Consider the following 57,671-nt stretch of genomic DNA (forward strand, 5'->3'; position numbering starts at 1 on the left):
CCACCATTTAAATATTAGCCGGCCTAGCTCAATCTGGCAGAGCAACTGACTTGTAATCAGTAGGTTGGGGGTTCGAGTCCCTCGGCCGGCACCACCAATCATTTGGAGGGGTAGCGAAGTGGCTAAACGCGGCGGACTGTAAATCCGCTCCCTCAGGGTTCGGGAGTTCGAATCTCTCCCCCTCCACCATTTATTAAAATGATTGGGCCATAGCCAAGCGGTAAGGCAACGGTTTTTGGTACCGTCATGCGCTGGTTCGAATCCAGCTGGCCCAGCCATTTTATTTTTTTTTGGACATCTTTTGATGGAAAATAATTTACTACATGAGCCATTAGCTCAGTTGGTAGAGCATCTGACTTTTAATCAGAGGGTCGGAGGTTCGAATCCTCCATGGCTCACCATGTACATAAAAGTTGGGGCCTTAGCTCAGCTGGGAGAGCGCCTGCTTTGCACGCAGGAGGTCAGCGGTTCGATCCCGCTAGGCTCCACCATAATCCAGTTACCAAAGTTGTTCTCTGCTTAATCGGGGAGCAGCTTTTTTTAGTCTACATAAACATATAGGGGATTCAGCATGTGGTATTGGTCATTCGTAGCGTATCATTTCGTTGATTCCCCATTGACGGGAGTTTTTTGCCCATTGGGGGGATGATTCCCCATTGATGAGAGGTTTTTACCTATTGAGGGGCGTTGATTCCCCATTGACGAGAGGTTTTTACCCATTGAGGGGCATTGATTCCCCATTGACGAGTGTTTTTTGCCCATTGAGGGATGCTGACTCCCCATTGATGGGTGATTTTTACCCATTGAGGGGCGTTGATTCCCCATTGATGAGAGGTTTTTGCCCATTGAGGCATACTGATTCCCCAATGATAGGAGGTTAAAAATCGCAAGGCGTTCTATACATAATAGCCCTAGCTTAATTGAGCTAGGGCTATTGCTACGAGATGTATTGGTCTTTAAGAAAGTGGCCGAAGACGTGGCCGGTAAGCATGATTTGATTTTGCATTCGATTTATTGTAATCGCTTTCAATTTTGTATATTTATTCATGATTTTGTCGAGTTGAACCAATCTATACTTACGGATACAATGTTTGCAGATAAAGGGGGTAACATAACAGTGAATCATAAAATAGGAATCATTGGTGCACCGATTACAATTGCTCAACCCAATATGGGGGTCGATCTCGGTCCCGTTGCCATGCGCCACGCTGGATTAATTGATCGCTTTAAATCATTGAATCTTACATTCGAAGATTATGGGGATATTGACGTCCCGCTAGAAGGTAATTTTGAGATAGACCCTAAAACAAATTTAAAAAATCTGGATGAAATAACAAAAGGAAATGAATCGGTTGCGAATAAAGTTGTGGAGATTAAGAAAAAAGGTGAGTTCCCTTTAATTTTAGGCGGGGATCACAGTATTGCGATTGGATCCATTGCTGGATTACATCAGTTTTATAATAACATGGGGGTTATTTGGTACGATGCTCATCCTGACTTAAATAGTGGAGAAACATCGCCATCCGGAAACATTCACGGTATGTCTTTAGGTGTCAGTATTGGAATAGGTGAGGAACGCTTAATATCGATTAATGGACGTTATCCTAAAATCAAACCTGAAAACGCTGTCATTATTGGCGCTCGCTCAATTGATGATGGTGAAAAGAAAATTATAAAAGAGCGAGGCATTCGATGTTTTACAATGCATGACATTGAAAAGTATGGCATGGAGCATGTGATGAATGAGGCGATTACGTATTTAAAAGAGCGAACAGACGGTGTCCATCTCAGTTTCGATGTAGATGGAATAGATCCGGCTCATACGCCAGGTACTGGTACACCTATAGAAGGTGGTCCATCATATAGAGAAACGCATTATGCCTTAAGCCAGTTGTATGATGCTAACATCTTAACCTCGGTTGAAGTCGTCGAAGTGAATCCATTATTGGATCAAGGAAACCAAACAGCAGAAGTTGCCGTTGATATGATGGCTTCTGTTTTTGGAGAAAAATACTTATAAACTTTAAAAAGGACTAAAGCTGCGACATGACGTACTTTAGTCCTTTTTAGTTGAGCTGATAGAAAAGTATCCTACCTACATAAAAAAACCTTTACAAAATTTTGAATTTAAATTTTATTTTTACATTTTACGCGTTATAATAAATAAGTATCATCTTTGCGTCATGCTAATTTTTTATTTTTAATGAAACCTTTTGATGGATCATTCGTATATAAGCGTGACCGCACAATTTGCGGGGGAACTTTTATGGACTTAAGAATAAACCAACTGATTAAACAGGTGAAAAAAGGTAATCATGAAGCGTTTGGTTTGATTATAGATCAATATCAACATGCAATTTATCAGCATTGCTATCGGATGTTAGGTAATCATCATGATGCACAAGAAGTCACACAAGAAGCATTTGTCAAAGTGTATACCAATATCAAAACCTTTAAGCAAAACAATAAATTTTCGCCGTGGTTATATCGCATCGCGACGAATTTAGCGATTGACCATATGCGTAAAAAGCGACCAGTCAGTATTTTGGATCAACCGATTCATTCAAATGACCATACGACGTTATTAGACAAGCAAAAAAGTAAAGAACAAACACCTGAAGAAAGCTATGAACGGTTAGAGTTAAGTGAAACGGTGCAGGAAGCGCTACTCACCCTTCCCCCAAAATACCGAGCGGTTATCGTTTTAAAATATGTAAGAGATCTCCCCTTACAGGAGATTGCTGAGGTGCTAGAATTGCCTATGGGAACGGTTAAGACGCATTTACACCGTGGAAGAGAGGCTTTGAGGAAAAAGCTTGTTGAGGCAGTAAGGAGTTGATAAGATGGCGTGTAATCAATCATCTGAGAATGAGTTACATCGTTATCTCAATCGTGAATTGAATCAAGAAGAAGAAAATCAGCTAAAAAGACATCTGATGGAATGTCAAAATTGTCAAGAGCATTACCGTGAGTTAAAAAGATTGGATGGGCAATTAAATTTTCTACCCGAGATTGATGCTCCGGATGATCTTAAACATAATATCATGCATCAACTCCCACAAGATCCAAAGGTTAAAAAATTCTCTAAGATTGTCAGGGAGCATCCATTTATTGCCGCGGCTGTTGTCTTTTTCATCGCAATGTTTTCCTCAACATTGACGCAGTACCATACGAATCAACAGATTTTCGTATCCTCAGAAGAAGGTGTGATTAAAGAAGGGAACCGCGTGATTATCCCTGAAGGTGAAGTCATTGAAGGCGATTTTACCGTTAAAAATGCTGAGCTTGTATTAGAAGGAAAAATTCAAGGTAATTTAACCTTAGTTAATAGTCAGGTTGTGAGTATGCACGAGCATCAGGATAACTTTCTTAATTCCGTTTCCCATCACGTTGGAGGAACGGTGACTGAAATCGATCAATATTTTGTATGGGTTTATCATAAAATTGAACATGAGTTTAAAAATATTGTTACGTTTGTTTCACCTTAACGTTTAGTAGAAATTCGCTACTAGACGTTTTTTTGTGGGAAAAGTACCGGGTATGTATGCTATAATTTAATTAGTATGTTTTCCGGCGAGAGTAGTAGGTCGAAATTAACTTAAGGGTGAGTAGCTTGGTGTGGGAAGATCTTAACTTTTTAAATGTGCTAAGAATTATTGTAGATATTGCAGTTGTATGGTTTGTCATATATAAATTATTTACGTTAATACGCGGAACAAAAGCCGTTCAATTGTTGAAGGGTATTATTGTCATCCTGGGAATTTGGTTTGTCAGTTCCATTTTGGATTTAAATACCGTTCAATGGTTGGTTTACCAAGCAATTGAGTGGGGTTTTCTAGCCGTCATCGTGTTGTTCCAGCCAGAGATTCGCCGTGCGCTTGAGCAATTAGGAAGAGGAAGCATCTTTGCACGTCACACCCAGTCTCAAGAAAAAGCGATTAGTGAAACGATTGATGCCGTCATTCGTTCATGTAAGTATATGAGTAAACGACGAATTGGGGCTTTAATTACGATTGAACGGGAAACAGGCATGAGTGAATATGTTGAAACTGGGATCGATGTTAATGGTAAATTAACGAGTGAATTATTAACGAATATCTTTATGCCTAATGCCCCGTTACATGATGGTGCAGTCATCGTCCGTGATGATGAAATTATTGCGGCAGCCTGTTACTTACCACTTAGTGAAAGTCCATTTATCTCAAAAGAGCTTGGAACCCGGCATCGAGCGGCAATGGGTGTTAGTGAAGTCACTGATGCGTTAACTATTGTGGTATCTGAAGAAACAGGTATGATTTCAGCAACAAAAAATGGAGAGCTTCATCGAAAGTTAGCGGAAGAAGATCTTCGCAAAATGTTGCTTAAAGAATTAGATCCAACTTATGATACGTCTACTTCAAGCAAGTCGTGGAACTGGAGGGGAAAACGTGATGGATAAGTGGATTAAAAGCCCGTGGTTTACACGAATTGTTTCATTATTTTTGGCCTTGTTATTATATACAACAGTTGCCATAGATGAGGCTAACACAGCACGCTCGGATCGAACGTTTCTTCCGACTGCTTCAACGAATACAGAATCAATGGATAATGTCTCATTACAAGTCGAGCTTGAAGAAAAGCAGTATGTCGTAAGAGGTGTACCAGACACGGTTGAAGTAACAGTAGAAGGTCCTGTTAGTGATGTGACACAAGCCGTTAGACAGCGTAATTTTGATGTATTTATCGACTTAAATGGTTTAGGGCCTGGAACGCACGAGGTCGATGTTCAGCATCGAGGCATGTCTAGTCAGCTAAGTGTTTATATTCAACCAAGAACGATTGAAGTGACGATTGAAGATCGTGCCAGTGTGACACAACCTATAGAAATAGAATTTGTTGGCAATAATGATGTTGAAGCAGAAGATGTGTTCGCATCACCACCAACGGTTACGCCTAACGAGGTTAATGTAACCGGAGCCAAATCCGAAGTGGAGCGAATTGGCATCGTTAAAGCTATTGTAGATTTTAATCAATTAGCTGAAGATGGCATTGCAAGAAATGTGCCGATTAAGGTCTATGACCCTCAAGGGAATGAGCTAAACGTATTTGTCAACCCTTCAACGGTTACAGTTGAAGCGGATGTTTCAATGTCGGACAAGCGTTTCCCATTAATAGCTGAAACAACCGGAGAATTAAATGAAAATTTAGTCCTTAAAGAAATTAACCTTAGCCCGGTCACAGCGACGATGTATGGGGCAAATGAAACCCTAAATGATATTAACAACATGGAGCCACTTACCATAGATTTATCTAATATAACGGAAACAACGACGGTTGAGAAAGAATTAAATACACCACCGGGAGTGAGAAGAATAGAACCAGAATCCGTTTCGGCTGAAATTGTCGTAGAAGAGGCTGAAGAAAACGTATTGACAGACATGGAAATAAACGTGGATAATTTAGACGACGGTCAAGACATTACCTTTTTAGAGCCAGAGGAACCATTAATCGATGTCACAGTCACTGGCTTAGCCGAAGATATTGAAAACATCAGTGAAGACGATATAAGAGTATCAATTGACGTTGCAGATTATGTTGAAGGTGAATTTTATGCGGATATTCAATTAGAGGGACCGGATGACATCCGTTTGCGTACAGATACAGAAAGGGTTCGTGTGAGAATAGAGTAACAAATCAAACACGATTGATTTGGAAGAATAAAGGAGCGAAACGAAATGGGAAAATATTTCGGTACAGATGGTGTCCGAGGCATCGCAAATACAGAATTAACACCAGAACTGGCATATAAACTTGGTCGTTTCGGTGGCTACGTTTTAACAAAAGACGCAACAGAAAAGCCTAAAATATTAGTTGGGAGAGACACGAGAATATCTGGAGAAATGTTAGAAGGCGCTTTAGTGGCTGGAATCCTTTCTGTAGGCGTTGAAGTCATGCGTTTAGGCGTCATTTCTACTCCCGGGGTCGCTTTTTTAACAAAAGCATCAGGTGCACAAGCAGGTGTCATGATTTCGGCATCCCATAATCCCGTTGAAGATAATGGAATCAAATTCTTTGGCTCAGACGGCTTTAAACTATTAGATGCTCAAGAGGAAGAAATTGAAACGTTATTAGATGCCGAGCAAGATGATTTGCCTCGTCCAACTGGGGGCGAAATCGGGCAAGTCATGGATTATTACGAAGGCGGCCAAAAATATTTACAGCACCTTAAGCAAACCGTTGATCAAGATTTTGAAGATGTCAAAATCGTACTTGACTGTGCTCATGGCGCAACGTCACCACTTGCTTCACATCTATTTGCAGATTTAGAAGCAGATATTTTAGCAATTGGGTCTTCTCCTGATGGCTTGAATATTAACGATGGTTACGGCTCAACGAACCCCGAAAAACTCCGCGAAACGGTGGTTGAACAGGGAGCGGATATCGGTTTAGCCTTTGACGGCGATGGTGACCGTTTAATTGCAGTTGATGAAAAAGGTAATATTGTAGACGGCGATAAAATCATGTATATTTGCGGTCGTTTTTTCAAAAAACAAGGCCGCTTAAAGCAGGACACTGTGGTGACAACCGTGATGAGCAATATCGGATTGTATCGCGCTTTTGATGAATTAGATATTTCAACGGTCAAAACAAAAGTTGGCGACCGTTACGTCATGGAAGAAATGCGCAAGAATGATTACAACCTTGGCGGTGAACAATCAGGTCATATTATTTTCTTAGACCATAACACGACAGGAGACGGTATGTTATCAGCATTACAGCTCGTTAATGTCATGCAGGAAACAGGCCAATCACTGTCTGAATTAGCAGAGGCTATTACGAAGTTCCCACAAGTGTTAAAAAATGTTCGTGTCACCGATAAACACGCTGTAACAGAAAATGACACGATAAAACAAGAAATTGACCGTGTCGAGCAAGAACTTGGTAATCAAGGCCGCGTACTAGTTCGTCCATCAGGAACTGAACCAGTTGTTCGTGTTATGGTTGAAGCACCTACAAAAGATGAATGTGAAAAATACGTCAACCAAGTCGTTGAAACGATTGAAGCAACACTTGGAATGTAAATGCATAGTATATTAACGTTAGAGCATAGGAGTTTAATTGGTCCTATGCTCTTTCATATTTGTAATCATATTGTAATTGACCAAGCTGATGAAGATAACGTAAAATGGTATTTGTCTAGTTGATTCAAGAAGGGAAAGGAGCGTAGCGGGGATAGTATCTAAAAGCGCCAGGGCTATTTCTATGAACGGACTAAATAGAAATAGTTGACGAGGAGAAGGTTTCATCGAATAATCGGCGGGTGCCTTCCAGTTGAATGTCATCTCAACTGACACGTTTTACGTGAAAACATAGAGGCGACTCTATGCACAACCACATAAAACAAGATGACACATATAGAATACGGGAAAGGGGCAAACGAATGCCCCTATAGGATTTGTTTGCCTCTTTCACTTAGAGGAGGTACACAACATGTGTGGAATTGTAGGTTATATTGGGAATAATGATGCAAAAGAAATACTATTAAATGGTTTAGAGAAGTTAGAATATCGCGGATATGACTCAGCCGGGATTGCCGTACGTTCGGATCAAAATACAGAATTATTTAAGGTCAAAGGACGTATTGCAGCTCTACGTGACGCAGTCGATGAAAACATTCAAGCAACAACAGGTATCGGCCATACACGCTGGGCAACACATGGAGAACCGAGCGCAACGAACGCTCACCCACACCAAAGTTCATCTGGTCGATTCACTTTAGTTCATAATGGGGTCATCGAAAACTACCTTGAACTAAAAGCGGAATATCTACAAGATGTTAACTTTGTAAGTGAAACCGATACTGAAGTTATCGTTCAGTTAGTTGAAAAATTTACTCAAGAAACAGGTAATACGCTTGAAGCCTTCCGTCAAACGGTTAAACTATTACACGGCTCATACGCGCTTGCTGTTTTAGACAATCAGAATCCTGATGAAGTTTTTGTTGCGAAAAATAAAAGTCCTTTACTAGTTGGATTAGGTGAAGACTTTAATGTCGTTGCGAGTGACTCGATGGCGATGCTACAAGTGACAGATCAATTCTTGGAACTAATGGATGGCGAAGTGGTCATCGTTAAACAAAATAGCGTCGAACTTCAAAAACTTGATGGTACACCCGTTGAACGTGATCCATTCACAGCTGAAATCGATGCAAGCGATATTGAAAAAGGGACGTACCCTCATTTCATGTTAAAAGAAATTGATGAGCAACCATTTGTGATGCGTAAAATCATCCAAGAATACCAGGATGAACATGATGACATTAAGCTAGACGAAGACATTCGCAAGGCCATGAAAGAATGTGACCGTGTTTATATTATCGCAGCAGGCACAAGTTATCACGCGGGCCTAATCGGTAAAGAATTTTTAGAGAAAATTGCGGAAGTCCCAACTGAGGTACATGTGGCAAGTGAATTCTCATATAACTTCCCACTCCTATCTGAAAAACCATTATTTGTTTTTATCTCACAAAGTGGGGAAACAGCCGACTTACGTTCAGTTTTAGTCGAAACAAATAAATTAGGTCACCCAGCACTGACAATTACGAACGTGCCGGGATCCACCCTTTCTCGTGAATCAAACTATACTATGCACCTGCATGCAGGACCAGAAATTGCTGTGGCATCAACGAAAGCCTATACAGCTCAGATGGCTGTCTTAGCAATCTTAGCTGTCGATACAGCACGCGCTAAAGGCTTAACATTAGACTTCGATCCAATGAAAGAACTTGGAATCGTCTCAAGTGCGATGGAAGCCCTTTGCGACCAAAAGGAATTATTCGATCAGATTGCACGTGACTATTTATCAACAACACGTAACTGCTTCTTTATCGGACGCGGTTTAGACTACTACGTCGGATTAGAAGGTGCTTTAAAATTAAAAGAAATCTCATATATTCAAGCAGAAGGCTTTGCTGGAGGCGAGCTTAAGCACGGTACCATCGCATTAATCGAAGACGGTACACCTGTTATTGCCCTTGCAACACAAGAACACGTGAACAGTTCAATCCGAAGCAACGTTCAAGAGGTCATCACCCGTGGCGCAAATGATTGTATTATTAGTTTAGAAGGACTTGACCGTGAAGGCGATGCATTCGTCATTCCAAAAGTTCACTCGTTACTCACACCGTTAGTATCAGTACTGCCGTTGCAGTTAATCTCTTATTACGCGGCACTTCATCGTGATTGTGATGTTGATAAGCCGAGAAATTTGGCTAAGAGTGTGACGGTGGAGTAAGTCTATTGGTAGTGATTATCTGATGTGCAATTAAAATAAAGTTGTACAATATATAATAAAGTTCTACTACAAGAAATAAAGTTTTACTATATGTGAATGAGGTTAAAGCTAAGTATCTTTCAAAAAACTTGGGGATTTATTACCCGTTTCAGTTATAGTTGCAATACTTTAAATTAGTTGACAGCAGAATTAAAGTCAGATGACTTCAAAAAGGCACTAGGATTAAATTCCAAGTGCCTTTAGTTTTCTAAATCCCATTACTTTATACTAGTGGATATAAACATTGAGGCATCTTGATTCATAAAAATACGATTTCCATGATAGAATGTCTTAATTTCAATTGATTTAAATCCAACTTCGGATAATCTTTTTTTCAGTTCTTCATGCGAAAAACCGTTATGAACTTTCGGATGATTTACTTTATCGTTTTTGTCAAAATCAACAATAATGATTTTGCCACCATCATTTAAAATGTTGAACAATTCCTGTAAAATTTTTTTAGTATCCGGAATATGAAGAAGGACGAGTGACAGTAAAACGATATCTGCATTAAGTTCAGGAGTTTCTTGAGTGAAATCTGAATAAAGCACTTTTGAGTTAGTAATTCCTTTGTGGGAAATTTTAGCTTCGGCAACATCCAACATTTGTTTTGATGAATCAACCAATAAAACAGAATCTACTAAATCTGATAGTTCTAAACTAATTAGACCAGTACCACTCCCATAGTCTATTAGGGATTTTGATTTACTATTTCGTAATTCTGGTCTTACTTCATTAACTATAACTTTAGCTAATTCAATTCTATCTTCCGTATCATATCTTTTTGCCATCTGCTCAAAAACGTTATCTTCCATACTATACACTCCTATTTTTTAAAAATTAAAGCTGCTTAGTGGTCACTATAGCAAAAATAAAAACCTTAGGACAGTTCTCCCCTCAAACCCTATCGTATAAACCTTATTCTTCTCTGCTTATGACATTTATAGTTCCACCAACCTGCCCCGTAGCTAGCCAGTATCATAAGTATCGCCCTACTCCTTGTTTGTGGTGCCCCTCTTTTATTGGGCTAAAGGGATTTTACTTCCAGCCGACGAATTTATTAGTTAGACCGAAAAATTTTATAATAACTGTCGATTCAGTCAAGATTAGTTCGTCGTATAAATAGAAGCGGAATTACCGATCGGTTTTACATCGGTTTACGAAGCTTCACAATAAAATAGGAGGTAAACACATATGAGATTTATGATGATTGTCAAGGCTACAACAGATTCAGAAGCGGGGGTTATTCCAAGTCAGGAACTTATTGATGCTATGCAAAAGTATAACGAGGAATTGGTAAAGGCCGGTGTGTTACTCGCAGCTGATGGCTTGCAGCCTACCTCAAGCGGAATCCGGATTTCCTACCCAGAGCCCGGAGAAAAACCAAAGGTGATGGACGGTCCTTTTACTGAGTCAAAAGAATTGATCGCGGGATATACGCTAATCGAGGTTAAATCGAGGGAAGAAGCTATTGAATGGGCTCTGCGCATGCCGGATCCCCACGGATATGGACAGGGTGAGATTGAGCTCAGACAAGTGTACGAGGCGGAGGACTTTATGGACAATCCTGAAACACTAGCAAAAGAAGTAACACTTCGCAAACAAGTTGCAGAGCAAAAAAAGGCGTGGTGACGTTGTCCGAAACACATCGAACCATTGATGCGATATGGCGAATGGAGTCGGCAAAGCTAATTGCGAGTTTAACCCGAATGATACAAGACGTGGGTATTGCAGAGGATCTTGCCCAGGATGCTTTGGTAATTGCCCTTGAAAGATGGCCGGAGATCGGTATTCCAGACAATCCGGGTGCCTGGCTGATGACAACGGCGAAGCGGCGTGCGATTGATCTTATGCGCAGGACGAAGCGGCGTGATCAGAAGTATTTAGAGATCGCCCGTGGTATGGATTTATACAAAGAGGAAGATGTCGATCATGCTTTGGAAGGGGAGATAGGTGACGATCTCCTTCGTCTGATTTTTATGACCTGCCATCCAGTGTTATCGCAGGATGCCAGAGTTGCCCTAACGCTTCGCCTGTTATGCGGACTTACGACAGATGAAATCGCTCGTTCTTTCCTCGTCGCAGAATCAACGATTGCCCAACGTGTGGTCCGGGCCAAGAGAACCCTCAGGGCCGAGAAAGTTCCTTTTGAGGTACCTGCAGGAGAACAACGTGATAAACGTCTATCTGCAGTACTCGAGGTGATTTACTTGATGTTCAATGAAGGGTATTCAGCAACCTCTGGAGATGACTGGATTCGACCATTGCTATGTCAGGAGGCATTGAGACTCGGCCGCGTACTTTCTGAAATCGTACCACAAGAACCAGAAGTTTACGGATTGGTTGCCTTAATGGAGATTCAATCTTCGCGTCTTAAAACTCGGGTTAGCGCTACAGGTGAACCCATACTTCTGATGGATCAAAATCGGGCAAAGTGGGATAGACTGCTGATCCGTCGTGGAATAGCAGCACTTAAACGCAGTCAGGAGCTTGGAAGCACACTCGGTCCATATGCGTTGCAAGCTGCGATTTCTGCTTGTCATGCGGAAGCTCCTACTGCGGCAGAGACCGATTGGATCCGTATCGCTGCCCTTTACGAAGCACTGTCCAGGGTAACTCCATCGCCAATCGTCGAATTAAACCGGGCTGTTGCGATATCAATGGCATTTGGACCCTCCTATGGACTAGAGATTGTCGACGAGCTGAGTGCCGAACCTTCCCTAAAGGGATACCATCTATTGCCTAGCGTTCGCGGCGATCTTTTGGTCAAGCTAGGGCGATTCGATGAAGCCCATACAGAATTTGAACGTGCGGCTTCGATGACCCGGAATTACCGTGAGAAGGAGCTTTTGCAGAACCGGGCACATGAATGTGAGTCTTGAAACATCAGGAATTACTGTTTTCTACAATTCTAAAACCCAAATTGTAAGGATGTCTGAAAATGGGAATATTGAAGCTTTACATCATCCCAGAAAAAACAATAATGAGTTATTGTAAGCATTTTGCTGAATACAAAGGAGGTAACAATATATGAGAAAAGTGGTTTTAAGAATGAACGTCTCTCTTGATGGGTTTGTCGCGCCAACAAGTGGAGCGCATGACTGGGTCTTTCACAGCTTTGATGATGAGTTGGAAATGTATACGGTCGACCAGCTATGGCAAGTGGGTACGCACATCATGGGACGAGTGACCTATCACGACATGGCAGAGCATTGGCCATCTTCGACCAGTAAATTAGCTCCTCCTATGAACGAAATCCCCAAAGTCATCTTCTCTAAAACACTGAAGGAAACCAAATGGAATAAATCACAGGTGGCGGACGGTGATATTGCGGAAGAGATTTACCGTCTGAAACAGCAACCTGGCAAGGATATCATGGCACACGGAGGCGCGGGATTCGCACAGTCCCTTACAAGACTCGGTCTTATCGATGAATATCGATTGATTGTTAACCCTATAGCGTTTGGAAGTGGATTACCATTATTCAAAGACTTGTCTGATGCGATCAACCTTAAGCATCTTAGCGCAAAGGTATTTAAAAAAGGAGCCGTCCTTCATACATATCAACCAGTAAGGAGCGTCGAACATCCACAAAAAAGTGGTCAGGGTTGATAAGTAACTATGTCTTCTGAAGCTTTGGGACAAAGTCGGTCTAATCGACTGGTGTCGATGTTGTCGGAAGGAAACCTTAAGTCTATCATTTAGAAAGGGTGAGTCTCACCAATACGAAGACAACAAAAAAGTCGGAAAATTTATAAAAAAGTTTGATATAATTATGTTGATAATCTGGACTTTTAAACTCAACAATCGGGCCAGATTGTTGAATGAAGCTTTGTAAGAAGATCCCGCCTATTAACCGTGTAGGCGGGATTGTTCATTTCTGGGGTGTGTATAAATTTAAAGTGTCTTATTGAGAATCTTTAACGGATTTTACCATCTGGCGTATGGCTCCGAGATGGTAGGCAGAATGGGCAAGAGATCCCAGAGCCTCATTGATTGTTTGGGTATTCCAATCAACGGAATCAATGTTTTTCATAAGCGTGAAGTATTCATTTTTTAATCCATCTTGAATTCGGTTCCACTGGGTTTCATTAACTGAGGTAATCCTCCAGCTCTCTCCCCAATCCATATCTGGTTGTTTCCCTTTTTTTAAGACTTTATTGGTTCCCCATAAATAAAAGCGAGTATGGTCGGCGTGTGCTGCAACTGTCGTCCCGTGAAACGACATTGAGGCTTCTTCTGAGGACAACTGCTCGAGTGTCTCAAGTATGGCAGTGTTTGGATCTGTGAACATACTTCCAACACCTCTTGGTCCTTCGAATGCCTCATTTAGCCGCTCGTTAACTGCAACTGCTAATAAATGATTCATTTTATTCCTCCCTTGTATTTTTTAAATGTAATCACAAGAGAGATTTTGTGATTACATATAAGATGGCACAAACCTTTGGTCATCTTTCTGTAAACCTCGAAATCATTAACTAATTTCAAATCTCATAATGGGACGCTTGCGATTGCGAAGATGGACTTCTATAAAATCAAATTCTTGGAACAGATCCATTGTACCTGTAAAAACATCAGCATCAGAAACTCTACTGGATAAACGACTTTCGAGTACATTGCTCCCAGATGTATATAACCCTCTATAATTATTTTGGTGGTTATATTGTAAAGCAGTTGATTCTAACTGTCAATAACTTTTATAATGGTTATAATGAAAAATCAAAGTTATATTGCCCGGACTGTCAAAATACTTACGGTAAGACAAGGAGAAATCACATGTCTGATATAAATAAAGATGTACACAAGCATGATTTACTCGGCGGACGTTTGTGTTTGGATTTTGCCAATACAGTAAGTTGGCACGATAGCAGTGAGAAATCACAGGAGTTGCTGACGAGTTACGAGAAGCTGGTAAGCTGGAGTTTGCATGCCAATATTCTTAAGAAACAACAATCGCTTTCACTACTAAAAAAAGCAGAAAGTCAACCCTCTAAGGCAAAAGAGGTTCTCCAACAAGCTATTGAGCTGCGGGAATCGATTTACCAAATATTTAGTTTAGTATCAAACAATGAAACACCATCCTCTAAGGATCTTTCTATTTTGAATGAAGCCTTAGGCAATGCTTACGGGATGATGCGAATAGTTCCTGGTGAAAATAAATTTTCATTGGAATTTTTTTGTGAAGAAGCATTAGACGAAATGCTTCCACCGATTGTTCAATCTGCTATAGAAATTCTTATTTCTGAAAAAGAGCTAAGTAGAGTGAAAAAGTGTGAAGGGGCTCCGTGTGGTTGGCTGTTTTTGGATACAAGCCGCAATCGTAGCAGACGTTGGTGTTCGATGGAGGATTGCGGTAACCGCGCGAAGGCAAGACGTCATTACAAAAAGAAAGGAAGGCAAAAATAACATATAACTTAGGAATAAGGCTATTTATTGTTTAAAGTTCTATACTGAAACTCTTCCGTAATCGGGCACGCTTTCGGAATAAAAGCTTGCCTCCCGTTTTATACATAAGGGTATAACACTTAATAAGGTAATAGTTATTATGTATAACGAGGATTATGAGATAATTTAGTTATTAATAAATAAGTGAAAAATAACGAATAGGGAAAAGAGGGATTAAAAATGGATGTAAGATTTCAATTGGGAATTTACAATTACCTGAAAAAGTAACATTAGAACATATTCAAAAATGGATAGAAGAAATCGAAACTTACACGATTCGATTAAGAGAAATTGTTGACTCATTAAGTGATGAGGAATTAAGCAAAACATACCGTGATGGTAGCTGGACAGTTCGCGGGCTTGTTCATCACATTGCAGATTCTCAGTTGAACATGTATCAACGCTTGAAGCTAGCTTTAACAGATAAGAATCCAACAGTACCAGCTTTTGATCAAGATAAATGGGCTATTCAACCGGATACAAAACTCCCTGTAGAAAGTTCTATTAAATTGTTAGAAGGTATAAATGAGCGCATCGCATCTTTAGGACATAGCTTAACTGAAGAGCAAATAAATCGAGCTTTTACTCACCAGGAAAACGGCGAAATAACAGTTGCAACAAAAGTTGCAAAATTAGCTTGGCACGAAGAGCACCACTTAGCCCATATAAAAATCGCATTATCAAAATAATACAATATGTATGGAATGGGCTTATCGAAGTTCGGAAAGCTCATTTTTTATGAATTCCAAAAAAGACAGAAAATTTTATAATTTTATATTGAGTTATTAGACTGAACAAACTATAATGAAAATATCTAATATTCAAATATTGAATAATTGAATAATAGGAGTGATGCAATGGAAAGAGATTTTTTTATGTCTGCATATCCACAGACTAAGTTGAACACAGAGGAATCTTTAGGAGTAAGTATATTTACAAATATTCAACTCATTGATTACTTTTTAAATAACCCTACAGTTCAAACATCAGAATGGATCAAAGATTTCTCTAACAGATTACCTGAAAGTGTTAAAGATGATTTACGAATATTAAGGACTTTATTTGCTCACGGAGTTATTTTGCGTGATTTTTACATCAAAAGTATGAACCATCTTAATCAAGATTGGGATGACTTTATTAGTTGGTGGAAAGAGTTAAGTAAAGAGGAATTGCTGGAGCTTGTTATTTATGGTATTAGGGAGGTAATGGATTATTATTATAAATACTTACCAACTAATCCTTCAGTAGAAAAGATAATGAAAGAAGTCAGCTTGGAGGAAGACCAATTAAAGAATGCAAAAAATCGTGAAAATGCTATAAAAGCAGTTTTAGAAAGCTGGTCCGTTGAGAGAATTGGTGAAATACTGCCAATATATAAAGATTTAACTGAAATTAAAGAACGAATTGTTAGATTACTAGTTGGGTTTTGGGAATCAGGCTTTAGAGAATATTGGGAAAGTAATAAGAACAGATTATCTGAATGGAAATTAAAAAATATTATACAAATGTCTAAATCCTTTGGGACTAATGAAGAGGCTATTTTTAAAATTACGGGCTTATATCCAGATACAAGCGAAATTGAAAAAATAAATCGAGTACACGTTTTAACATTTATACCTGTGCCTAATATGGGAAGACTTCTTTCCTTTGCTGAATTAGATAAGCATGGTTATATCATGTTTGATCCTTTTCTAGATAGTAGTGAAGAGAATGTAAATGATATAAAAACTATGGATTTTAATTTAGCATTTGAGGGATTGGGTGATTCTACTAGGCTTCAAATAATCAATTTATTAGCCAAGAACAAGGAGATGTTTGCGCAACAAATTGTGACGAAATTAAACATGAAGCAAAGTACGGTTTCTCGCCACTTAAATCAGTTACACCAATCAAATCTAGTGATCATACGACAAGAAGGAAGTACTAAATATTTTTCAATCAATAAAGCTGAGATTAATAAGGTTATAAACATTTTAGAGACATTTTTAAGATAATTCAAGGAGAGGGGTTTGTTTATGGCAGATTTTCGGATAGAAAGGCTTAACACTGTTATTATTCCCGTAAAAGACTTGGAAAGATCTATTCATTTTTACCATAATGTACTTCGGTTACATAAAGGGTTTGTCGATAAAAGCATGGCTTATTTTTCTTTTGGATCTGATGATCATCAACCGACGATATTGCTACACATTATGGATGAACCTGAGCCCGTTGAGAAAGGAATGGTTATTGAGTTATTAGTGGATGACCTAACGTCAGCAGTTTCTTCAATTAAGAATGCTGGTGGTGAAATTGTGCAAGTACCTATTGATCGTGAATGGGGAGTAAAAGAAGCGGTTATAGCAGATCCGGATGGATATAAAATTTGGATCGTTCAAACCTTGGGGTAAATAAACAGAAGGTTAACAAATTATATCTTTGGTTAAGTGTTAAATTTCTCATTATAGAGTTTAGGAGGTGTTGACCATCAATATTTCAATCATTAAAGCAGCTCCAGAACATACAGAAGAGATTAGTAGAATTTGTTCAATAGGTTGGCGACAAACTGTCAAAGGTAAATATAGTGAAGACTATCAAAATAAAAATGTAGAATATTGGTATAACCATAAACGAGTACAGGAGGATATTGTCAAAGGTATATATACCCATGTTGCGATGGTAGACCAAAAAGTTGCTGGAACAATAGGTGGAGTCGTGAGTGAACCAAACATAAGTGAGATTTATGTTTTTTATGTTGATGAAATGTACAGATATAAAGGGATAGGCAGAAAACTTCTGGATGCATTTACTAAGGAACATATAAAGAATGGCGCAACCGAACAATATGTATCTGTAGAAGAAGAGAATGAACTTGGCCTACCCTTTTACAAATCTCGAGGCTTTCAACAAAACATTCAAGACAAACGCTATTGGAGGCAGCTTACTAACTGAAAAATGGAGACACCAAGTTAAGTGATTTTTGCCTTTGATTGTGATGAACGAAAGCTACCCAATACGAATAACATTTCCATCATATTTATTTAGCGAAATTGCCATCCCCCTGTTACTGACTTTTTACTTCCCTGTATGAAATTCTTAAATGCTACACATGGTAACACTAGGACGTGTGGGGAGGAGGCAGTACTATAGAACAGACATGGCTTTCTATAATTCCATTCATTATCGTCATTGGATTCTCGATTTGGTTAAAGAAAATACTTCCTGGACTCGTTTTAGGAGTGCTTGTTGGAGCATTTCTAGTGGAATTCAGTGTACTTGAGGGGTCAAAAGAAACGGTCAATTATATCGTAACGACACTATCAGACCCAGGAAATATAAATATCATCGCATTTCTTTACCTGTTTGGCGGACTGATAGGTATGATGCAAATATCCGGAGGGGTCAAAGGTTTTTCAGAGTGGGTGGGCGACAAAATAAGCTCTGAACGCGGGCTCCTGACAGTGATTTGGCTGACGCTTCCATTTACATTTATGATGCCCATGTTCCGAATCATGATGATTGGCCCGGTTGTGAAAACATTGTTGAAAAAAGTGAACGTGTCCAGCAGGAAAGTCGGCTTTACGATGGATGTTTCGACAGGCTCAGTGATTGTTCTGTTACCGGCAGCAACCGCATTTGTCGGCTTCATGGTGTCGATCATTGAAGGTGGGATTCAAAAACATAACCTGGAGGCAGATGCTTATCAAGTATTTTTATCCAGTATCCCATTTAACTTTTTTGCGATTGTTATGTTGATTATAGGATTGATTTGGACTTTCTGGTCTAAACCTAAGAAGAAGGAGATCAAGAAAAACAAACAAGAGGGTGAGGAAGCGTTTCACCGCACAGGAATTAAAAAAGAACTGTCCATGGTGAAAGCACAGCCGTGGAATTTAATCGTTCCTTTGTTTTTGCTGCTTGGGCTGACTTTGTTCCTGTTGTGGCAGGATGGCATGGTAAAAGGAGCCTCAGGGGTATTTGACGCCCTAGCAAAAGCAGATGCTACGTTTGTCATTCTCCTTGCTGTATTTATTACACTGATTCTCACATTTATTTTCTATATGTTTAGGAAGCAAAAGCTTGATGAGACGTTGTATCATTTCTATGATGGTGGTAATCAGCTGATGCAGCCGATTATTCTCCTTGTACTTGTATGGTCATTGTCCCTTGTGGCAGAAGATCTTGGGTTTTCCAAGTTTATTGGGGCAACTCTTGGATCGTTCCTACCAGCTTTCACCATTCCGGCCATTGTCTTTTTAGTCGGTTCAGCTGTCAGTTATTTCCTCGGTTCTTCTTTTGGAACTTGGGGGATTTTCATGCCACTTGGGATAGCGCTCGCGACTTCTACCGATGCGTCGCTTCCGATGACAGTTGGAGCAGTATTTGCTAGCGGTTCATTCGGTGCCATGACCTCTCCACTTGGTGATACAACGATTACAACCGCATCCATACTCGATGTCCCTTTGATCAGGTATGCTCGTTATAAATTGAAAATCGTCTCAATTGGTGCCGGCATCGCCACAGTTATTTATCTGGTAGCCGGATTCCTTCTTGGATGATGATTTTGGTACTTCCCAAATTAGAGTGAAGAATGTTTTTTGATTGATTAAGGGATCATATAAAAAAGCATGGTACTCATCGTCTAGATGACGTACCACGCTTTTTATCTTACCAGGTTTTATCCCGACTTTTTTCATATAATTTCTATTCTTCTATAGAAATCGTAATATTTAGTTGGCTACCTTTGTCACCTACATCATGGCCAGCAGCTAGAATAACCCATGGATAACCATACCAATAATCATAAATCGCTTCATCATAATTACCTGATTTTACCCAACCGTCCTCAGAATCTGTAGGTTCAAAACCTACTTCTTTACTTAACTGTTCATATAATTTTTCATACTCGTTCATTAATTGCTGTTTATTTAAATCATTAACTTCTAAGAAGGCAATCTGTACTGTTTGTAGGTATCCTTCCGTTGAGAAAGTGTACTCTATTTGAGCTGAACGGTCATAGAAATCTGTAAGTGGATAGATAATCTTATTTTCTTCTTCATGGTAAGGCTTCCTTGTCTCTAAATCCTTTACCTCACTCTTCGTCATACCAAAACTAATGTTATTCCATAGCTCAAATCGATCTGCTTCTTCTTTAATAGGTATGTCACTATGATTCATCGTATAATACTTCTTCCAATCTAGCGCTTCATCAATTGCAATAGCGAAATTCAAGTCTGCAGAGCTTTCAAGTGAAAAAGTATTAATACCAATTAACTCACCATACATATTAAATAGACCACCGCCAGAGCTACCTGCTTCAATCTGGGCTGACGTTTGAATGACTTTGAAATCATCCTCTTTATAAGTATTACTAATAATACCAGTTGATACTGTATTCTCTAAACCGTAAGGACTACCTATAGCAACAACATCATCACCCTTACCGACATCTTCATAAGAACCAAAGGAAGCAGGACTAATTCCCATCGAAGTATCTAATTTTATTAATGCTAAATCCTTATCTTCATCCATTTCGACAATACCAGTAATGCCTACCTTTGCACCATTCGTGAAACCGACGTATCCATTTGTGTAACCATGAACAACGTGAGCATTTGTTAATATTAATCCATCTCCAACGACAATACCACTACCATAAGTAATATCAGTTTCAACTGTCACGACTTGCTCATCTACTTTCTTAACTAATTCAGATGTGGTAAGTTCTTTTTTAGGGGCAGGTATGACTTCAGCGTTTCCACTCGTGATGGTAACAGTTCTAGTAGAGTTATCCCAACCAACTGTTGCTCCGAGAGATTCACTTATAAACCTTAAGGGGACTAATGTTCGCCCATTAGCAACTTTTGCAGGAACACTTAATTCTACAACATCTCCATTTACTAATGCTTTTGTATTACCTATTGTTAATTGAACTGAAACTTCACCTTTTTCACCTGTAACCGTACGCGTTTCTTGATCCCAAGCAACTGTTGCTCCAAGACTTTCAAAAATTCCGCGCATCGGCACGAGTGTTCTACCATCTTCTATAATCGCAGGCTGATCATAATTTTGCTCTTCTCCATCAATCACAACGGATGCAGAAGATGCACTTGCATTTATAGGTGAAAATAAACTAAATATAAAGACAATAGATAAAACTAATAAAATACCTTTCTTCAAAAAATCACTCCCATTAAAATTTTAAAAAATTGGCACACCTTTACAATGATTATTTCGACCTTAGATACATAATATTTAGGAAAAAATACCCTTTTTATATCAAAAAATTAAATTTTTCGACAAAATAATACAAATTCCTTTTTGTTTTGAAGTAATAATATGAGGTTGAACAGATGAAAAATTAGTAGTGTAATTGTTCGACTTTTAAATACTGGAGTACATGATAGAGAATAACGAACAAGAAAAAATGAAATAAGGTCCGCTTTTAAAAGAATGGTGTGGCGAAGAAGAATTAATTTTAGTGTGGATTAGAATAATGTCATACTGTTCATAAAAAAGTTGCACGGTCTTACGCGTTTGGATATGCTTGCCTAAAGGGATGTTTTTATGTCAAAAAGAACAATTAAAGTTGATTAGTGAATTAAATAAGGTAGAGGAACGGGAAGGTGAAAGTGTGACAAACTGCACGATCCTTATTATAGAAGATGATGACGACATTCACCGAATGTTGGTAAATTTACTACATAAAAACGGTTATCACACCGAATCTGCTTTTTCCGGGACCGAAGCATTAAGACTTTTTGAAACCCATTCCTTCGATTTCGTGCTACTCGATTTAATGCTGCCGGGTTTACCGGGTGAGGATGTTTTACAAAAAATACGGGCTGTCTCAACAGTTCCAATCATCGTGCTTACGGCAAAAAAGGACAAGGAAACGACCGTTCGTTTATTAAAATTAGGTGCCGATGATTATATCGTAAAACCTTTTTATCCTAACGAACTGCTGGCGAGAATCGAAGTACGATTTCGTCAAACTGAACCGGCACACTATAAGGATAAATTGAGCTACAAAGACATACAACTTGATCTTGATAAACATATCGTCACGGTGAACGGCACACAATTATCTCTCACACGACGCGAATTTTTAATCCTTGAGCTGCTCGTGCGTCACCCGTATAAAGTTTTTTCAAAAGCCAATATTTATGAATCGGTATGGGGTGACGAGTTCTTCGGTGATGATAATACCGTCAATGTCCATATCAGCAAACTCCGAAATAAATTGGCACAGGCAAGCCCTGGCTCAGAATATATTCAAACCGTTTGGGGTGTTGGTTTCAAACTGGCAGAGGACATTTAATACTTTTTTAAAGATTTCTTAAAAAGAATTTAAAATATTCCTTGTATCTTAAAGACATCATATCAAAAGGAAGGTGTCTTTTATTGCAAAACCATGTATTGCGCACATTTGATTTAACAAAAAAATACGGTGAACAGACTGCACTCGACCATGTCAATATGACGATTGAGAAAGGAGATATTTACGGCTTAATCGGACGAAATGGTGCTGGGAAAACAACGCTTATTCGTACGATTACAGGTCTGGTATCAAAGAGTGAAGGGGCGATTGAACTCTTCTCACATAAAGAGGCGAAGGAGATTCACCGGCAACGCAGGCGAATCGGGAGTATCATTGAAGCCCCCTCTTTGTATCCATCGTATACGGCATATCAAAATATGAAAGTCCGTCAATTAACGTTAGGAACTCCCGAAGAGGAGCGGATCGATAAAATTTTGAAAACTGTGGGTCTGGCGGCTACTGGGAAAAAGAAAGTCAGAAACTTTTCGCTCGGTATGAAGCAGCGTCTCGGGTTAGGCCTGGCTCTACTGTCCAATCCTGACTTTCTCATTTTGGATGAACCGACGAACGGTCTTGATCCGGAGGGGATTAGAGAAATCCGTCGCCTACTGCTGGATCTTAATGAAAGCTACAACATTACTATTCTCATATCGAGTCACATTCTCGGCGAATTGTCCAAGATTGCAACTCGTTACGGTGTCATTCATGATGGTGTCCTTGTTGATGAATTCACAAACCGAGAGCTCGAGATGCGTTGTCGTCAATATTTGCGGTTACAAGTGAATGATATTGAAAGAGCGACCTTCGTGCTGGAAAATAAGCTGCAGACAACAGATTACCAGGTAAAAGATGGAGAGGTTCTTCATATCTACGACCTTCTTGATCAATCCGGCAACATCTGTCTGGTTTTGGCCCAGGAAGGTGTAAAGGTGTTAACGATTGAATCTAAAGGGGACGATCTGGAAAGTTACTTTTTAAACCTGATGGGAGGGCTTCAACATGCTTAATGTGTTGCGTGCTGATTTTTATAAGCTCAGACATCTAAAATCTTTTTATGTCATCATCGTTTTGACGGCTTTTTTCGATTTTGTTATTCTTTCCGATCTTAGTTTCTACCCTGACAGTTATCAATCGACGTATGACAACTTCCTGCAAATTGCCTTCTATCCTTTTAGTGTATGGCAGTTTATGCCGTTGGTTATACCGCTTGCACTTGGAATATTGATTTGTCTTTTGGTCACAAATGACTTTTCATATGGCACAATGAAAGATCCGGTAACACTTGGCCACAGTCGTTTTAATGTGTTTTTTTCAAAATGTTTAGTTTCGGGTATTGCTGCAATCGTCATCTTACTCGCCTGCATACTTGTTTCGCTATTCACAAGTATATTGATGTTTTATGGATTAAATAGTGATCCCAGCTTCCGAGACATCGCTCAATTTGGTATTCGGACATTATTGGAAATCGGATTGTCAGTCGCATTTGCCGTATTGTTTACAGCAATTGCGTTTATCATTCGACATACAGCTATTGTCATGGCTATTCATTTCAGTGTAGCTCTGTTTGTGACGATGATTATTAGTTCAGTATTTTTGCCGAGTAGTCCAATTTTCTACGCTTGGCTCGGAAATGCCATGGCAAAGGTCAGTGGTGCATTCAGTATCGAAATGGTAGGAATAATTCTTGCAGTTATTGTCATTTACTTGCTTGTCTCAATTTTATTTGGATACGGTGTTTTCGCAAAACGCGATATGAAGTAAAGGGGAGGCGGATAAAATGCTAGTGGTAGGCATTATTATACTTGTGATTGCACTTGGCGTGTTATCCGCCTACTTATTGATGTATAAAAGGCAAATCAAATCCTTGGACAGGCAGCTTGACTTTATTCGACAAAACGACACGAACCGGCATTTGAAACTTTCCCTTCAAGCGGATGAACTCCAAAGGTTGGCGAAACAAATCAACGCCGTGTTGGTGAATGCTCGGGATGAAAAAGTGTCGCTATATAAAGCAGAACAAGCTTTCAAAGAAGCGATCACCAATGTCTCGCATGATTTGCGCACACCGCTTACCTCGGTTGTTGGATATATTGACATGCTTGAAAGTGGAAAAATAACGGATATAGAACGGGACGAATATTATCAGATTGTAAAGGAACGGGTTCGTCATCTCGTGCAAATGCTCGATGATTTATTTGAATTTGCACGTATTGAGTCAGGAGAATTCGAGCCGGCATCCGAAAAAGTTGATGTCGGGCAAACCTTTTTGGAAACAATTTATCTTTTTCATTACGATTTTTCTAATAAAAAAGCTGAGCCTCAGCTAAAACTTCCGGATGTTCCGCTTTATATTATCGGTGATACTGAGGTTCTCAAGCGTATATACGAAAATGTGATTCGGAACGCCTTAACTCATGGGGAAGGTGACCTAAAGGTTAAAATAGAAAAAACGGATGGAAAAGCGGTGATTCATTTACAGAACCATGCTCCTGACTTGCAAGAACAGGAAATTCAAAAGCTGTTCGAACGGTTCTATACCACGGAAACCTCCCGTCATCGAAAGACAACAGGGTTGGGCCTATCAATCGCCAGACGATTGGTTGACATGATGGATGGGGAAATAACAGCGGAGAAAAAGGGTGAAAACCTCGTCGTGTCGATTCAATTTGATCTCTTATCAAAATGACCATCGGGATATTGAAATTCATATGAACAAAAAGGTATTCCCGAAGCTGTTAAATATTTTTTCTCCTTGCAAATGGGATTATATTAATCCCCTTAGTTATTGAATGCACTTTTTAAGGATAGGTCCCTATGATATATCTAAATAGCCAAGTAAATCAATTCTTCAGTAAGTTCGCTATAACCGTCTTTGGCTGATACAATCAGTTATTTCAACATATGTTTTATACTGTTCTATCAGTATCTCTTGATTCTTTATAATTTGGTTCTTCTTTGTCATTTGCGTCATCCTTTTTAGTTTCTGAATAAAATCAACAATACATCCCAACTCCAATATTTTGGTTGCGAATTCAACTCCGGGGGGTCGAACCAGGCCTATTTTTGTCAGCGTAGATTCCTAGAACAAGGATTCCTTCTTCGTTGGCACAATTAATTTCCCATATAGCACCATACGCCCTCATGGTATTAGGACTGATTAAAGAAATAACACCGTGGCATCCCTTAATCTTCCTTCTGCAATTGATTTTCCATGAATACGACCATGGTTCTTAAGCTGACATATCTATAAATTCAAATGGGGTACTACTATTTCTACCTTGTCCTACTAGATGTGATTGAGCCCACTTAACTTCGATTGCAAAATTAATGAAAATTCTCTTCTTATTTATTTAGAGTCACCTCACCTGTAAAATTCTTCTTCATAAGACAGTGTTCGTCACCTTAAGGAGAATTCCTTTTGAAATTTACAAAATCCCTAAATGTAAAGTTCCCTAAACAAGAGACGGGAATGGGGCTAGCCTGGAAAAGGTGAACATCTTATTGAGAGGTATGAGGTTTAACCAAATAAGCCAGTTAAAAAAAGTGTACTCATAATTATCTAAATTATAGAATTTTAAGAAATATTTTAAATATATATGGAGCCATCGACAGATGTATGCAGGATGCAATAGGAATCGGTTAGGCTTTATGGGATGAGGTAAGCGGATTGATTGAAGATGGAAATTATTTTTCAGCGGCAGCAACCCTTGCATTCGCAGCTGGTATAAGTGTTAATCCAGTGACTATTGGCCTCTTTGTATTATTATGTGGAGGCACTCCAGTAGAATAAATATTATCAATGTTTTGGTCACAGAAGTCTCGTATTTGCTATAATTAAATATGAGACTTCTGTGATTTATTATTCATTTTATAAATAGGATGAGTAATAAATCACAACTATGAAGGAGTTGGTTATTTGATTGCTTTTCTAGAAAATTTAAAAGCACTAGCTTTTTTATTAATATTTATATCTAGCATTGTTTATTATTGGCAACTAAAATTACTTAAAAGGAAGAGAAAACTTTCTAAAAGCGAAATGGCAATGTATGTGATTAATTTGATCGCACCTTTTACTTATGCATTTATATATATCATTCTACTTTTAGGAACATGAAATTAGACGGTTAGGTAATCATACTCGATGGATTAACTTTTACAAGCTTATGAGGTATTATGTATGAATCTCTTATAGATTTCCTTGAAAGGGGCTGTAGGAGATTTTTTCTTGTTTATATGCTAATATTGGTATTTTTCCTGTTCCCTGGATAGGTATGATTTACCTAATTTTCTCATAGTAAAGTTTTTGGGAGGTGTTGAACATTAATATTTCAATAATTAAAGCAGCTCCAGAATATACAAAAGAAATTAGTAGAATTTGTTCAATAGATAGTGACAGACTGTCCAAGGTATTTATAGTGAGGAATATCAAAATAAAAATGTAGAATATTGATATAACCACAAACCAGTTCAGGAATATATTGTCAAAGGTATATATTCTAACGTAGCCATGGTAGATCATAAAGTCACAGGAACGATTGGAGGGGACCATGGCTGAACAAGGTATTAGTGAGATTTATGTTTTTTATGTTGATGATGTGTACAGATATAAAGGGATAGGCAGAAAACTCTTGCGCAACTGAACAATATGTATCTGTACAAGAAGGGAATGAACTGGGCATACCTTTTTATGAATCTCGTGGCTTTCAACAAAAAGGTCAAACCCAACGCTATTGGAGACAGATTATTAACTAAAGGTCCTGTCGGATATCTAGAACTAGGTATAGTCGTTTCTGGAATTACGAAGAAAATTAACAATAACAACAACATTTTGAATAACAAGTAATCTGGGTATTTTTAGTGAAATATTAACAGGAGTAGACTTTAACGGTGCTCCTTTTCTATTTGGTAAGTATTCAATGATTTTCTTAATATTATATGATTACAATGACTGTCCAACTACATCTTGTATCCTTTGTTTCTCTGATTGAAATTCCTTTTCCCATTCATAGTCCAAGGAACTAAAAACACTTCATCTCTCGGTAAGTTTAAATAAAGTTTACAATTCGATATTTTTCATGTTAAAAATGTCGAGTATTTTTAAAGGTGCTTTGCTATTATGAAGACATGACAAGGAGGGATATGTTGTTAAAAGAATTAAACCTAGTGATTGATTATATTGAAGATCATTTAATCGATGAACTATCTCTTGAAGAAATATCTGAATTTGCTGGGGTTTCCGACTATCACTTTAGAAAGATATTTTTTTATCTCTCAGGTATGACGCTAAGTGAATATATAAAACACAGAAGATTATCAGAGGCCAATAAGGATTTATTGCATGGAGGAAAGGTAACAGATGTTGCTTTTAAATATGGATATCAGTCAGTGGACGGTTTTACTAGGGCATTTAAAAAATGGAGTGGTTTTTTACCCTCAGATGTCATTAAAAAAGGGATAAGCAAATCGTTTCCCAAATTGTCATTCGTCATAACTGTTAAAGGAGGAAATACTATGGAATTTAGAATTGAAGAAAAAACCAGCGTTTAATTTAGTCGGTGTAAGTAAACGTGTACCAATGCAATTTGAAGGCGTTAATAATGAGATTGTTAAGCTTGCAGAAAGCATAACGGACGAACAAAAAGAAGAAATGAAGTCTCTTCAAAATATAGAGCCTTATGAAATTGTTAATGCTTCTTATGATGCTGACGCTAATTTCTTAAAAGAAGAAGGAGATTTGACTCACTTGATAGGTGTATTAACGACTAAAAATCAAGTAAGTGATCGATTAGAAAAAGTGCCGGTCGAAGCTTATACTTGGGCAATATTTCCAAATGAAGGGCCATTTCCATCTACGTTACAAGAAACAATGGCAAAAACATATTCAGAATGGCTTCCTTCTTCCGATTATGAAGTAATCAATGCCCCTGCTTTTTCTTTTACTAAAATGGATAAACATAAAAAAGATTACGCCTATAGTGAAGTTTGGTTGCCTGTTCGGAAGAAATAAAAAAATTTCTAAGATAATGAAGAGCAACGCTGATTAGCCTGCGTTGCTCATTTGTCCTCGTTACATTAAACATTTAATATATATCTATTTAACCATCTTCGTTACCATATATACTAAATCGTTCTTATATGATTCAATATCAAAATTTTCATCAGTCATGAGCATGCTTTCAGCGGTAGCGCCCTGTATCATTATAGAAACATTTTTTAAATCAAACTCAGAAAACTCGTTTGTTTCCTGTCCATATCGTAAAATCTTCTGTAGATGCATATAGATTGGATCTTCCTCGTCATTTGACAATTTATAATAAGGAATATTGTCTTCTGTACGTGCATTAAAAATAATTTCAATAAGCGCGATGTTATTAATCCTATGTGTTACCTGATAAGCTAAAGATGCATCAATGAACGTTATTAATTGATCATTTGCCGTTTCTTTTTCTGAAACTCTGTCCTGAATATATTCAAATTGCTTTTTTAATAAATATATCAATGTATGGTTCAATACATCTTCTTTATCTTTAAAATGATAAGATATTAGACCTGTGCTTACCTTTGCCTTCTTCGCAATTTTTGCCAGGCTTATATTTACATAGCCAATTTCATCAAGTGTCTCAATCGTAGCTCTAATGATTTGTTCTCTTCTTGCTTCCTCAATAAAGGATGGTTGATCTCCCACAGCAATTACCTCATTTCCTTCCTATTCTTTTCTATTTCTTAGTTTATCAATTACCCATAAAATTCCCACAATAAAAAGCATCAGCTAATGATTTGATGGTCAATACCAATAATTATTGACTAACAAAACTTAACTATTTAGTTTATTCATTAAGAGGAGGAAGGTGACCTTGAGAAATAGGGGTTCCGTAGTGGTATGAAAACTCTCTCATAAATCCTGCAAAAAAAGATAACCTTTGAAACAAGAAATTGATAAATGCGATAAAATAAGGATGAAATTCTATATCATAAGACTGAATATGACACATGAAAACCTGCTTTGATTAGAAAAATACAATGATGAATTATAGGAGGAAATGTTTAGTTAAACTCGAAATGTATAGCTAGGTGAATCTTAGGGAACTAGGTTGTGATTTTAATGAAAATTAATTTTAATTCAATATTTTGGTTATTACCTGGAATTTTAATAGGTTTTACAATCGCATCTGTAATAAGAGGTTTTTGGATTGATGATTTTGATCGGGGACAATGGTTATCGTGGATAATAGGTGGAATAATCGGGTATTTAATAATGATCCTTTTACTTTTTCTAATGAACAAGAGAAAAGGAAATTAAACATGAATAAGTTATGTGAGATTTAACTTATATGTCTCATTTATTATAAAATGGCTGGATTAAAAAAGAAAACGGAGAATACCATATGGCTCTCCGTTTAAAAGTTACGACACGATTAGACCCACCACATTTCCTTAATGGATTCTTCTACCATAACCGGTTTTAGAGTATCAATAGCTTTTGTGAAGCCTTCATCGATAGACATTAATCCATCTTCGTGTTCAATGCTGACCACATAATCATAATCATAAAGACGTAAAGCACTAATCATATCAGCCCATACCTTACTTTCATGACCAAACCCAACTGTACGAAAGTACCAAGCACGTTCTTTCATTTCAGAATAAGGTGTCATGTCTGTTATACCGTATCGATTCACATTGGGTTGATCGATAATAGTGTCTTTGGCATGGAAATGGTGAATCGCATTTTCTCGTCCAAGGATCTTGATTGATTCAACGGGATCAATACCTTGCCACCACATGTGGCTAGGGTCTAGGTTGGCGCCAATTGCTGGACCGCATTGTTCTCTTAATCGTAATAGGTTAGCAGGTGTATGTACGGAGAATCCACCATGTAATTCTAATCCGATTTTCACATTATATTGTTCGGCATATGCCGCTTTTTCTTGCCAGTATGGAATAATTTTCTCTTCCCATTGCCACTTCAAGATTTCTTGATAGTCATTGGGCCAAGGTGAAACAGGCCAGTTGGGATACTTAGCATTTTCATGATCACCAGGGCAACCTGAAAATGTATTAACAACTGATACTCCTAGTTCATGTGCAAGCTGAACGGTTTTATTAAAAAGTAAGTCTGCTTCTTCAGCAATATCCTTTTGGGGATGGAGCGGGTTTGCATGACAACTTAAAGCACTAATGATTAACCCTCTACTTGAAATCTTTTCTAAGAAAGCCTGTTGTTTGTCTTTCTGACCTATTAGTTCATCGATTTTACAGTGAGCATTACCAGGATATCCTCCTGTTCCTAACTCTACGGCTTCTATCCCTTTTGATGCAACATGATCCAACATTTCATCAAGATCCATATCAGAAAATAACACTGTAAATACACCTAATTTCATAAAAATTCCTCCCATACAATGTAATCGATTACATATCATTATAGTTAAAAATATAGCAAAAAAATAACCTGTTGACAAACAATTCTAAAAATTTTAAAATTTAAATGTAAACGATTACATCAAAAGAATAATTATTGAAAGTGGGAAGCATCATGGCAAACATTCTTGAAGTAGCACGTAGAGCAGGTGTTTCTAGTGCGACAGTATCTAGAGTATTGAATAAGACAGGGACTGTTTCCTCAAATACAAGGTTTAAAGTTGAAAAGGCAATTGAGGAGCTAAAATATGAACCGAGTATGTTAGGAAGGAATTTGAGAAACTCCGAAAGTCGTCTATTACTTGTACTTATTCCTAATTTTTCAAACCCTTATTATACAGAGATTATTAATGGAATTGAAGATTATTCTATCGCGAATGGTTATAACATTCTTCTTTGTGAGACTGATTCTAATCCTGATCGTGAAAATATTTTCTTTAACATGGTCAAAAACAAATTGGCTGATGGAATTATTTCAATGGATCCTACCGTCAATATGCAAAAGTTAACTGAATTAGCTGATGAGCACCCCATCATTTTATGTAGTGAATATGATGAAGGTGGATCAATACCTTACGTCGCAATTGATAATGAATCTGCAGCATACAAAGCCATTAAGCATTTGATCAAATTAGGTAATCATAACATAGGGCTTATTAACACTGATGAAAAATTCTTATATGCTCGTCAACGAAGAAAGGGCTACGAAAGGGCATTAAAAGAATTTAATTTACCGATACGCAACGAATGGATTTATACCACTGCAGGGTTAGATTTTCAACATGGTGTTCAAGCAATGAGAAAACTACTTCAACTAAACGAAAAACCTTCTGCTGTTTTTGCAGTTTCTGATACATTAGCCATTGGGGCATTAAAGGAACTCAATGTTCGAGGCTTAAATGTTCCAGATGACTTATCAGTAGTAGGATTTGATAATATTAGCTTTTCTAACATGACAACCCCTACTCTCACTACAGTTGCACAACCGATGTATAAAATGGGATTCACAGCAGCAAGTATGCTAATTAACAGTATAAAAGGGAGAAAAGTCGAAAGCGTCATCTTGGATTACGAATTAATCATTCGGGAGTCAACGATGAAATAATGATTAATTTTTTGGGGGGATGATAATGCAAATAAATGTTGGAATAATTGGTTGTGGATCGATTACAAAATATCGTCATGCACCAGAGTATCGTGATAATCCATACGTTGACAACATTGTGTTTTATGACCGAAATAGGCATAGAGCCGAAGCACTTGCTGAAGAATTTGGTGGTCGCGTAGCTGATACGATGGAGGACTTGTTAGAAGACCCTTCTATTGCAGCTATTAGCGATTGCTCATCAAATGAAGCTCACCATATTAATACGACCAATGCTCTACTAAGTGGAAAACATGTCTTATGCGAAAAACCTTTGGCCATAAGTATTAAACATGCTGAGGAGATTCTTGAAGCGGAACGTCAATCAGGAAAAAAACTGATGGTTGATCATAACCAACGATTGACTAAAGCGCACCAGAAAGCTAAAGAACTAATTGAAAATAAAGAACTTGGAGAAGTACTTACTTTTAAAACTACTTTCGGTCATGAGGGGCCTGAAAGTTGGGGAGTAACGAAGTCTAATGCAACATGGTTTTTTAAGAAAGAACGCTCTTACTCAGGCGTAGCTGGCGATTTAGGTATTCATAAAATTGATTTGATTCACTTTTTATTAGACGATGAAATGGAAGAGGTCCACGCCTTTAAGGGAGCACTTGATAAAGTTGATGAAAATGGAAGTCCTATTGATGTGAGTGATAATGTTGTCTGTGCATTAAAAACGAAAAAGGGACATTTAGGAACTGCTTCATTTTCATGGACTTATTATGGAGCTGAAGACAATTCGACGACTATTTATTGTCAGAAAGGGATTATTAAAATTTATCATCATCCACAAGATCAACTTATTGTGGAAATGAAAGATGGTAGCGTTGTTCGGTATGAACTAGAAGCCATTCAAACAAATGATAATCAAACCAATACCGGTGTCATTGACTCATTTGTTGATGCCATTATTCATGATAAGGAACCGGTGGTGTCTGGGCAGGAAGCTCTTAGTTCTTTAAAAGTTATTGAAAAGATACTCCATCCTTAAGCATGAATGCTAATTTTATATCAATTTATGTAATGGTTTACATTATATTTTTCATTATTAATAAAGGGGTAGGAGGGTTTGAGAATGATACAACAACTTGCCATTAATTCTAATACGTATCACGGCTATTCACTTGAGGATGCTGTTAAAGGAGCAAGCAAGGCTGGGTTTACACAAATTGAAATATCCGCAGTAAGAGATCACACTTCTCACGTATCACACGATATGTCAAAGGAACAGCTTAATGAGGTTAAGGAATTGCTAAACACATTTGGCATGCGGTGTATTGGTGTTAGTGCGCATAGTAACGTGATGACGGAAGCAGGGATTACTGAGCTACTAGACAGTATTGATTTATCAGTTGAATTTGACTGTAAGTATGTCGTTACAGCAACAGGAGATTCACATGGTGATGCAGATGTAATTGATGATGTAGCTGTACTTGCTAAAAACTTAGAACCTGTTATTGAGAAGTGTGAGAGATTAAATAAGACGTTAGTCATTGAAACACACGGGAATAATTTTGCAACTGGTGTATCGGTGAAGAAACTAGCTCAAACACTGAATGATCGTGTTAAAGTCACTTATGATACTGGGAATGTGATTTTTTATGGTAATGAATTACCTTACGAGGATTTGGAGTCATCCGTTGATTACATAGAATTTATCCACTTAAAGGATAAGCTTGGTAAGAATAACGAATGGTATTTCCCGGCCATTGGTGATGGGAATATAGACTTTAAAAAACTATTTAATATACTCAAGAAAGCTGACTATGATGGGCCAATAAGTGTCGAGATTGAATTTACACCAGATGGACCTAAAAATCTAGAAGAAGTAAACGGATGTGTAAAAAGATCCTTTAATTATCTATCGCAAATATTAGATTAAACCAAGGGATAGAAAGGTGAAATTTATGAAGAATATTGGTCTTGTTGGCTTGGGATTTATTGGTAAACCGCATTTTAACGCTTATCAAAAAATGAACCATGGGCAAGTTACTGCAATATGTACACGAAGTGTTGTAACGGATCAAGAAATTTTGACTCATTTTCAAGGGGAATTTATAAAGGATTATGAAGCGTTATTAAATAATAAAACTATCGATATCATAGATATTTGCCTACCTACGTACCTACACGAAGAATACATTATTAAAGCAGCAAACGCTGGAAAACATATCATCTGTGAAAAACCTTTAACATTAAATAAAAATTCCGCTAACAGAATCATAAATGCCGTAAACAAAAACGGAGTCAATTTATTCGTTGGACACGTATTAAGGTTTTGGCCAGAATACGAGTTATTTAAATCATATAGCCAGACCGATAAACTAAAGGATATAGAATTAGTTAACGCCAAACGGCTTGGTCAATTACCAACATGGAGTGAGTGGTTCAAATATCCTGAAAAAAGCGGTGGTGCATTATTCGATCTACATATTCATGATATTGATTTTATTTATTACTTATTAGGTGAAGTCGAATCAGTATATGCTGTTGGAAGCCAAAGTAATAACGGAGCATGGAATCACATCATGACAACACTACTTTTTAAGAACAAAGCCAAGGCATTTGTAGAAGCCTCTAATCAAATGCCGGAGGGTTATCCGTTTACAATGGCTTTAAGAGCTCAAGCAAAGACAAATGCGCTGAATTTAAGTATTGTTGCTGGTGAAAACATTGAGGGTATAAATGAAGAAAACAACCAACTCATTTACTATGCTGATCAAAAAAACACCCCAATTAATATTGAACAATCAGACCCCTTTCAAAATGAACTTTCATACTTCGTAAGCTGTGTTGAAAACAACGAAGAAAATGAGATTGTACCTTTAGAAGATGTACGCTATGTCATAATGTTGCTAGAAGCGATTCAAGAGTCTTTAGAAACTGGACAAATGGTTAAAATCTAGCAATCTACTCTTAATAATATATTCACTTATGTAAACGCTTCAAATACCCACCAACCTCACGATAGAAATTTCAGTTTAAATCTAATAATGTGATTAAATCTGTTATCTCACATTATTTAAAATATAATATTTAGGCTACTTCATTAGTGGTTGGAATGTTGGCTTAGCCAACAGATTAAGCCTATTGCCTCGGTAATACCGGGAGCTATTTGGGATAATTAGGAGGATTTATATGAGAAAAGGTGTATTGTTACTTGTATTGGTGATGGGATTGATTCTTAGTGCATGCGGCAGTGAAGGGAATACTAACGGTGAAACAGGTGGAGGCAGTGATAATGGTGGTAAACACAAAATCGGAATTCTTGCACCAGAAGTTACTCATGGTTGGGTAGCAGCAGTCGCATATCATGCGGAAGAGCGAGTGAAAGAATTGTCTGATAATGTGGATTATCAAATCAAAACAAGTAGTAACGCTTCAGAAATGACATCTCAGTTAGATGATTTAATGACATGGGGAGCAGAAGCAATTGTAGCATTCCCTCAGTGGGAAGGGATGGAAGTTCCAATACAGAGAGCACTCGATGAAGGAATTGAAGTTGTAAACTTTGACATAGTTATTGATGCAGAAGGTGTATATAGAGTTGCAGGTGATAATGAAGATATGGGTGTTCAAGGTGCCAACTACATTGTTGATAAGATTGGGACTGAAGGAAACGTAGTGGTTCTAGAGGTACCTTCAGCTGGGTCAGTATCTGAATTAAGAAAGAAAGGCTTTGTTGAAACAATCGAAGAGATTGCACCAGATATGAATCTTATGACATATGCAACGGAATTTACGAGAGAAGCTGGTTTAAGTGATTTTGCAGATATCTTAACAGCTAATGATCAGATTGATGCCGTATATTCAATGGATGACGAGACGTCTATCGGTGTTTTACAAGCAATTAGAGAAGCCGGGAGATCAGATGTTAAGGTTGTAACTGGTGGTGGCGGAATGCAAGAGTATTTTAATATGATGCCAGAAAATGAGGATATCTGGATTCAATCTGCACTTTATAGCCCTGCTATGGTTAAAGATGCAGTAGATGTTGCAGTTGATGTATTAGATGGTGAGGAGGTTGAAGAAGATACCATTATTCCAACAACTGTAGTAGATAGAGAAAACTATGAACAGTTCCTTGATGAAAATTCACCTTACTAGATTTGGGCAATTTTGCGATATAAATACAAAATAGAGACGGGTTATGGCCATGCTATAGCCCTCTCTTTTTAAAAACTAACCTGGAAGTGATCGTATGTTTGTTGAAATGAACCATATTAAAAAATCATTCGGAAGTAATGATGTCCTTAAAGATGTATCACTAACAATAAATGGTGGGGAAGTCTACGCGCTGTTAGGTGAAAATGGAGCAGGAAAGTCGACCTTAATGAACATACTTGGTGGGGTTCACCAACCTGATGAAGGTACCATTTCTGTTAATGGAGAATTAGAAAAATTCAATAAACCCGTGGATTCACAAGAAGCAGGGATAGCATTTATTCACCAAGAATTGAATCTCATTAATGATTTACCCATCTATGAGAATATGTTTTTAGGAAGAGAACCTAGAACGAAAACAGGGTCCTTAGACCTTGAAAAAATGATACGAGACACAGAAGAAATCTTTCAAAAAATGAATATCAAACTAGATTCAAAGAAAATGGTTGGTGACCTGGATTCGTCCTATAAGCAAATAATTGAAATCTGTCGTGCGATGATTACGAATGCTTCTATTATTATTATGGACGAACCGACTACCTCTTTAACTGACCAAGAAATTGAACGAGTTTTCGAGATGATGGTTACGTTAAAAAATCATAACGTGGGGTTGATTTTTATCTCACATAAGCTAAATGAAGTCATGCAAATTTGTGATCGTTATGCTGTCCTTCGGGATGGGAACTTAGTATCTGAGGGACTCGTCAAGGATGTTACAACAGATGATCTTGCTCGTTTTATGGTAGGTTATGACGTTAGAACTGAACCATTATCTAGGAAAAGAGATTTAGGTGAAGAAATTTTACGAGTTGAGGGCCTTACATATAAACATGCTTTTAAGAATATTGATTTTTCAATTAGAGTAGGTGAAGTTGTAGGGTTTACGGGTTTACTAGGGGATGGAAGAAGCGAACTTTTCCAGTCTATTTTTGGAGCCAATGATATTTCATCAGGAAAAATATACTTAAATGGTAAAGACATAAAAATAAAAAGTACTTTGCAAGCAATCAATAAGGGAATTGCCTATTTACCTAGAAACCGTAAAGAAAATGCCATTATAAGGGATATGGATATTTTCGAAAATAGTTCAATTGCAACTTGGCCAAAATTTTCAAAAAGAGGTGTTATAAACACCTATATTCATAAAGACAAGTTTAAACACTTAAGCGAAAAATTAAAAATCAAAATGGGAAAACGTACAGATAACATTACAAGCCTTTCAGGGGGGAACCAACAGAAAGTTGTTCTTTCCAAGTGGATTGCAACAGATCCGAAAATACTCATTTTAGATAATCCAACACAAGGTGTGGATGTTGGGTCGAAGGAAGATATTTACGATATTATTTTAGACCTTGCAGATGAAAATATCGCAATAGTTGTCCTTTCAAGTGAAGCAAGTGAGATCATTCGTGTATGTGACCGGACATTAGTAATGTACCAAGGTGTCATACAAGGAGAGCTAAAGGGAAATGAAATGACCGATCATAATATTATGAGACTAGCAACAGGCGGAGAACTAACGAATAAGGAGTGGGAAGCCAATTATGGGAAATGAAATGGTAGTAAACAGCAGAACTAGTTATTTAGAATGGTTTAAATATAAGTGGTCAAACGACCCCTTATTCAGCATATTTATTGGATTAGTTATTATGATCATCATACAGACATTAGTTTTAGGGTTCGACTATAATTCATTCGGTAGTTGGTTTCAATCATGGTCTAATAATTGGATTAATATTCTTAGGAATAATGCAGGTATTGGGATTGTTGCATTAGGAATGACCTTTGTTATTATGACAGGAGGAATTGACCTAGCTGTTGGCGCGACATTGGTAGCAACAGGCGCTTTTGCGATGGCACTACTGGACGTTGGGCAAAGAGGAATTTTAGGCATTATTGGCGTAACAGGGTATCCGGCAATAATTCTAACCATTATTTTTGTACTTATATTTGGATATTTACTCGGTTCACTAATCGGTGTTTCCGTGACAAAAGGTATGGTTCCACCTTTTATTGCTACACTGGGGGCTATGATGGTTTTTAGAAGTGTAACACAACACCTCATGCAAGGTTATAATCCTAGAGTACCAGTAGAATTTCTACAAATTGCGAGTTTTAAAATAGGTAATCTAATGATTATGCCAATCATATATTGGTTGATTATAGCTGCCATCCTGTATTATGTATCGAAGCGAACAACTTTTGGAAGGCATATCATTGCTGTCGGCTCAAATGAAAGAGCTGCGAACCTTTCAGGGGTAAACGTTAATAAGGTTAAATTACGCGTTTACGCATTAATGGGGCTTCTCGTTTCGATTGCCGCGATTATCCAGGTCTCTCGCATTGGATCAATGGATTATGCTGGAGCAGGCCGGGGGATGGAAATGGATGCTATTGCAGCAGCTGTTGTCGGTGGAACGAGTATGATGGGTGGACGAGGTTTTATCCTTGGTACGGTATACGGTATGTTAATCATTGCTGTATTAAATAATTTGCTTAATTTATTTGGAGTACCACCTTTACTTGGAGATGCGTTTAAAGGTTTAATCGTAATTGCTGCCGTTCTTTTACAGAGGAAGGACAAATCCTCTTAAAAGCTTAATTCATTCAAGAAATTTACATTTATGCTGACAGTAAAATATGAATCCTCTAAGAAATCTGAATGGTTTAATATTTCATCCAAGATTTAATGTAATTACAATACAGGAGCCAAAAGCTCCAAAAAAAGGACTCTCCCCCTATTATATGGAGAGAGTCCTAATACACTATTTAATGAAACTTATAGTAGAGTTCCATTTTAATCTTCATCATCATCTTCTTCATCGTCATCGTTGTCGTCATCGTCATCATGATCGTCGTCTTCATCATCTTCATCATCGTCGTCATCATTTTCAATCTCGATTTCGACTTCTTTTTCATTTGTAAAATCAATCTCAATTTCTAACTCATTAATATCTTCACGATTAATATCAAGTTCAGATAAAATGGTTTCTAAGATTTCATCTTTTGTCATATCCTCTGATAAAGCTATTTCATCCAGGAAGCTTTCAAGTGTTTCAACAGCTTGTTCACCTTTATATTGTTCTTTACCTTCCTTACTTTCTCGCTTAACCTCCGCTTTTACCTTGTCTTCTTCATTTTCATACTTGAGTTCTAGTTTTTGATCATCTAATAGCTTAACGCCTAATTCGAATTCACGAATGCCATTATATCCATTATCTTGTGATTCTTCTTTGCCTTCATCTTCAAGTTCAATATCTACTTTTTTACCATTTGTAAATTTAATTTTGATTTCAAGTTCTTCATACTGACCTTCTTCAATTTGTAACGTATTTAATACTTTCGTTACAATATCTTCTCTAGTCATATCTGATGATAACGCTAATTGCTGGATGATTTCTTCAGCTTCAGCTACGGCTTCTTTTCCTTTTAGTTTCGTCTCTTGATCCTTTGACTCACTCTTTACTTCAGCCCGAACTTTCCCTTTTTTGTTTTGATACTTTAATTTATATTCTTGTTCCTCGTCTTCTACTTTGATTTCAAGTTCTATTAAATTTGATGTTGTATTAACTTGATCTTCATTTAAAAGACTAGCTTCTACTACCTCATCATTTTTAATTACTAGTGTCACCATATCTCCTTCAATCAATTGATTAGCTGAGATAAAGCGATCATAATATTGTACGATTAAGTCAGATGGGAGATGGTATGTAGCCTTATCACCGTCAGATGTTTCAATAGTGATGGAGCCCTCCACGTCTGTTGATTCAGTTTCGTCTATTTCTTGTTCGAAAGAGATGTCTGTGACGGTTCCTTGTACAGTAACTGCACCAGACTGTTCTAATAAATCTTCATTAGTACTGTCTAAAAATGCTGCCATTTCACCGCGTGTTACTTTTTTGTTCGGTTTGAACGTATTGTCTGGGTATCCTGCAGTAATATCTTGCTCAAGCGCAACATTGACATAACCAATCGATCCTGCAGGGATGGTATTAACATCTTTGAAGTCAGGGATACTTGTCATTTGCTCTAAGGCTTCGTCTTCTAGTCCAAGAGCTCTTACTAATAATTGAACAATCCATACTCGAGATGCTGGCTTATCTGCCTGAATTTTATCTTCAGTGGCATTGAATAATCCATTTTCTAAAGCTACAACGACATGTCCTCTTCCCCAAGATGGAATTTGCTTTTCATCTTTAAAGTGGAGTGCCGTATCACTAGGCTTAGACAATGCTTCATCCTCTAAACCCAGGAGACGTACAGCCATTACAATTGCTTCTATTCGCTTTACAGGTGCATTGGGACGAAATGTTCCATCATCATAGCCATAGATAACATCTTTAGATTGCATTTTGCCGATATATTCTTCTGCCCATGGTGCATCTTCTAAATCATTGAAGTCAAATTGAATACCTTCTCTTTCTTGATTAGATTCTTCTCCATCTTCCGCAGCTAGTGCAGGAATAGCCAGAAGAGATATGATGAATAACATAAGTACAGTTCCTAAAAAAAGTCTTGTTTTCTTCATTCGGAAACTCTCCTTTTCTATATAATAAAAAAAGTCTAACAATATTAGTTAGACAGATTTACCCAAAAAATGTTTAGGTAGCTGGCTAACTTTGATCAATAGATCTTTAGTCCCTTAAGCTTTGCGTCCTTACCTTTCGATAAGTTTGCCCTTATCTAATGATTAAATTTTAATAGGAATTAATAGAATTTATATAAACCATAGCAACTTACCCAAACAGTTACAAGGGTATTTTCTCCTATATATGAATATTTTTCCGAATACTATTGCTCATTTAGAATTATATGGAAAAACGGGAACCACCATAGTTCCCGTTAAAGATAGAAGATATATCAATAATGATTTACCAACTGATATTTTGTTTAACGTTGTTCAATTGTTGGGTAGAGAAATCTATCATTCGAACATATAAATCGAGGATCGATTGCCCATAATTGTCCCCTGGTACGGCCCACTTACCATTTAAGTCCGTCCATGCTGGCGCTGATCCTCGTGTGACCAAATCAAAGCGAGGGTCAACAAGCGGATATTCATCGGGTAATGGTTCGGTTGAGGCGTAGGCATATAAGTGTTGAATATGGGCTAATACGCCTTCTTCTGGTGTTTCAAAGCTTGCTCCAGGATTATCAGGACCTGTTGCGCCTAAGCCACAATAGTTGTTTTGCTCAGGCTGTACGACCCCCGTAAATCGTAAATAGTCCGTTTCGTGCATCGCTTGTGCAAAGGCGATATCTCCTCTAATTCCATATGCTTCTCCAATCGTCAGGTAATGGATTCCTAACTCAATGGCATCATTGTTTACATCTTTAACAAATAGATTCATTAACTCCGGTGACAGGTAAGTCTGTCCCATAATGGAATAGCCTGCATCATTTTCCGGTGCATGATTTGCGGTCGTTTCCGTGACGATAAACGCATCAGTAATTCCTGCGGCTTGAACTTCTTGTAAGCGATTTTCAGCATTATCTCGGTTAGAGAAAGCACCAGCTTGAACGCGATACCATAGCTGCCCTGATATTGTGATGGTTATAATAAAAGATTCAATACCGTGTGATTGCAAATAAGCAACACGTTCTTCTGCATTGTCCCTCGTTTGAAAGGAACCGGCGATCACTTTATAAAGTGTTCCAGTACCGTCTTCTTTACGCTGAAGGTTAAAAGCTCTTGCTAATCCATTGACATGTCCTTGAGCAACATCTTGTCGCCAAGCGGCATCCGACATGAGTGCTGCATCTTGAGGGTTATCAATAAACCCATTTTCAGTTAACAATGCTGGCATATAAGATTCACGCAGTACATGGAAGTTGGCTTTTTTCTGTCCACGATTTCGTAATTGATTAACCTTCGTGACCTCTTCATGAATGATATCCTGGTATATTGCTGTGGTAGAGCTGTCGGATAAACTGCTATGAATATAGTCTTCATAACCTCTTGCACTACCATTAAAAGCATTACAATGGATAGATAAATAGTAATCTGCACCCCAAGCATTGGCCTCATTGGTACGCTGAGATAAACTTTTTGTGAGATCACTAGAACGACTCATTTGTACGTCAACATTTTCATAGTTATTGATTAATAGGGAACGAATTCTAAGAGCTATATCTAAATTAATATCTTTTTCTAGTAGTCCATTCCCTGTCGCACCACTATCTGACCCACCATGCCCTGGATCTAAATATAGTTTCATACTATACTCCCTCCTATAGAGAAGTCATACAATAATATAGTATGAAGCGAGCTTCATTTTTAGTGGACGAAAAGGAAGAAAATTATAAAACAGGCTCACGTAGTAGTTACATAAAATCAAAGAAATACCGAATGATATGAAAAAAGATAGGTGACGTATATGTTAGACTATCGATTCGACTTAAATAGCGATACTTGAGTGTTTCCTGTTTCTCGCTATCCCCAATCAGTAAATCGCGTTTGAGGACCGAAATCGTGACACTTCCAAAGTATCCCGCAACACTAATAATCACACCTGATAAAATGCCAAATGTTAAACCAAATGGCGTCAAATAAGGGAATAAATAATAAGAAATACAAGTGGTTAACACTAATGCGCCCATAAAGCCTTCCCAAGTTATATAAGGGTTAGCTGTTGGAATTACCTTTCTTTTTCCGATATAAAGGGAAATAAGGTATTGAACGACATCACTGACCTGCGTTAGGATAATTAAAAACAACACTAAATTGGGTCCAAATTCCGGTGAAGCCGTTTGATAGTAGGCCAAGTGACTGAGACCAAATACCATCAACATGAGTCCCCATTGCGTAAAACTGACCGAGCGTAAAAATCCCAAGGTTCCTTTTCCAATAATGCGTGGTAACGGTAAAAATAGAAAAACATAAACCGGAATAAAAACAATAAACATCCCGTACCACCCGATGTAAATCCAGTAAAACTGAAGCGGAATCATGAGGTATGACCATAGAAAGATACGCCGATCAGATTTCCTTGATTTCATCATCGAAAAATATTCTCTTAATGCGAAAAAACATAGGACCATAATGGATATTAACGAGACGATTGGGTTAAATAACGTCGCGAAACAAAAGATGACAAACATACCCCACCAGGTTTTGACACGCATCTGGATAGCTGTGAAGTCCTTGTTTGGCTGTGTTTTCTTAGCAACGTAAAACATGATCGATGCGCCTAATAATGTTAAGAAAATAATCGATAAGGTCCATATCGTTTGAGTCATAAGTCTCACCCCAATCTATATATAAAACTGCATTCATTTTACAGTAAATAGGTTATAATGAAAAGAAGAGATAGATTGATAGAAGAGGGGATACGAATGACAGATCATCAATCTGTATATATTATGCTGTCGGATACAGGTACAATTTTTACGAGTTTAATTAAAACATATACGAGAGCGCCTTATAATCATGCATCTCTTTCGTTTGATCCGGAGCTTAGGGAAATGTATAGTTTTGGTCGAAAAAATCCAAAGAATCCTATAAATGGGGGATTCGTGAAAGAGGACATTTTAACTGGAACCTACAGTCGTTATAAAGAGACGACCTGTGTCATTTACAAGCTGGAGGTTACGGAACGCCAGGTTGAGAAAATGAAGCGCATTCTCGATGTCTTTATTAGGAATAATAATAAATTTTTATATAATATTTTAGGGGTGATAGGCGTTTCAATCAAAGAACCGATTGAGTTTAGTAATTCTTATTTTTGTTCTCAGTTTGTGGCAGAAATATTGAAGCGGTCGGGTATTAACCTCTGGGATAAACTACCTGCCATGGTCACACCAGAGGATTTCAGGAAAAATGAACGTTTGGAGTTAATTTATGAAGGTAAACTGTTTGACTTTGAACCGATTAAAAAGCAGCTTAAAAATTATGATGAATAAATTGTTTAAGAGACTTTCAACTACTGAATTAAAAGGTTAGAGAAAAAAGAATTAAGGAAACAGTTAAAAGTAACTTACGTTGAAGTTTATAAAAAGCTTTAGTGTGTTATTGGAAAGGTGTTTTTACTGTTTATTTACAATACAAGAAGTATTTTTTTCATACAACAAACGGCTAGTTAATTGAATAAAAAGCGATGACTAAAAAATAAAGGAAATGTGTTTAGCAATCGAGAAGAAGTCCGTAGCAATTGTGTGTAATAAGTTTTAAGAAAACAAAAGAAAGGAGGAGAAGACGACATGAAAAAAGCGCAAAATAATATCCAATTTCCAAACATTGTGTCACGAGACGAATGGCTTACGACTCGTAAGGAACTGCTGGCCAAAGAGAAGGAATTCACTAGGGCTCGTGATGCGTTGAATGCCGAGCGCCGTCGACTCCCAATGGTAGAGATTGATAAGGGTTATGTCTTCGAGGGTCCGAACGGTAAGACCAGTCTGCTTGATCTGTTTGAAGGGCGCCCTCAACTTATCGTACATCACTTCATGTTCGATCCTGATTGGAACGCAGGTTGTCCGGCTTGCTCACTGGCTGCGGACAACATCGGCCACCTCGCCCACCTGCATGCACGCAATACGTCACTGGCTCTAGTCTCCCGTGCTCCGTTTCCCAAGCTTCAGCGCTACAAGGAACGCATGGGTTGGAACATTCCTTGGTACTCGTCCTACGAAAGTGACTTTAATTATGACTTCCATGCTACGTTGAACGAATCAATCGCCCCCATCGAATATAATTACCAGACCAAGGACGAGCTAGTTCAGGCTGGCGTACCCGTCGATTCCGTACAGTCAATGGAAGTGCCCGGCGTGAGCACTTTTCTTCGAGATAATGAAAGAATTTTTCACACGTATACGACTTACGCTCGTGGAACTGATCTACTACTTGGCACCTTCAACTACCTCGATTTAACAGCACTCGGCAGGCAGGAGGACTGGGAACAGCCACCCGGACGTAGCGATGGCAACGGCAATACATGGCTTCGTCGCCATGACGAATATGATCACTCAGAGGACTCGGACTCCTGTTGCAATTCAAGATAGGACGACTTGTAATCAATGCAGAATAAATAAACTAAAGAAGAACCTAAGAAAATATAATGAACAGGGCTAAATTCCCCGAATAATCCTGCTATTAAAATGGATAATGGTTGCCATTCGGTCACAGATTTAACAAATGGAGTAAATTTAAATAGTATTAATGGGGTTCTCTAATTTGAGATCCCCTCTTTGTTTGTTTTCCCTTTAGTCAATTTAAAAAACGCAATTGCCCCTAAAGATGACGTAAAGAATAAAGTGAAACCCATTGGTATAGCTGTCGTTTCATTAATCCCAACTAAAGGAGATACAATGGATCCAAGTAGTAATGGGAGTGTTCCTAATAGTGCACTAGCACTTCCAGCACGATGACCTTGGTTTTCCATTGCTAATGTAAAGGTACTCGTTAGGATCATCCCCATGGTTGTCATATAAATAAAGATTGGGATGACGAGTGTCGCTAATGGCCCTTCAATAATCGTCATAACGAGAAGGAAAGAAGTTGCGCTTACTGCGGTGATAACAGCAATCCTTAGTAATTTTCTTTCGTGAATGAATCCACCTAAACGACCTATTAGAAAACTACCCGTAATAATGGCGATTCCGTTAATTCCGAATAATACACTGAATACTTGAGGCGATACGCCATAGATGCCTTGGTATACGAAAGGTGTGCCAGCGACATAAGCGAAGCTCCCGCCATGGATTAAGCCAACCGTTAAGGCATAGCCAATATAAGAACGGTCTCTTAATAAACTCCCCATCGTCCCAACTGAGGAGCTGATTGAGCTTGGGATTTGTTTCTCAACTGGTAGTGTTTCATGCAACCGAAACGCTATATTGATGACAATTAGAACACCTACAATGGCTAGAAAGTAAAAAATCGTATGCCATGTTGCAAATGGTAATAGTAAAATTGCTCCACCAGCCATGGGTGCTATCATGGGTGCAGTTGCATTGATGACCATTAATAGTGAGAAAAACTTAGTCAATTCTCGTCCGCTAAACACATCACGCACAACTGCACGTGAAAGCACAATCCCTGCGGAAGCAGTAAAACCTTGTAAAAATCGTGCGATGACTAAGGTAGTGATATTAGGTGCTAAAGCACATAAAAGCGATGACAGCACAAATAAAGAAATTGAAATAATTAGTGGCTTTCTTCTTCCTCGGGCATCACTAATGGGGCCAATCACAACCTGACCAACGGCAAGCCCAATTAAACATGTGGTTAAGCTTAACTGAACAAGCGACGCACGAGCCCCTAAGTCATTCGAAATTTCAGGAAAACTTGGTAAGTACATATCGATATTAAGTGGACCTAATATACCAAGTGTTCCAAGGAGGAAAGCCAAACCTAGACGTTCTTTTCCTGTTGGATTATGTAGCATGAGCTTTTACACCTTTCTATACCCTCTATATATTTAACAAATATAGTTAGTCTAACAGATGAAACTGTTTTCAGTCTATTGGTTTATATTTTTATGTCAATCAGGAGGGGAGATTTCTCCGATTTGGGGGAATATAGAGGGCATTTCAAGAAAATATAAAAGAGATGAACCAGACAGTTCACCTCTTTCCATTCTAATATCCAACTGATACATACTTCGTTTCTAAAAACTCTTCTATGCCTTCTTTACTACCTTCTCTTCCGATACCACTGCGTTTCATACCACCGAATGGTGCCTGTGCGGCGGAAGGGACGCCATCATTCCAACCGATAATACCGAAATCTAACTGTTCAATAATATAATCGGCACGTCTGTAGTTTTCCGTAAAGATATAAGCAGCTAGACCATATGGCGTATGGTTCGCATATTGAATCGCTTCTTCGTCATTTGTGATTTTCTGAATCGGTGCAATTGGGCCAAAGGTTTCTTCGTTCATAATGAGCATATCTGGTGTGACATCTTTTAATATGGTTGGTGGAAAATAAAAGCCTCCATTTTTAACATCACCTTCTCCACCTATAACGAGTTCGGCTCCTTTTTCCAGAGCGTCATCGACATGGTTTTTCACTTTATCGTAGGCACCTTCATGGATTAAAGGCCCGATATCCGTATCTTTTGATAATGGATCGCCGGTTTTTAACTCATCTACTAGCTCCTTAAATCTTTTAATAAAATCATCATAAATTTCATCCTGGACATAAATGCGATTGCTTGCGATACAGGTTTGGCCGCTATTTCTAAATTTTGATGCTAAAACACCTCTGGCCGCCGTTTCGATATCTGCATCATCTAAAATAATGGCCGGTGCATGTCCACCTAGTTCCATTGACATTTTCATGACCTGATCAGCACCTTTTTTAAGAAGCTGGATACCGACCTCTGTTGAGCCTGTAAACGTAAACTTTCTTACTTTGTTGTTCGTTAGTATTTCGTCTCCGATTTTTTCGGCATCACCGGTGACTAAATTAACAACACCTTTTGGGATGCCAGCTTCTTCACATAGTTCCATTAATTTAATCGCCGTTAGGGGTGTTTCATTTGGTGGTTTTACAACAAAGGTACAGCCAGCTGCTAAGGCAGGTGCAAGCTTACGCGTAATCATCGCAGCTGGGAAGTTCCATGGCGTAATGGCCCCAACGACCCCAACTGGTTGTTTACGGACGCGCATTTTTTTACCTTCGCGATCGGAAGGAATGGTTCTTCCGTATACGCGTTTTCCTTCTTCAGCAAACCATTTAATAAAAGAAGCGGCATATTTCACTTCGCCAATGGAGTCGTTCATCGGTTTACCCATTTCAAGGGCCATGATTTCAGCAAGCTCATCTTCGTTTTCATGCATTAAATTAAAAAGTTTTTCTAAATAATTGGAGCGTTCATAGGCTGTTGTTTGTGACCATTCCTGGAAAGCTTCATGAGCGGCATCAATAGCTCGTGTCGCTTCGTCAGTGCTCGCGTTCGGAACGGTCCCAACAACCTCTCCGTTTGCAGGGTTATTAACCGAGACTTTTTCTAGGTCCTGGCCAACCCATTCACCTGCGATATAGCAAAGTTTATCCAACAAAATCCCTCCTTGTGTTTTAACAAATAATGTCTCCTAATTTTTCCGTTAATTTAAGGTTTTCGCCGTAATCGACTGGACAATCAATCAGAGCCGGTCCGTCGATGTCGAGTGCCTCTTGTAGGACAGGTTTTAGCTCTTCAGTTTTCTCGATTCGATATCCCTTAGCCCCATAGGACTCGGCTAGCTTAACAAAATCTGGGTTGTCAAAACTAATATGTGATGCACGATCAAAAGCTTTCATTTGATGCCATTCTATTAGTCCATACCCGTCATCCCGCCATAGTAAAACGACCATTGGCAGCTTTAGGCGAACAGCTGTCTCAAGTTCTGCCCCTGTCATTTGGAAACTACCATCACCACAAACCGCAACGACTTTTCGATCAGGTTTAACTAATTTTGCTCCTATGGCTGCAGGTAGGGCAACACCCATGGAGGCAAGGCCATTTGAGATTAACATCGTATTGGGCTCATAACAGTGATACATTCTGGCTAACCACATCTTATGTGCACCAACATCTGAAATAACAATATCCTGTTCACCCATGACTGAACGGATATCTGAAATGATTCGTTGAGGTTTTATTGGGAAGCCCTGGTCGTCCTCATATTCTTTAACCTCGTTTAATATATTTTCTCGAAGTTTTGGTACCCAGGGACTGATTTCTCTTTTCTCCGGTAAGGCTTTTGTAATTTTTTCTAAATTACTACCGATATCGCCCACAACACTTAATGTAACGGGATAGTGGGAATCGGTTTCAGGATCGGTTGTATCAATGTGGAGAATCTTTTTATCACCAGTAGGATTCCAATCTTTTGGCGAATATTCGGCCATGTCAAATCCTATCGTGATGATTAAATCAGCTTGTTCAAAACCGCATGTGATGTAGTCTTTACCACCGATTCCTGTTGTCAGTAAACTTAATTCACTTGTCCAAGGGATCGCTCCTTTGCCCATAAAGGTATGTGTTACGGGAATGGCGTATTTGTCTATTAAGCTTCTTAGTTGTGGTGTTGCTTCTTCACGGGTCACGCCATTACCAGCTAAAATGAGTGGATGGTCAGCTTTCGTAATTTCATCCTTAGCTTTTTCAATTACTGAATCTTCGGCATCTGTGAAAGCATGTTCGACTTGGTATAATGGATCCTGATCCTTGGCTTCTAGACCCGCAATATCCTCAGGAATATCGATATGTGTGGCACCAGGTTTTTCATCGGCTGCAACCTGAAAAGCCTTCCTGACGACCTCTGAAATGATTTTGTCCGTTTTTAAAGCTGCATTCCATTTTGTAACGGGTCGATATAACGCTATTAAATCGTAGTATTGGTGTGATTCTTTATGTTGACGTTCTAATCCAGCTTGTCCAGTAAGGGCTACGATTGGAGACTGATCCATATTGGCATTAGCGACTCCTGTTAGTAGATTGGTGGCACCGGGTCCTAATGTAGCTAAGCAAACCCCTGGCTTACCCGTTAGTCGTCCATAAGTACCGGCCATAAAGGCTGCACCGGTTTCATGTCGTGTGACAATAAACTCGATTTTTGAATCTAACAAAGCATCCATAAGGTCAATGTTTTCTTCCCCGGGGACACCAAATATATATTCAACCCCTTCATGCTCAAGCATCTTGACAATTAGGTTAGCTGCACGCAAATTATTCATTCCCTTCCATTATTAGGTTAACTACAGTCACTATCGTTTAGTATGAATCATCACTTGTATATTCATTCATTAAAGAATGGCCATAATGGATTGGAATAAGACAAGCTCAAGCTTTCATATTTGTATAAAAAGGGGATTGGAGGGAAGCTTTTGTTGAAAGGAATCGATTGGCAGATGGTGGCGTTTGTTGGTGCTACATTATTAAAAGAATATTGGGTTTATTATAGATTGCCGCAAATTTATTACTGGGAATTGCATGCTTATCCAGTTTCAGATGATGATAACAATGGTAAGGCAGCTTAAACATAAAAATAGGAGGCTTCCATATGGAGGAAGTCTCCTTTTTGGTTAAAAATCATATTGAGCGTCTTTTTCTTCTCGAATTCGCTGATAGGTATCTGCTAAGATGACGGTATCTTCAACTAAACGATCGATTCGAAAGAGGACATCATCATTAATGATTTCTTTTCGCTGGAAATCCTCTTCTTCAATAAAGACATATGATTGAACGATTTGCGCCTTCATATAGCCTAAAATCGGTTTAAGTTGATTTTCTAAAATTAAATAATGTTTAGGCGACCCTGCTGTTCCGAGCATGCCGACAACTTTATTACGAAAAGCATTGACTGGAAGTAAGTCAAAAATATTTTTCAACGTAGCGGGAATAGATGCCTGAAAAATCGGTGTACCGATGATCAGTGCATCTGCTTCCATGACTGTTTGGGTAACATATTTCGTGTCACCTTCATATTCCATATAGTTGCGTCCGTCACTAAACTGTATGTCATAATCGGCTAAGTCGATGAGCGTCACCTCATGATCAGGATATTTGTCGTTCAATGCTTTTATCGTATAATCTATCGCTGTTCTTGTTTTTGAACCGACTCGTGAACCGGAGAGAGCAACAATCTTCATCTTTAGAACCTCCTATTTTTGGGCTGTATATTTTCTAATAGCTGGTAGAATTTCTGTACCAATAAAGTCGATGTTTCGTTTTAATTGGTCAAATGTTACACCTCCAAAGTCCATTTGCCCAATATAACGTTGGTGGCCGAACAGTTCATGCTGATAAAGAATTTTTTCAATGACTTCCTGTGGGCTACCAATATTCATGACATCTCGTGGGTCTGCACCTTGGGCAAAATGTTGCTTCGGAAAACCTTGACCGTTCGTTCTTTTCATTCCTTCATTAATGTGAGGGTAAGTTTCCCTCTGCGCTTGTTGAGTTGTTTCAGCAACATAGAAAAAGCCAGCTGTTGAGACTGGAAATTCTGCTGGGTTATAGCCGCTATATTCTAGTGCATCACGATAAGCATCAATCGAGCGCTTGAAAATCGCGGTGGGACCACCTAGGTGAGCTAGATACATTGGAACTCCGGCATAGCCTGCTTTTCTTGCACTAGCTGGTGTTCCACCAACAGCACGCCAAATCGGTAAGGAGCCTTCTTTAGGGCGAGGCAACACTCTCGCATTTCTTAACGGCGCTCGATATTGACCGTCCCAATTAACGATTTCATTTTCATTGATTTGAAGTAGCAAATCGAATTTTTCCTCAAATAAATCCTCATAATTACGCAAATTGTAGCCTAATAAATCAAAGTTCCCAACACGTGATGCTCGGCCAGCGACAATTTCCGTACGGCCTTTAGATATTAAATCAATTGTAGCAAAATCCTCGTAGGCGCGTACGGGATCTAGTGTACTAATGATGGTTGAGGAGCTTGATATTTTAATGTTTTCCGTAGCCTGCGCGATGGCTGATAAAACAACAGTGTGCGCTTGAGTTGCAAAAAAATCTTGGTGACTCTCACCGACACTAAAGAAATCAATGCCAGCTTGTTCAGCGAGTTGTGCTAATTCGATGATTTCGTGAATGCGCTGTTCGGCGGATATTCTATCTCCCGTTTCAGGGTTTGGGAGATGGTCACCTAACGTATATAGTCCGAACTCTAATCCCTTGCTTGGGTCAATGCGATATTTATCCATATATTTCAACCTCACTTTAATTACATTATCATTTATAATGCTATTATAGAATATATAAACTTTAATAGTAAGTACGCACTTAAAAGTGGTATAGTATACAAAATGATACTTAGGGAGTGAGAACTACCGTGAAAAATCCTGATGAATGTCTTGTAGAAGATGCTTTAGGTATTTTAGTTGGTAAATGGAAGCCGATTATTTTATTACATTTATTACAAAAAGGAACATTACGTTTTAGTGAACTCAAACATAGTATGCCTGGAATAACGCAAAAAATGTTAACAAAGCAACTACGGGAATTAGAGGATGAAGATATCATTTCTCGTATCGTCTACCCTCAAGTTCCACCTAAAGTGGAATATTCGATTACGGAGTATGGTAAAGGATTAGAACCGATTTTAGAAGCTATGCATGAATGGGGTAAGAAGCATACGCTTCATAAAATGGAGAAAGATAATAAGAAAAGTAGTTAATAATTTTTGGCCTGTATCGTTATTTAACAGATGCAGGCTTTATATATGGCAAAAGGCCTTTATATTAAAGAGAGGGATAACAGTAGAGCTTTCAAGAAGTACTTCATTAGATATCAGTCGCTCGTTTAACCTTTCCACTTAATCCCCTCCTTTTTAACGTTGTTCCTAAACGCTTGATTTATCTGATTTAAGTTAACGATATCAACATGATAAGGGATGTGCGACTCTTCAATTCGTTCACTCAATTCAACCCACTTTTAAGTAGGTATGGATGTATCAGCAGATAAAGCAATATCAATATCCGATGTCTTTTTTCCTTCATGGCGTGCCCATGATCCGAATAAATAGACGTCGATGGATGAATCCTGAAGGGTATCTCGAATTATATTGTTAAGATGTCTCAGGATTTGCTCACGATCACTTGAATTAAAAGTCATCATACTCATCCTCAATTTTTTATAAATTATACCATACACTTGGATTGATACAGTTTAAATGAATTTCTTTATATCCATAATAGCCTGCGTATGCATGCCTTCATGAAAGATGGTACGAATAAGCACTTGTTCAATGGTCGACATCCCCATTTCAGCAGGTGGATATTCTTCTTCTAGCCGTTCTCCAAAAGAATCTTTGATCGCATCTGGCTGTTGTTTTAGTAATGTCTTGAGTTCCTCGAACGTCGGTGCTTCATCATCAAAATTAGATGGACTCGTTCCAAAGCCGAACCATTTTTCCATGGATTCTGGATAAAGATCTTCTTTGGTTAACACTTTAATCCATAGGTATTGGTCTAAATAAACATGTCCTAAATTCCAACGGATGTTGTTATGAAAGCCTTTGGGGATGATCTCTGCTGCTTCTTCACTAACATCGTTTACAACCGCTAACAATTCCTCACGGTAAGTTTTAAGTTGATTAAACAAAACCTCATGACGTTTTAGCATGATAAAACGACCTCCTCTTTCTAACTATATATTCGTCATAAAGTAAAGGTTTCCTTCTTGTTTTGTTGAATTATATGAATAGATCATAAGCAAGTTTTGAAAACAAAAAGGGAACTCGTTTTCTCAAGTTCCCTAAAACTTTAAGCCGTCTGTTGTTTATTGGAGGTTATTTTTCCACCCCATAAAACTTTTCTTAATACGATCCCGATTAATCCAATCGATGTTAAGACAATACCAATCATTTGGTAAACAGTTGATGTATCAAACCAATTAACAAGCATTCCACCTATAAGTGGGGCGAATAAAATCATAAGGCTAGTAATCGAGCTAAATATACCTGATACGCGCCCGATATTTGCTTCAGAGGTTTCTTTTTGTAAGATATAATTTATACCAATTGAAAAAAGCCCAACACCTAAACCTGCTATAAAACCTAGTATAACAGGGATAATACTTGGAACACCGACATATAGGAATCCAACTCCCCCGAATCCTGCACCGATTAAAAACACACTCCCACCTAAAATCAACCCATAAGATGATAATTGATCCATTCGATTTAAAAACCAAATAATGACTAAAGCTCCGGCACCTGATGATGCCATAATCCAGCCGACAAGCTCCGGACGAGTTGGGGCAATCTCACGTAACAATACGGCTATTTGAGCATCAACCATTTGCACGCCGGTGAAACTAATAAGCGAAAATAGGATACTGACAATAATGATTTTACTTTGCAAAACCACTATCCAACCTTCTTTCCATGACTGCCAAAATGGAACTTTTTCTTTTTTATGAGTATCGGTTGTAGTTTCTTTTTGACCTTGTTTTAAAACACTTAAAAGAATCAGGGCCGATATAAAGTAAGCTACAGCATTTATGAGTAGGCTTAAATGTGGTGTGAAGGCTGATGCCAAGGCTCCTCCAATAAATGGTCCAATAATTTTTGTTAATTGATCTACTGAGCCATTGAGTGATACGGCTTTCATGATGAGCTCTTTTTTGACTACATGTTTAATTAAACTTTGTTGTGCTGGGAAATGAATGACTGTAAAGATAGCCCGTAGTAATATGATCGAAATCGCTATCCATGGATTTGGTGCGGTTAATAATGTTAGCGTTAATATCACTGTTGCAATATCAGCGGTCAGCATGAGTTTGACTTTATTGAATCGGTCCGCTAAAATGCCGGCGAATTGACTGAGAAAAGCATGGGGTAAAGCATAAGCTACAGGAATTAAAGCGATGATAATGGGATTCGCCTCCCATATATAACTGAATAGGATCATGATCGCCACCATATCAAACCAACGACCAAACATAGAAATCGAATATGAATAAAACAAGCGCATAAACGTATTATTTTTCCAAATAGATGTTGCTGTCATAAATATCCCTCACTTTAAATGTTTGATTTAATTTTAAAAGCTGTATGTCAGAGGAATATCAGACATAAAAAAATAATCCCCCAAACGAGAGATTATAAATTTTCAACTAGAATTTTTTCAATTTCATTTTCTAATAAAGGGGAGTCATATTCCTGGTTAAGTGCATCCCATTCCGATTTGATTAACTTTTGGGTTGGAGGGTCATCGACACCCATCTCAAAGAAATATAAACAAGTTCTAAGAGCTAAGAACAAGTGTGATTTAAATCGAGTTTCACGAATAACCTTAAGCCCTTTATTGATTTTTTCTCTACCGATTATTTTCTGATTTTGTTGAAGCTCGAATATACCTTTTAATATGTAAAAGAACCCTAATTCACGTTGATATGGCTTTTTTGCGAAAAATTCTTCCATCTTCGTTATAAACTCATTGATCCTTTTAGTTTCGTTTAGAGTCATGTCATATATCATGTGCATCAATTGCAAAAAAGGATAAAATCCATGATCTATGGAATCCACTTCACGGTTTGCAATGTCTAGCTGCTTCTTAGCCTTATCAAAATCCTTACTTAAAATATAGAAATAGGTAGGCGATAGTATGCTTGCCTCATATAATGATTGTTCGGAAAACACGTTCTTTTCTAATGCTGTCTCAAATAACGCCACAGCTTTTTTCGGGTGCTTGGTTAAAAAAATGTAAACATGAAATAATAGAAGTCCTTTTTCAGAAAAAGGAATATCATTAGCTCGGATTAATTCCCACATATCTCCCTTTAAAAATAAGAAGAGGATTTTCATGTCTTGGTCGGCCTCGATTCCAAGTGTTTCTTGGTGAAGAAGTGTCGTAAGAGCCTCACCATGTCCAAATAGATGATATTTGCTAAATAAATGCCTTGTTAACTGTTTAAACTCTTCATCATGTTTTAGGGGTGATTCAGTATTCTGTGGTTGATGTAATTTTAATTGATAACCATAACCTTTTACCGTATCGATTGTTAAAATATGCTTCCAATCATTTAGCTTTTTTCGTAAACGATAAATATGATCATCAACCGTTCGATCACTTGGTGACTCTAGTGGCCAAACGGCTTCTAATAGCTCTTCTCGTGTAAATGCGTGATTGGCATTCTGATACAAAAAGTCTAAAAGTGCGAATTCTTTTCGTAATAAATGAACCGTTTCTCCAGCATAAGTCACTGAATAATTATGGATGTGTAATGAGATAGGCATTTTTTTGGGTTACCTCCATAACAATGAGATAGTCATTACCAATTATATCAAGTTATTATAACATTGAATATGAGGTTCAAAAGGTATACTCTAAAAAGTGAAAAGCTTTCATAAAAAAAGGAGCATTAGCATGAGCAGTAGTGATGAAATTCGTTGGAAACAGTTTTTCGAGAATTTTGAGAAAGTTTTTAAGCTGTTAGAGTCCTATAAGGAATACATGTTTGAAAACGAGCTTGAGAAGGCTGGGTATATCCATTTTTATGAAATGACAATGGAACATGCGAATAAAGTGGTTTATGCCTATTTGAATGCTAAGGGGATTACAGTGGAAACCCCTCGTCAAGCGATTAAAGAAATGGACAAATTAAATATGCTAAATGATCAACGGGTTTGGTTTAAAGCACAAAATCGTAAAAACTTGCCCTTCTATATACATAATGATGAACTAGCCAATGAATTAGTCAATGATATTGATCATACGTATTTACCTGAATTAAAGGCATTTTATACAACGTTAAGTGAATTTGTATAGATTGTGGAAGCAATTACTAAACATACTCACACTTACTTATTAGCAAACTAATAGAGATTATACGTTAGAAAGAGGGGTGTGAGTGATGCAAAGAATGAACATTCAATGGCTTCCTGTAATAGCTTCTATTGGTATAGGAGCTGTTGCATATAGTATGATGACCGGTCGTGGTGGACAACTTCAAAGTTTTCTTCCCTTAATAACGAACATGATGGGTCAACAAGGGACGCAAGGTCAACAAAATCAACAACAGGGTCAGCAAGACACACTTAGTCAAATAGCTCAGCAAAGTCAGCAACAAAATCAAAAAGACCAACGTCCAAGTGTTCATTAAACGCCAGAAGCGGTATACGCCGCTTCTGTATTTTTTTGGATAAAAAAAGCATTTTTGTACACCTTATAAATGAAAATATATAAGGAGTTGGTAAGATGCGTAAATTTTGGCTAAGTATTATGTCGGTCATGTTAACTGTAAGTGTTTTGGGTATTGCCGCATTAAATGTAGGAGCTGAATCTGTTAATAAGGATGTTAAATTATCTGAAGAACAAGTTAATGAGATGTCTAGCTTACAACAGGAAGCATTTGATCAACGTAAGGCAATCATAAATAAGTATGTTGAATATGGTGTCTTCTCTGAAGAAAAAGGCGAGAAAATGATATCTCACTTAGAAGAACGTTATACCAAACTTGAGGCTAATGGTTTTATCCCGAAATGGGACAAAAAACATAAGAAACATAAACGGGACGATTCCTAACATATTATTGGCCGGCACATATAGTGTTGGCCATTATTTTTTAAGTAGATCTTTCAAGTGCTTTAATATCCTCATCTAAGTTCATCATTTTTTGCTCTAACACATCTTTCGCATCGTTGAGACCGTGATTATAAAAATGTGGAGCAATTTCCTTTGACATAAAATCAAGAAAGTTTTCGGCTGCCAAATCCCCAATTTCTTCTGATCTCTCTTGATAAAAATAAGTTTTAATTTGATCAATCATTTGCCTTTTCTGTTCCCGAGTTACTTTCATTAACATTTTGGACACTCCCTAAGAGAAATCTTCAGTTCATGTTACAATGGAACAAAATAACAGAAAGGGACGTTCAAGTTGATTTCTCTAAGTCTAATTGACATATTAGATTGGTTTTTCATTGCCTTTATTTTAATGCTTTTAGCCAATTTAGTAAAATTAATCGGGCGTGTTAAAGATTTTGATTGGTTGATATTAGTTTTAACAGCTGCCTTAACGCTCGTTTTCCTTATATTAGTTAATTTTGATGGGTATACATTTGAAGGATTATGGGAGAAGTTTTTGGTATTAACGATTTCAGCCTTCATCATTAATTTTGCTATGAAAAAGGCTATCGAGGACTTTTTTATTAAAAAGAAAAAGACGGTTAACTGGCGGAATGATCGGGCCTTTATGATGAGTGTAGTGATTACATCGGCTATTATATTAATCAGCTTTTTAAGCTATTCGATATGGTACACCATCCCTCGTGATATTGATCAAACCCATCAAGGTATCCATTTTCAATTAGGCGAAGGTAACCAAGACTATGAAGAACCTGTAACCATTCGTGTCAAAGGTGACTGGCGTAGAAGTTTGAGTGGAGGGGGTTACTTCGATGGGAATTTTGAAATAGTTGGTGATGGGATTC

At 38.0% G+C, this 57,671-nt stretch carries 54 protein-coding genes, 5 tRNA genes, 2 pseudogenes and 1 riboswitch (1 of these 62 running past the window's edge); of the genes and pseudogenes, 42 read left to right on the plus strand and 19 right to left on the minus strand.

Annotated elements, in window-relative coordinates; genetic code table 11:
- The first annotated feature begins 17 nt into the window (after positions 1 to 17).
- The 5 genes from BLP77_RS14110 to BLP77_RS14130 all read left to right on the plus strand — a co-directional run bounded on the left by BLP77_RS14110 (position 18) and on the right by BLP77_RS14130 (position 491).
- A tRNA-Thr gene (locus BLP77_RS14110) sits at positions 18 to 94 on the plus strand.
- Positions 95 to 104: 10 nt separating this feature from the next.
- A tRNA-Tyr gene (locus tag BLP77_RS14115) sits at positions 105 to 189 on the plus strand.
- A 14-nt stretch (positions 190 to 203) separates the two neighbouring features.
- A tRNA-Gln gene (locus BLP77_RS14120) sits at positions 204 to 278 on the plus strand.
- Positions 279 to 325: 47 nt separating this feature from the next.
- A tRNA-Lys gene (locus BLP77_RS14125) sits at positions 326 to 401 on the plus strand.
- Positions 402 to 415: 14 nt separating this feature from the next.
- Positions 416 to 491 (plus strand) — tRNA-Ala (locus BLP77_RS14130).
- A gap of 183 nt (positions 492 to 674) precedes the next feature.
- Here the strand turns inward: BLP77_RS14130 and BLP77_RS14135 are convergent.
- The gene (locus BLP77_RS14135; protein ID WP_093857772.1) at positions 675 to 854 is read right to left on the minus strand and encodes a hypothetical protein; all 180 of its coding nucleotides are present in this window, start codon (positions 852 to 854) and stop codon (positions 675 to 677) included.
- 263 nt (positions 855 to 1,117) lie between these two features.
- Here BLP77_RS14135 and rocF point away from each other — a divergent pair, with 263 nt between their 5' ends.
- The 7 genes from rocF (at position 1,118) to glmS (ending at position 9,273) form a co-directional block, all read left to right on the plus strand.
- A complete protein-coding gene (rocF, locus tag BLP77_RS14140) occupies positions 1,118 to 2,020 on the plus strand; it encodes an arginase (RefSeq protein ID WP_093857841.1) in 903 nt (300 codons plus the stop codon).
- A gap of 246 nt (positions 2,021 to 2,266) precedes the next feature.
- Positions 2,267 to 2,839 (plus strand): RNA polymerase sigma factor SigW, encoded by a 573-nt coding sequence (gene sigW / locus BLP77_RS14145; protein WP_093857773.1) that lies wholly within the window; start codon positions 2,267 to 2,269, stop codon positions 2,837 to 2,839.
- A gap of 4 nt (positions 2,840 to 2,843) precedes the next feature.
- Positions 2,844 to 3,488 carry a zf-HC2 domain-containing protein gene (locus BLP77_RS14150; RefSeq protein ID WP_093857774.1) on the plus strand — a complete coding sequence of 215 codons (645 nt, stop codon included), beginning with the start codon at positions 2,844 to 2,846 and terminating at the stop codon, positions 3,486 to 3,488.
- A 125-nt stretch (positions 3,489 to 3,613) separates the two neighbouring features.
- Complete coding sequence (gene cdaA / locus BLP77_RS14155; protein WP_093857775.1) at positions 3,614 to 4,438, plus strand: diadenylate cyclase CdaA; 825 nt, start codon at positions 3,614 to 3,616, stop codon at positions 4,436 to 4,438.
- Positions 4,431 to 5,669, plus strand: coding sequence for a CdaR family protein (locus BLP77_RS14160; RefSeq protein ID WP_186807133.1), 1,239 nt, complete (start codon positions 4,431 to 4,433; stop codon positions 5,667 to 5,669). The genes cdaA and BLP77_RS14160 overlap by 8 nt, the downstream gene beginning before the upstream one ends.
- Before the next feature lie 45 nt (positions 5,670 to 5,714).
- Complete coding sequence (glmM, locus tag BLP77_RS14165) at positions 5,715 to 7,061, plus strand: phosphoglucosamine mutase (protein ID WP_093857777.1); 1,347 nt, start codon at positions 5,715 to 5,717, stop codon at positions 7,059 to 7,061.
- Between the two features lie 409 nt (positions 7,062 to 7,470).
- Entirely contained in the window at positions 7,471 to 9,273 is a 1,803-nt protein-coding gene (gene glmS, locus BLP77_RS14170) for a glutamine--fructose-6-phosphate transaminase (isomerizing) (RefSeq protein ID WP_093857778.1), read from the plus strand.
- A 257-nt stretch (positions 9,274 to 9,530) separates the two neighbouring features.
- On the opposite strand, the gene BLP77_RS14175 is transcribed toward glmS, so the two are convergent.
- Positions 9,531 to 10,127, minus strand: coding sequence for a class I SAM-dependent methyltransferase (locus tag BLP77_RS14175; protein ID WP_093857779.1), 597 nt, complete (start codon positions 10,125 to 10,127; stop codon positions 9,531 to 9,533).
- A gap of 379 nt (positions 10,128 to 10,506) precedes the next feature.
- Here BLP77_RS14175 and BLP77_RS14180 point away from each other — a divergent pair, with 379 nt between their 5' ends.
- From BLP77_RS14180 to BLP77_RS14190, 3 genes are all read left to right on the plus strand, one after another.
- On the plus strand, positions 10,507 to 10,944 hold the full coding sequence (locus BLP77_RS14180; protein ID WP_093857780.1) for a YciI family protein: 438 nt from the start codon (positions 10,507 to 10,509) through the stop codon (positions 10,942 to 10,944).
- The gene (locus BLP77_RS14185) at positions 10,941 to 12,194 is read left to right on the plus strand and encodes an RNA polymerase sigma factor (RefSeq protein WP_093857781.1); all 1,254 of its coding nucleotides are present in this window, start codon (positions 10,941 to 10,943) and stop codon (positions 12,192 to 12,194) included. Before BLP77_RS14180 ends, BLP77_RS14185 begins: the two co-directional genes overlap by 4 nt.
- Positions 12,195 to 12,342: 148 nt before the next feature.
- The gene (locus tag BLP77_RS14190; RefSeq protein WP_093857782.1) at positions 12,343 to 12,924 is read left to right on the plus strand and encodes a dihydrofolate reductase family protein; all 582 of its coding nucleotides are present in this window, start codon (positions 12,343 to 12,345) and stop codon (positions 12,922 to 12,924) included.
- Between the two features lie 295 nt (positions 12,925 to 13,219).
- Here the strand turns inward: BLP77_RS14190 and BLP77_RS14195 are convergent, their stop codons facing one another.
- A complete protein-coding gene (locus tag BLP77_RS14195; protein WP_093857783.1) occupies positions 13,220 to 13,681 on the minus strand; it encodes a hypothetical protein in 462 nt (153 codons plus the stop codon).
- Positions 13,682 to 14,088: 407 nt separating this feature from the next.
- Between BLP77_RS14195 and BLP77_RS14200 the strand changes: the two genes are divergently transcribed.
- The 6 genes and pseudogenes from BLP77_RS14200 (at position 14,089) to BLP77_RS14225 (ending at position 19,295) form a co-directional block, all read left to right on the plus strand.
- Positions 14,089 to 14,718, plus strand: a complete 630-nt coding sequence (locus BLP77_RS14200; protein ID WP_093857784.1) for a CGNR zinc finger domain-containing protein — start codon at positions 14,089 to 14,091, stop codon at positions 14,716 to 14,718.
- Positions 14,719 to 14,937: 219 nt separating this feature from the next.
- Positions 14,938 to 15,446, plus strand: a pseudogene (locus BLP77_RS14205) (YfiT family bacillithiol transferase).
- Positions 15,447 to 15,614: 168 nt separating this feature from the next.
- A complete protein-coding gene (locus BLP77_RS16080; RefSeq protein ID WP_245686897.1) occupies positions 15,615 to 16,751 on the plus strand; it encodes an ArsR/SmtB family transcription factor in 1,137 nt (378 codons plus the stop codon).
- A 21-nt stretch (positions 16,752 to 16,772) separates the two neighbouring features.
- On the plus strand, positions 16,773 to 17,147 hold the full coding sequence (locus BLP77_RS14215; RefSeq protein WP_093857786.1) for a VOC family protein: 375 nt from the start codon (positions 16,773 to 16,775) through the stop codon (positions 17,145 to 17,147).
- 70 nt (positions 17,148 to 17,217) lie between these two features.
- Complete coding sequence (locus BLP77_RS14220) at positions 17,218 to 17,688, plus strand: GNAT family N-acetyltransferase (RefSeq protein ID WP_245686898.1); 471 nt, start codon at positions 17,218 to 17,220, stop codon at positions 17,686 to 17,688.
- 194 nt (positions 17,689 to 17,882) lie between these two features.
- Positions 17,883 to 19,295, plus strand: a complete 1,413-nt coding sequence (locus BLP77_RS14225) for a Na+/H+ antiporter NhaC family protein (RefSeq protein ID WP_093857844.1) — start codon at positions 17,883 to 17,885, stop codon at positions 19,293 to 19,295.
- A 145-nt stretch (positions 19,296 to 19,440) separates the two neighbouring features.
- Here the strand turns inward: BLP77_RS14225 and BLP77_RS14230 are convergent, their stop codons facing one another.
- Positions 19,441 to 20,916 (minus strand): stalk domain-containing protein, encoded by a 1,476-nt coding sequence (locus BLP77_RS14230; protein ID WP_093857787.1) that lies wholly within the window; start codon positions 20,914 to 20,916, stop codon positions 19,441 to 19,443.
- 379 nt (positions 20,917 to 21,295) lie between these two features.
- Here BLP77_RS14230 and BLP77_RS14235 point away from each other — a divergent pair, with 379 nt between their 5' ends.
- The 6 genes and pseudogenes from BLP77_RS14235 (at position 21,296) to BLP77_RS14270 (ending at position 28,064) form a co-directional block, all read left to right on the plus strand.
- The gene (locus BLP77_RS14235; protein ID WP_093857845.1) at positions 21,296 to 22,057 is read left to right on the plus strand and encodes a response regulator transcription factor; all 762 of its coding nucleotides are present in this window, start codon (positions 21,296 to 21,298) and stop codon (positions 22,055 to 22,057) included.
- Positions 22,058 to 22,140: 83 nt separating this feature from the next.
- Entirely contained in the window at positions 22,141 to 23,064 is a 924-nt protein-coding gene (locus BLP77_RS14240) for an ABC transporter ATP-binding protein (RefSeq protein WP_093857788.1), read from the plus strand.
- A complete protein-coding gene (locus BLP77_RS14245) occupies positions 23,057 to 23,818 on the plus strand; it encodes an ABC transporter permease (RefSeq protein ID WP_093857789.1) in 762 nt (253 codons plus the stop codon). The genes BLP77_RS14240 and BLP77_RS14245 overlap by 8 nt, the downstream gene beginning before the upstream one ends.
- Positions 23,819 to 23,834: 16 nt before the next feature.
- Positions 23,835 to 24,743 carry a sensor histidine kinase gene (locus BLP77_RS14250; protein ID WP_093857790.1) on the plus strand — a complete coding sequence of 303 codons (909 nt, stop codon included), beginning with the start codon at positions 23,835 to 23,837 and terminating at the stop codon, positions 24,741 to 24,743.
- A 981-nt stretch (positions 24,744 to 25,724) separates the two neighbouring features.
- Positions 25,725 to 25,847, plus strand: coding sequence for a hypothetical protein (locus BLP77_RS16165; RefSeq protein WP_261753366.1), 123 nt, complete (start codon positions 25,725 to 25,727; stop codon positions 25,845 to 25,847).
- Positions 25,848 to 27,199: 1,352 nt separating this feature from the next.
- Positions 27,200 to 28,064: pseudogene (locus BLP77_RS14270) on the plus strand (AraC family transcriptional regulator).
- An 84-nt stretch (positions 28,065 to 28,148) separates the two neighbouring features.
- On the opposite strand, the gene BLP77_RS14275 reads toward BLP77_RS14270, so the two are convergent.
- Both BLP77_RS14275 and BLP77_RS14285 read right to left on the minus strand, forming a co-directional pair.
- On the minus strand, positions 28,149 to 28,742 hold the full coding sequence (locus BLP77_RS14275; protein ID WP_093857792.1) for a TetR/AcrR family transcriptional regulator: 594 nt from the start codon (positions 28,740 to 28,742) through the stop codon (positions 28,149 to 28,151).
- A gap of 730 nt (positions 28,743 to 29,472) precedes the next feature.
- A complete protein-coding gene (locus tag BLP77_RS14285) occupies positions 29,473 to 30,441 on the minus strand; it encodes a sugar phosphate isomerase/epimerase family protein (RefSeq protein ID WP_093857794.1) in 969 nt (322 codons plus the stop codon).
- A gap of 152 nt (positions 30,442 to 30,593) precedes the next feature.
- Between BLP77_RS14285 and BLP77_RS14290 the strand changes: the two genes are divergently transcribed.
- The 7 genes from BLP77_RS14290 (at position 30,594) to BLP77_RS14320 (ending at position 38,383) form a co-directional block, all read left to right on the plus strand.
- Positions 30,594 to 31,583, plus strand: a complete 990-nt coding sequence (locus tag BLP77_RS14290) for a LacI family DNA-binding transcriptional regulator (RefSeq protein WP_093857795.1) — start codon at positions 30,594 to 30,596, stop codon at positions 31,581 to 31,583.
- 25 nt (positions 31,584 to 31,608) lie between these two features.
- Entirely contained in the window at positions 31,609 to 32,616 is a 1,008-nt protein-coding gene (locus BLP77_RS14295) for a Gfo/Idh/MocA family protein (RefSeq protein ID WP_093857796.1), read from the plus strand.
- A gap of 84 nt (positions 32,617 to 32,700) precedes the next feature.
- On the plus strand, positions 32,701 to 33,507 hold the full coding sequence (locus BLP77_RS14300) for a sugar phosphate isomerase/epimerase family protein (RefSeq protein ID WP_093857797.1): 807 nt from the start codon (positions 32,701 to 32,703) through the stop codon (positions 33,505 to 33,507).
- 25 nt (positions 33,508 to 33,532) lie between these two features.
- The gene (locus tag BLP77_RS14305) at positions 33,533 to 34,531 is read left to right on the plus strand and encodes a Gfo/Idh/MocA family protein (protein WP_093857798.1); all 999 of its coding nucleotides are present in this window, start codon (positions 33,533 to 33,535) and stop codon (positions 34,529 to 34,531) included.
- Positions 34,532 to 34,763: 232 nt separating this feature from the next.
- Entirely contained in the window at positions 34,764 to 35,732 is a 969-nt protein-coding gene (locus BLP77_RS14310; RefSeq protein ID WP_093857799.1) for an ABC transporter substrate-binding protein, read from the plus strand.
- A 94-nt stretch (positions 35,733 to 35,826) separates the two neighbouring features.
- The gene (locus BLP77_RS14315; RefSeq protein WP_093857800.1) at positions 35,827 to 37,344 is read left to right on the plus strand and encodes a sugar ABC transporter ATP-binding protein; all 1,518 of its coding nucleotides are present in this window, start codon (positions 35,827 to 35,829) and stop codon (positions 37,342 to 37,344) included.
- The gene (locus BLP77_RS14320; RefSeq protein ID WP_245686899.1) at positions 37,334 to 38,383 is read left to right on the plus strand and encodes an ABC transporter permease; all 1,050 of its coding nucleotides are present in this window, start codon (positions 37,334 to 37,336) and stop codon (positions 38,381 to 38,383) included. The genes BLP77_RS14315 and BLP77_RS14320 overlap by 11 nt, the downstream gene beginning before the upstream one ends.
- A 203-nt stretch (positions 38,384 to 38,586) precedes the next feature.
- Here the strand turns inward: BLP77_RS14320 and BLP77_RS14325 are convergent, their stop codons facing one another.
- The 3 genes from BLP77_RS14325 to BLP77_RS14335 all read right to left on the minus strand — a co-directional run bounded on the left by BLP77_RS14325 (position 38,587) and on the right by BLP77_RS14335 (position 43,028).
- Complete coding sequence (locus BLP77_RS14325) at positions 38,587 to 40,317, minus strand: S-layer homology domain-containing protein (RefSeq protein WP_093857801.1); 1,731 nt, start codon at positions 40,315 to 40,317, stop codon at positions 38,587 to 38,589.
- A gap of 73 nt (positions 40,318 to 40,390) precedes the next feature.
- A riboswitch (cyclic di-GMP riboswitch) is annotated at positions 40,391 to 40,477 on the minus strand.
- A 183-nt stretch (positions 40,478 to 40,660) separates the two neighbouring features.
- Positions 40,661 to 42,007, minus strand: a complete 1,347-nt coding sequence (locus tag BLP77_RS16300) for an N-acetylmuramoyl-L-alanine amidase (RefSeq protein ID WP_093857802.1) — start codon at positions 42,005 to 42,007, stop codon at positions 40,661 to 40,663.
- A 106-nt stretch (positions 42,008 to 42,113) separates the two neighbouring features.
- Positions 42,114 to 43,028, minus strand: coding sequence for a phosphatidate cytidylyltransferase (locus BLP77_RS14335; RefSeq protein WP_093857803.1), 915 nt, complete (start codon positions 43,026 to 43,028; stop codon positions 42,114 to 42,116).
- A gap of 96 nt (positions 43,029 to 43,124) precedes the next feature.
- Between BLP77_RS14335 and BLP77_RS14340 the strand changes: the two genes are divergently transcribed.
- Together BLP77_RS14340 and BLP77_RS14345 are read left to right on the plus strand one after the other, a co-directional pair.
- Positions 43,125 to 43,691: a hypothetical protein gene (locus tag BLP77_RS14340; RefSeq protein WP_093857804.1), complete on the plus strand. Its 567-nt coding sequence runs from the start codon at positions 43,125 to 43,127 to the stop codon at positions 43,689 to 43,691.
- 297 nt (positions 43,692 to 43,988) lie between these two features.
- Positions 43,989 to 44,789: a DUF899 domain-containing protein gene (locus BLP77_RS14345; RefSeq protein ID WP_093857805.1), complete on the plus strand. Its 801-nt coding sequence runs from the start codon at positions 43,989 to 43,991 to the stop codon at positions 44,787 to 44,789.
- 167 nt (positions 44,790 to 44,956) lie between these two features.
- Here BLP77_RS14345 and BLP77_RS14350 read toward each other — a convergent pair whose 3' ends face one another.
- From BLP77_RS14350 to BLP77_RS14360, 3 genes are all read right to left on the minus strand, one after another.
- A complete protein-coding gene (locus tag BLP77_RS14350) occupies positions 44,957 to 46,174 on the minus strand; it encodes a Bcr/CflA family efflux MFS transporter (protein WP_093857806.1) in 1,218 nt (405 codons plus the stop codon).
- A gap of 193 nt (positions 46,175 to 46,367) precedes the next feature.
- Positions 46,368 to 47,792, minus strand: coding sequence for an NAD-dependent succinate-semialdehyde dehydrogenase (locus BLP77_RS14355; RefSeq protein WP_093857807.1), 1,425 nt, complete (start codon positions 47,790 to 47,792; stop codon positions 46,368 to 46,370).
- 19 nt (positions 47,793 to 47,811) lie between these two features.
- Positions 47,812 to 49,455 (minus strand): acetolactate synthase large subunit, encoded by a 1,644-nt coding sequence (locus BLP77_RS14360; RefSeq protein WP_093857808.1) that lies wholly within the window; start codon positions 49,453 to 49,455, stop codon positions 47,812 to 47,814.
- A gap of 150 nt (positions 49,456 to 49,605) precedes the next feature.
- Here BLP77_RS14360 and BLP77_RS15915 point away from each other — a divergent pair, with 150 nt between their 5' ends.
- Positions 49,606 to 49,758 carry a hypothetical protein gene (locus BLP77_RS15915; RefSeq protein WP_176753093.1) on the plus strand — a complete coding sequence of 51 codons (153 nt, stop codon included), beginning with the start codon at positions 49,606 to 49,608 and terminating at the stop codon, positions 49,756 to 49,758.
- A gap of 45 nt (positions 49,759 to 49,803) precedes the next feature.
- On the opposite strand, the gene BLP77_RS14365 is transcribed toward BLP77_RS15915, so the two are convergent.
- Together BLP77_RS14365 and BLP77_RS14370 are read right to left on the minus strand one after the other, a co-directional pair.
- On the minus strand, positions 49,804 to 50,370 hold the full coding sequence (locus BLP77_RS14365; RefSeq protein WP_093857809.1) for an NADPH-dependent FMN reductase: 567 nt from the start codon (positions 50,368 to 50,370) through the stop codon (positions 49,804 to 49,806).
- 12 nt (positions 50,371 to 50,382) lie between these two features.
- Entirely contained in the window at positions 50,383 to 51,441 is a 1,059-nt protein-coding gene (locus tag BLP77_RS14370) for an LLM class flavin-dependent oxidoreductase (RefSeq protein ID WP_093857810.1), read from the minus strand.
- Positions 51,442 to 51,569: 128 nt separating this feature from the next.
- Between BLP77_RS14370 and BLP77_RS14375 the strand changes: the two genes are divergently transcribed.
- Positions 51,570 to 51,914 (plus strand): winged helix-turn-helix transcriptional regulator, encoded by a 345-nt coding sequence (locus BLP77_RS14375; protein ID WP_093857811.1) that lies wholly within the window; start codon positions 51,570 to 51,572, stop codon positions 51,912 to 51,914.
- 257 nt (positions 51,915 to 52,171) lie between these two features.
- Here BLP77_RS14375 and BLP77_RS14385 read toward each other — a convergent pair whose 3' ends face one another.
- The 4 genes from BLP77_RS14385 to BLP77_RS14400 all read right to left on the minus strand — a co-directional run bounded on the left by BLP77_RS14385 (position 52,172) and on the right by BLP77_RS14400 (position 55,478).
- Positions 52,172 to 52,351 carry a nucleotidyltransferase domain-containing protein gene (locus BLP77_RS14385; protein WP_176753095.1) on the minus strand — a complete coding sequence of 60 codons (180 nt, stop codon included), beginning with the start codon at positions 52,349 to 52,351 and terminating at the stop codon, positions 52,172 to 52,174.
- 54 nt (positions 52,352 to 52,405) lie between these two features.
- Positions 52,406 to 52,861: a DinB family protein gene (locus BLP77_RS14390; protein WP_093857814.1), complete on the minus strand. Its 456-nt coding sequence runs from the start codon at positions 52,859 to 52,861 to the stop codon at positions 52,406 to 52,408.
- Positions 52,862 to 53,001: 140 nt separating this feature from the next.
- Entirely contained in the window at positions 53,002 to 54,249 is a 1,248-nt protein-coding gene (locus BLP77_RS14395) for an MFS transporter (protein WP_093857815.1), read from the minus strand.
- 92 nt (positions 54,250 to 54,341) lie between these two features.
- A complete protein-coding gene (locus BLP77_RS14400) occupies positions 54,342 to 55,478 on the minus strand; it encodes a winged helix-turn-helix domain-containing protein (protein WP_093857816.1) in 1,137 nt (378 codons plus the stop codon).
- Positions 55,479 to 55,608: 130 nt separating this feature from the next.
- Here BLP77_RS14400 and BLP77_RS14405 point away from each other — a divergent pair, with 130 nt between their 5' ends.
- From BLP77_RS14405 to BLP77_RS14415, 3 genes are all read left to right on the plus strand, one after another.
- Positions 55,609 to 56,010, plus strand: coding sequence for an HI0074 family nucleotidyltransferase substrate-binding subunit (locus BLP77_RS14405; RefSeq protein WP_093857817.1), 402 nt, complete (start codon positions 55,609 to 55,611; stop codon positions 56,008 to 56,010).
- An 85-nt stretch (positions 56,011 to 56,095) separates the two neighbouring features.
- Entirely contained in the window at positions 56,096 to 56,344 is a 249-nt protein-coding gene (locus tag BLP77_RS14410) for a hypothetical protein (protein WP_093857818.1), read from the plus strand.
- 95 nt (positions 56,345 to 56,439) lie between these two features.
- A complete protein-coding gene (locus BLP77_RS14415; protein WP_093857819.1) occupies positions 56,440 to 56,766 on the plus strand; it encodes a YckD family protein in 327 nt (108 codons plus the stop codon).
- Positions 56,767 to 56,806: 40 nt separating this feature from the next.
- Here BLP77_RS14415 and BLP77_RS14420 read toward each other — a convergent pair whose 3' ends face one another.
- Entirely contained in the window at positions 56,807 to 57,046 is a 240-nt protein-coding gene (locus BLP77_RS14420; protein ID WP_093857820.1) for a DUF2164 domain-containing protein, read from the minus strand.
- Between the two features lie 72 nt (positions 57,047 to 57,118).
- Here BLP77_RS14420 and BLP77_RS14425 point away from each other — a divergent pair, with 72 nt between their 5' ends.
- Positions 57,119 to 57,671, plus strand: partial view of a hypothetical protein gene (locus BLP77_RS14425; RefSeq protein ID WP_093857821.1) — the 5' portion only. It continues 275 nt past the right edge of the window; only the first 553 of its 828 coding nucleotides appear in the window; the start codon lies at positions 57,119 to 57,121; its stop codon lies off the right edge, out of view.

It is taken from the genome of Tenuibacillus multivorans (assembly GCF_900103915.1).
In the GTDB taxonomy this organism is placed as follows: Bacteria; Bacillota; Bacilli; order Bacillales; family Alkalibacillaceae; genus Tenuibacillus; species Tenuibacillus multivorans.

Excerpts from the sequence above, each read along its gene's own strand:
- BLP77_RS14135 (WP_093857772.1), bottom strand. The coding sequence starts at position 854 with ATGCCTCAATGGGCAAAAACCTCTCATCAATGGGGAATCAACGCCCCT.
- sigW (WP_093857773.1), top strand. The coding sequence starts at position 2,267 with ATGGACTTAAGAATAAACCAACTGATTAAACAGGTGAAAAAAGGTAAT.
- BLP77_RS14150 (WP_093857774.1), top strand. The coding sequence starts at position 2,844 with ATGGCGTGTAATCAATCATCTGAGAATGAGTTACATCGTTATCTCAAT.
- BLP77_RS14160 (WP_186807133.1), top strand. The coding sequence starts at position 4,431 with ATGGATAAGTGGATTAAAAGCCCGTGGTTTACACGAATTGTTTCATTA.
- glmM (WP_093857777.1), top strand. The coding sequence starts at position 5,715 with ATGGGAAAATATTTCGGTACAGATGGTGTCCGAGGCATCGCAAATACA.
- glmS (WP_093857778.1), top strand. The coding sequence starts at position 7,471 with ATGTGTGGAATTGTAGGTTATATTGGGAATAATGATGCAAAAGAAATA.
- BLP77_RS14175 (WP_093857779.1), bottom strand. The coding sequence starts at position 10,127 with ATGGAAGATAACGTTTTTGAGCAGATGGCAAAAAGATATGATACGGAA.
- BLP77_RS14180 (WP_093857780.1), top strand. The coding sequence starts at position 10,507 with ATGAGATTTATGATGATTGTCAAGGCTACAACAGATTCAGAAGCGGGG.
- BLP77_RS14190 (WP_093857782.1), top strand. The coding sequence starts at position 12,343 with ATGAGAAAAGTGGTTTTAAGAATGAACGTCTCTCTTGATGGGTTTGTC.
- BLP77_RS14195 (WP_093857783.1), bottom strand. The coding sequence starts at position 13,681 with ATGAATCATTTATTAGCAGTTGCAGTTAACGAGCGGCTAAATGAGGCA.
- BLP77_RS14200 (WP_093857784.1), top strand. The coding sequence starts at position 14,089 with ATGTCTGATATAAATAAAGATGTACACAAGCATGATTTACTCGGCGGA.
- BLP77_RS16080 (WP_245686897.1), top strand. The coding sequence starts at position 15,615 with ATGGAAAGAGATTTTTTTATGTCTGCATATCCACAGACTAAGTTGAAC.
- BLP77_RS14215 (WP_093857786.1), top strand. The coding sequence starts at position 16,773 with ATGGCAGATTTTCGGATAGAAAGGCTTAACACTGTTATTATTCCCGTA.
- BLP77_RS14235 (WP_093857845.1), top strand. The coding sequence starts at position 21,296 with ATGTTTTTATGTCAAAAAGAACAATTAAAGTTGATTAGTGAATTAAAT.
- BLP77_RS14245 (WP_093857789.1), top strand. The coding sequence starts at position 23,057 with ATGCTTAATGTGTTGCGTGCTGATTTTTATAAGCTCAGACATCTAAAA.
- BLP77_RS14250 (WP_093857790.1), top strand. The coding sequence starts at position 23,835 with ATGCTAGTGGTAGGCATTATTATACTTGTGATTGCACTTGGCGTGTTA.
- BLP77_RS14285 (WP_093857794.1), bottom strand. The coding sequence starts at position 30,441 with ATGAAATTAGGTGTATTTACAGTGTTATTTTCTGATATGGATCTTGAT.
- BLP77_RS14290 (WP_093857795.1), top strand. The coding sequence starts at position 30,594 with ATGGCAAACATTCTTGAAGTAGCACGTAGAGCAGGTGTTTCTAGTGCG.
- BLP77_RS14295 (WP_093857796.1), top strand. The coding sequence starts at position 31,609 with ATGCAAATAAATGTTGGAATAATTGGTTGTGGATCGATTACAAAATAT.
- BLP77_RS14300 (WP_093857797.1), top strand. The coding sequence starts at position 32,701 with ATGATACAACAACTTGCCATTAATTCTAATACGTATCACGGCTATTCA.
- BLP77_RS14305 (WP_093857798.1), top strand. The coding sequence starts at position 33,533 with ATGAAGAATATTGGTCTTGTTGGCTTGGGATTTATTGGTAAACCGCAT.
- BLP77_RS14310 (WP_093857799.1), top strand. The coding sequence starts at position 34,764 with ATGAGAAAAGGTGTATTGTTACTTGTATTGGTGATGGGATTGATTCTT.
- BLP77_RS14315 (WP_093857800.1), top strand. The coding sequence starts at position 35,827 with ATGTTTGTTGAAATGAACCATATTAAAAAATCATTCGGAAGTAATGAT.
- BLP77_RS14320 (WP_245686899.1), top strand. The coding sequence starts at position 37,334 with ATGGGAAATGAAATGGTAGTAAACAGCAGAACTAGTTATTTAGAATGG.
- BLP77_RS14325 (WP_093857801.1), bottom strand. The coding sequence starts at position 40,317 with ATGAAGAAAACAAGACTTTTTTTAGGAACTGTACTTATGTTATTCATC.
- BLP77_RS16300 (WP_093857802.1), bottom strand. The coding sequence starts at position 42,007 with ATGAAACTATATTTAGATCCAGGGCATGGTGGGTCAGATAGTGGTGCG.
- BLP77_RS14335 (WP_093857803.1), bottom strand. The coding sequence starts at position 43,028 with ATGACTCAAACGATATGGACCTTATCGATTATTTTCTTAACATTATTA.
- BLP77_RS14340 (WP_093857804.1), top strand. The coding sequence starts at position 43,125 with ATGACAGATCATCAATCTGTATATATTATGCTGTCGGATACAGGTACA.
- BLP77_RS14345 (WP_093857805.1), top strand. The coding sequence starts at position 43,989 with ATGAAAAAAGCGCAAAATAATATCCAATTTCCAAACATTGTGTCACGA.
- BLP77_RS14350 (WP_093857806.1), bottom strand. The coding sequence starts at position 46,174 with ATGCTACATAATCCAACAGGAAAAGAACGTCTAGGTTTGGCTTTCCTC.
- BLP77_RS14360 (WP_093857808.1), bottom strand. The coding sequence starts at position 49,455 with ATGAATAATTTGCGTGCAGCTAACCTAATTGTCAAGATGCTTGAGCAT.
- BLP77_RS14365 (WP_093857809.1), bottom strand. The coding sequence starts at position 50,370 with ATGAAGATTGTTGCTCTCTCCGGTTCACGAGTCGGTTCAAAAACAAGA.
- BLP77_RS14370 (WP_093857810.1), bottom strand. The coding sequence starts at position 51,441 with ATGGATAAATATCGCATTGACCCAAGCAAGGGATTAGAGTTCGGACTA.
- BLP77_RS14385 (WP_176753095.1), bottom strand. The coding sequence starts at position 52,351 with ATGACTTTTAATTCAAGTGATCGTGAGCAAATCCTGAGACATCTTAAC.
- BLP77_RS14390 (WP_093857814.1), bottom strand. The coding sequence starts at position 52,861 with ATGCTAAAACGTCATGAGGTTTTGTTTAATCAACTTAAAACTTACCGT.
- BLP77_RS14395 (WP_093857815.1), bottom strand. The coding sequence starts at position 54,249 with ATGACAGCAACATCTATTTGGAAAAATAATACGTTTATGCGCTTGTTT.
- BLP77_RS14400 (WP_093857816.1), bottom strand. The coding sequence starts at position 55,478 with ATGCCTATCTCATTACACATCCATAATTATTCAGTGACTTATGCTGGA.
- BLP77_RS14405 (WP_093857817.1), top strand. The coding sequence starts at position 55,609 with ATGAGCAGTAGTGATGAAATTCGTTGGAAACAGTTTTTCGAGAATTTT.
- BLP77_RS14410 (WP_093857818.1), top strand. The coding sequence starts at position 56,096 with ATGCAAAGAATGAACATTCAATGGCTTCCTGTAATAGCTTCTATTGGT.
- BLP77_RS14415 (WP_093857819.1), top strand. The coding sequence starts at position 56,440 with ATGCGTAAATTTTGGCTAAGTATTATGTCGGTCATGTTAACTGTAAGT.
- BLP77_RS14420 (WP_093857820.1), bottom strand. The coding sequence starts at position 57,046 with ATGTTAATGAAAGTAACTCGGGAACAGAAAAGGCAAATGATTGATCAA.